The organism is Sphingobium agrisoli, assembly GCF_041877245.1.
In the GTDB taxonomy this organism is placed as follows: Bacteria; Pseudomonadota; Alphaproteobacteria; order Sphingomonadales; family Sphingomonadaceae; genus Sphingobium.
In genome coordinates this window covers 1-57671 of the sequence record NZ_JBHDJI010000016.1, presented here as the reverse complement: position 1 = coordinate 57671, position 57671 = coordinate 1, and the positions used below count along the sequence as shown (strand labels likewise).

At 63.9% G+C, this 57671-nt stretch carries 43 protein-coding genes and 1 pseudogene (1 of these 44 running past the window's edge); 22 read left to right on the top strand and 22 right to left on the bottom strand.

Annotated features, from left to right (window positions below):
• Together pobA and ACETPF_RS19445 are read right to left on the bottom strand one after the other, a co-directional pair.
• Positions 1 to 361: the beginning of a 4-hydroxybenzoate 3-monooxygenase gene (pobA, locus tag ACETPF_RS19450; RefSeq protein WP_373936265.1), read on the bottom strand. The gene continues 809 nt to the left of window position 1, outside the view; 361 of the gene's 1170 nt are visible here — the first part of the coding sequence; the start codon lies at positions 359 to 361; its stop codon lies beyond the left edge, outside the window.
• A gap of 153 nt (positions 362 to 514) precedes the next feature.
• Positions 515 to 2911 (bottom strand): hypothetical protein, encoded by a 2397-nt coding sequence (locus tag ACETPF_RS19445; protein WP_373936264.1) that lies wholly within the window; start codon positions 2909 to 2911, stop codon positions 515 to 517.
• Positions 2912 to 3043: 132 nt separating this feature from the next.
• Between ACETPF_RS19445 and ACETPF_RS19440 the strand changes: the two genes are divergently transcribed.
• Together ACETPF_RS19440 and ACETPF_RS19435 are read left to right on the top strand one after the other, a co-directional pair.
• Positions 3044 to 3916, top strand: a complete 873-nt coding sequence (locus tag ACETPF_RS19440; RefSeq protein WP_373936263.1) for a helix-turn-helix domain-containing protein — start codon at positions 3044 to 3046, stop codon at positions 3914 to 3916.
• Between the two features lie 33 nt (positions 3917 to 3949).
• Positions 3950 to 4177, top strand: coding sequence for a hypothetical protein (locus ACETPF_RS19435; RefSeq protein ID WP_373936262.1), 228 nt, complete (start codon positions 3950 to 3952; stop codon positions 4175 to 4177).
• Positions 4178 to 4212: 35 nt separating this feature from the next.
• Here the strand turns inward: ACETPF_RS19435 and ACETPF_RS19430 are convergent, their stop codons facing one another.
• The 6 genes from ACETPF_RS19430 to ACETPF_RS19405 form a co-directional block, all read right to left on the bottom strand.
• A complete protein-coding gene (locus ACETPF_RS19430; protein WP_373936261.1) occupies positions 4213 to 5151 on the bottom strand; it encodes a Gfo/Idh/MocA family oxidoreductase in 939 nt (312 codons plus the stop codon).
• Between the two features lie 31 nt (positions 5152 to 5182).
• Positions 5183 to 6076, bottom strand: a complete 894-nt coding sequence (locus ACETPF_RS19425; RefSeq protein WP_373936260.1) for a class III extradiol dioxygenase subunit beta — start codon at positions 6074 to 6076, stop codon at positions 5183 to 5185.
• Positions 6076 to 6495, bottom strand: coding sequence for a protocatechuate 4,5-dioxygenase subunit alpha (gene ligA / locus ACETPF_RS19420; RefSeq protein ID WP_373936259.1), 420 nt, complete (start codon positions 6493 to 6495; stop codon positions 6076 to 6078). Before ligA ends, ACETPF_RS19425 begins: the two co-directional genes overlap by 1 nt.
• Positions 6495 to 7520: an amidohydrolase family protein gene (locus tag ACETPF_RS19415; RefSeq protein ID WP_373936258.1), complete on the bottom strand. Its 1026-nt coding sequence runs from the start codon at positions 7518 to 7520 to the stop codon at positions 6495 to 6497. The genes ligA and ACETPF_RS19415 overlap by 1 nt, the downstream gene beginning before the upstream one ends.
• A gap of 87 nt (positions 7521 to 7607) precedes the next feature.
• Entirely contained in the window at positions 7608 to 8564 is a 957-nt protein-coding gene (locus ACETPF_RS19410; RefSeq protein WP_373936257.1) for an NAD(P)-dependent oxidoreductase, read from the bottom strand.
• 64 nt (positions 8565 to 8628) lie between these two features.
• Positions 8629 to 9780 carry a LysR substrate-binding domain-containing protein gene (locus tag ACETPF_RS19405; protein ID WP_373936256.1) on the bottom strand — a complete coding sequence of 384 codons (1152 nt, stop codon included), beginning with the start codon at positions 9778 to 9780 and terminating at the stop codon, positions 8629 to 8631.
• A gap of 108 nt (positions 9781 to 9888) precedes the next feature.
• Here ACETPF_RS19405 and ligK point away from each other — a divergent pair, with 108 nt between their 5' ends.
• The 3 genes from ligK (at position 9889) to ACETPF_RS19390 (ending at position 12572) form a co-directional block, all read left to right on the top strand.
• Positions 9889 to 10563 (top strand): 4-carboxy-4-hydroxy-2-oxoadipate aldolase/oxaloacetate decarboxylase, encoded by a 675-nt coding sequence (gene ligK / locus ACETPF_RS19400; RefSeq protein WP_373936255.1) that lies wholly within the window; start codon positions 9889 to 9891, stop codon positions 10561 to 10563.
• Positions 10564 to 10644: 81 nt separating this feature from the next.
• Positions 10645 to 11697 carry a 4-oxalomesaconate tautomerase gene (locus ACETPF_RS19395; protein WP_373936254.1) on the top strand — a complete coding sequence of 351 codons (1053 nt, stop codon included), beginning with the start codon at positions 10645 to 10647 and terminating at the stop codon, positions 11695 to 11697.
• On the top strand, positions 11694 to 12572 hold the full coding sequence (locus ACETPF_RS19390; protein WP_373936253.1) for an amidohydrolase family protein: 879 nt from the start codon (positions 11694 to 11696) through the stop codon (positions 12570 to 12572). Before ACETPF_RS19395 ends, ACETPF_RS19390 begins: the two co-directional genes overlap by 4 nt.
• A 164-nt stretch (positions 12573 to 12736) precedes the next feature.
• Here ACETPF_RS19390 and ACETPF_RS19385 read toward each other — a convergent pair whose 3' ends face one another.
• Positions 12737 to 15676, bottom strand: a complete 2940-nt coding sequence (locus ACETPF_RS19385) for a TonB-dependent receptor plug domain-containing protein (protein WP_373936252.1) — start codon at positions 15674 to 15676, stop codon at positions 12737 to 12739.
• Between the two features lie 301 nt (positions 15677 to 15977).
• Between ACETPF_RS19385 and ACETPF_RS19380 the strand changes: the two genes are divergently transcribed.
• Positions 15978 to 17225, top strand: coding sequence for an MFS transporter (locus ACETPF_RS19380; RefSeq protein ID WP_373936251.1), 1248 nt, complete (start codon positions 15978 to 15980; stop codon positions 17223 to 17225).
• Complete coding sequence (locus ACETPF_RS19375; protein WP_373936250.1) at positions 17222 to 18856, top strand: glycoside hydrolase family 43 protein; 1635 nt, start codon at positions 17222 to 17224, stop codon at positions 18854 to 18856. The genes ACETPF_RS19380 and ACETPF_RS19375 overlap by 4 nt, the downstream gene beginning before the upstream one ends.
• On the opposite strand, the gene ACETPF_RS19370 is transcribed toward ACETPF_RS19375, so the two are convergent.
• Positions 18817 to 19863 carry a LacI family DNA-binding transcriptional regulator gene (locus ACETPF_RS19370; RefSeq protein WP_373936249.1) on the bottom strand — a complete coding sequence of 349 codons (1047 nt, stop codon included), beginning with the start codon at positions 19861 to 19863 and terminating at the stop codon, positions 18817 to 18819. The genes ACETPF_RS19375 and ACETPF_RS19370 overlap by 40 nt on opposite strands.
• 238 nt (positions 19864 to 20101) lie before the next feature.
• On the opposite strand from ACETPF_RS19370, the gene ACETPF_RS19365 reads away from it, so the two are divergent.
• The 7 genes from ACETPF_RS19365 (at position 20102) to ACETPF_RS19335 (ending at position 32594) form a co-directional block, all read left to right on the top strand.
• Positions 20102 to 21739 carry a carboxylesterase/lipase family protein gene (locus ACETPF_RS19365; RefSeq protein ID WP_373936248.1) on the top strand — a complete coding sequence of 546 codons (1638 nt, stop codon included), beginning with the start codon at positions 20102 to 20104 and terminating at the stop codon, positions 21737 to 21739.
• 20 nt (positions 21740 to 21759) lie between these two features.
• Positions 21760 to 22746, top strand: a complete 987-nt coding sequence (locus tag ACETPF_RS19360; protein ID WP_373936247.1) for a glycoside hydrolase family 43 protein — start codon at positions 21760 to 21762, stop codon at positions 22744 to 22746.
• Positions 22747 to 22818: 72 nt separating this feature from the next.
• The gene (locus ACETPF_RS19355; RefSeq protein ID WP_373936246.1) at positions 22819 to 24483 is read left to right on the top strand and encodes a glycoside hydrolase family 43 protein; all 1665 of its coding nucleotides are present in this window, start codon (positions 22819 to 22821) and stop codon (positions 24481 to 24483) included.
• Entirely contained in the window at positions 24480 to 26039 is a 1560-nt protein-coding gene (locus ACETPF_RS19350; RefSeq protein WP_373936245.1) for a glycoside hydrolase family 43 protein, read from the top strand. Before ACETPF_RS19355 ends, ACETPF_RS19350 begins: the two co-directional genes overlap by 4 nt.
• A complete protein-coding gene (locus ACETPF_RS19345; protein WP_373936244.1) occupies positions 26036 to 28369 on the top strand; it encodes a glycoside hydrolase family 95 protein in 2334 nt (777 codons plus the stop codon). Before ACETPF_RS19350 ends, ACETPF_RS19345 begins: the two co-directional genes overlap by 4 nt.
• Positions 28366 to 30261 carry an NPCBM/NEW2 domain-containing protein gene (locus ACETPF_RS19340; RefSeq protein WP_373936243.1) on the top strand — a complete coding sequence of 632 codons (1896 nt, stop codon included), beginning with the start codon at positions 28366 to 28368 and terminating at the stop codon, positions 30259 to 30261. Before ACETPF_RS19345 ends, ACETPF_RS19340 begins: the two co-directional genes overlap by 4 nt.
• Positions 30262 to 30272: 11 nt before the next feature.
• Positions 30273 to 32594: a beta-L-arabinofuranosidase domain-containing protein gene (locus tag ACETPF_RS19335; protein WP_373936242.1), complete on the top strand. Its 2322-nt coding sequence runs from the start codon at positions 30273 to 30275 to the stop codon at positions 32592 to 32594.
• Between the two features lie 72 nt (positions 32595 to 32666).
• Here ACETPF_RS19335 and ACETPF_RS19330 read toward each other — a convergent pair whose 3' ends face one another.
• The 6 genes from ACETPF_RS19330 to tssB form a co-directional block, all read right to left on the bottom strand.
• Entirely contained in the window at positions 32667 to 35078 is a 2412-nt protein-coding gene (locus tag ACETPF_RS19330) for a DAHL domain-containing protein (RefSeq protein WP_373936241.1), read from the bottom strand.
• A gap of 23 nt (positions 35079 to 35101) precedes the next feature.
• Positions 35102 to 36088: a cytochrome-c peroxidase gene (locus tag ACETPF_RS19325; RefSeq protein WP_373936240.1), complete on the bottom strand. Its 987-nt coding sequence runs from the start codon at positions 36086 to 36088 to the stop codon at positions 35102 to 35104.
• 2 nt (positions 36089 to 36090) lie between these two features.
• Positions 36091 to 36849: a response regulator gene (locus tag ACETPF_RS19320; protein ID WP_373936239.1), complete on the bottom strand. Its 759-nt coding sequence runs from the start codon at positions 36847 to 36849 to the stop codon at positions 36091 to 36093.
• Positions 36850 to 37353: 504 nt separating this feature from the next.
• On the bottom strand, positions 37354 to 37836 hold the full coding sequence (locus ACETPF_RS19315; RefSeq protein WP_373936238.1) for an Hcp family type VI secretion system effector: 483 nt from the start codon (positions 37834 to 37836) through the stop codon (positions 37354 to 37356).
• Positions 37837 to 37874: 38 nt separating this feature from the next.
• Positions 37875 to 39362 carry a type VI secretion system contractile sheath large subunit gene (gene tssC / locus ACETPF_RS19310; protein ID WP_373936237.1) on the bottom strand — a complete coding sequence of 496 codons (1488 nt, stop codon included), beginning with the start codon at positions 39360 to 39362 and terminating at the stop codon, positions 37875 to 37877.
• Between the two features lie 15 nt (positions 39363 to 39377).
• On the bottom strand, positions 39378 to 39932 hold the full coding sequence (gene tssB / locus ACETPF_RS19305) for a type VI secretion system contractile sheath small subunit (RefSeq protein ID WP_373936236.1): 555 nt from the start codon (positions 39930 to 39932) through the stop codon (positions 39378 to 39380).
• A 584-nt stretch (positions 39933 to 40516) separates the two neighbouring features.
• On the opposite strand from tssB, the gene ACETPF_RS19300 reads away from it, so the two are divergent.
• On the top strand, positions 40517 to 41437 hold the full coding sequence (locus ACETPF_RS19300) for a peptidoglycan DD-metalloendopeptidase family protein (RefSeq protein WP_373936235.1): 921 nt from the start codon (positions 40517 to 40519) through the stop codon (positions 41435 to 41437).
• 89 nt (positions 41438 to 41526) lie between these two features.
• On the opposite strand, the gene ACETPF_RS19295 is transcribed toward ACETPF_RS19300, so the two are convergent.
• Positions 41527 to 42516, bottom strand: a complete 990-nt coding sequence (locus ACETPF_RS19295; protein ID WP_373936234.1) for a type VI secretion system protein TssA — start codon at positions 42514 to 42516, stop codon at positions 41527 to 41529.
• A 105-nt stretch (positions 42517 to 42621) separates the two neighbouring features.
• Here ACETPF_RS19295 and ACETPF_RS19290 point away from each other — a divergent pair, with 105 nt between their 5' ends.
• The 7 genes from ACETPF_RS19290 to ACETPF_RS19260 all read left to right on the top strand — a co-directional run bounded on the left by ACETPF_RS19290 (position 42622) and on the right by ACETPF_RS19260 (position 54676).
• Positions 42622 to 44616, top strand: coding sequence for a type VI secretion system Vgr family protein (locus tag ACETPF_RS19290; protein WP_373936233.1), 1995 nt, complete (start codon positions 42622 to 42624; stop codon positions 44614 to 44616).
• Positions 44613 to 45155: a DUF6931 family protein gene (locus ACETPF_RS19285; RefSeq protein WP_373936232.1), complete on the top strand. Its 543-nt coding sequence runs from the start codon at positions 44613 to 44615 to the stop codon at positions 45153 to 45155. Before ACETPF_RS19290 ends, ACETPF_RS19285 begins: the two co-directional genes overlap by 4 nt.
• A gap of 2 nt (positions 45156 to 45157) precedes the next feature.
• Entirely contained in the window at positions 45158 to 46516 is a 1359-nt protein-coding gene (tagH, locus tag ACETPF_RS19280) for a type VI secretion system-associated FHA domain protein TagH (RefSeq protein ID WP_373936231.1), read from the top strand.
• A 414-nt stretch (positions 46517 to 46930) separates the two neighbouring features.
• Positions 46931 to 50575 carry an autotransporter outer membrane beta-barrel domain-containing protein gene (locus ACETPF_RS19275; RefSeq protein ID WP_373936230.1) on the top strand — a complete coding sequence of 1215 codons (3645 nt, stop codon included), beginning with the start codon at positions 46931 to 46933 and terminating at the stop codon, positions 50573 to 50575.
• 277 nt (positions 50576 to 50852) lie between these two features.
• Entirely contained in the window at positions 50853 to 51383 is a 531-nt protein-coding gene (locus ACETPF_RS19270; RefSeq protein ID WP_373936229.1) for an RNA polymerase sigma factor, read from the top strand.
• A 15-nt stretch (positions 51384 to 51398) separates the two neighbouring features.
• The gene (locus ACETPF_RS19265) at positions 51399 to 52325 is read left to right on the top strand and encodes a FecR family protein (RefSeq protein WP_373936228.1); all 927 of its coding nucleotides are present in this window, start codon (positions 51399 to 51401) and stop codon (positions 52323 to 52325) included.
• 308 nt (positions 52326 to 52633) lie between these two features.
• Positions 52634 to 54676: a TonB-dependent receptor gene (locus ACETPF_RS19260; RefSeq protein ID WP_373936268.1), complete on the top strand. Its 2043-nt coding sequence runs from the start codon at positions 52634 to 52636 to the stop codon at positions 54674 to 54676.
• A 334-nt stretch (positions 54677 to 55010) separates the two neighbouring features.
• Here ACETPF_RS19260 and ACETPF_RS19255 read toward each other — a convergent pair.
• From ACETPF_RS19255 to ACETPF_RS19235, 5 genes and pseudogenes are all read right to left on the bottom strand, one after another.
• Positions 55011 to 55125, bottom strand: a pseudogene (locus ACETPF_RS19255) (IS3 family transposase); the annotation flags it as partial.
• Between the two features lie 312 nt (positions 55126 to 55437).
• The gene (locus tag ACETPF_RS19250; protein WP_373936267.1) at positions 55438 to 55911 is read right to left on the bottom strand and encodes a putative adhesin; all 474 of its coding nucleotides are present in this window, start codon (positions 55909 to 55911) and stop codon (positions 55438 to 55440) included.
• Positions 55912 to 55930: 19 nt separating this feature from the next.
• A complete protein-coding gene (locus tag ACETPF_RS19245) occupies positions 55931 to 56245 on the bottom strand; it encodes a site-specific integrase (RefSeq protein WP_373936227.1) in 315 nt (104 codons plus the stop codon).
• Positions 56246 to 56273: 28 nt separating this feature from the next.
• Positions 56274 to 56576 carry a site-specific integrase gene (locus ACETPF_RS19240; RefSeq protein WP_373936226.1) on the bottom strand — a complete coding sequence of 101 codons (303 nt, stop codon included), beginning with the start codon at positions 56574 to 56576 and terminating at the stop codon, positions 56274 to 56276.
• Positions 56577 to 56935: 359 nt separating this feature from the next.
• The gene (locus ACETPF_RS19235; RefSeq protein ID WP_373936225.1) at positions 56936 to 57409 is read right to left on the bottom strand and encodes a hypothetical protein; all 474 of its coding nucleotides are present in this window, start codon (positions 57407 to 57409) and stop codon (positions 56936 to 56938) included.
• Positions 57410 to 57671: the final 262 nt, after the last annotated feature.

Below are 57671 nucleotides of genomic sequence, written 5' to 3'. Positions count from 1 at the left end.
AGACGATCTCCAGCCCGCGCTCAGGGGCGGCGGCCATCAGGTCGCGGGTGAGTTCGGTCTGGCCATAGACCATCACCTGCTTGCCCGTCAGCGCCGCGATGTCGATGCGGATCAGCCGCTCCCCATCGGCCAAGTAGAAGCCGTCATGTGGGAGCCCTTCGGCATGCATCCGCGCGCCCAGCCCGAGCCTGTCCATGAGTTCGGTGGTGGTGCGCTCCAGCACGCCGGCGCGGATGCGGCCCAGCACATAATCGGGCGACGCGCGCTCGACGACGATGACCTCTATGCCTTCCGCGCGCAGCAAATGGCCGAGCAGCAACCCGGCCGGGCCTGCGCCGACGATGGCGACCTGCGTTTTCATGATACTCCGCTCCCGCAATGGCTATGCGGGATGGATGCAGTGAACCGGACAGGTGGGACAGGGCAACGTCACCGCATTAGTTGGACGATCGAACACAGATGCAGGATGAAAACGTCTCGTCCGCTGTGAGATCAGCGCTATACAACTGGACGATCAGGCGACCGGCAGTGTCACCACGGCGTCCGGCGCATCGCGCAGCCGGACGTAGAGCTTGCCGTCGCTGGGCCTGGGCACGGTCAGGGTCGATCCGGTATAGCCATGCGCGACCTCAGCCGCGCGATCGAGGCCGGGCGTCGCGCCCACCGCGTCGATCAGGAACAGGTCGCGGCCCCGGATCGTGCAGCCCGCCCCGGCCGGCTCGCAGTTCACAGCCTCGATCTGCGGCAGTCGCGCCAGCGTCACCAGCGGCTGCCAGTCGCTGACGGCATCACCATGGCGCAGGCGGAAGCGGAGCGGGCCGAACAGCGACGGCGCCGCCGCCTTGGGATCGAGGCTCGCAATGGCGATCTGCGGTCCTTCCAGCCGCAGGCCGGTCGCGGTGGTGAGGCGGATCGCCGCGCTCTCGTCGGCCGGCGCGATGTCGATCGAATCGGCGGCGGTTAGCGCGACGCCGCCCGGCGTCTCGACCGAAAAGACCAGCCGGCCATTGTCGGGGAGCAGCGTGTCGCCCGGCAGCGCCAGCGCCTTGCCGGCAGCCGGCCCCGCCGTCACCGTGCGGCTGAGCAGCCGCACCTGCGGCCGCGCCGCCGCAACCGTCACGTCCAACATAACGCTGCGCCCGTCGCGCAGCCGTACCCGCGCGCGCTGCTCCTGCCCCGCCTCGAACGCGCGCGTCTCATCCTGCGCCTGCAAGCGCAGCCGATCGACCGACCCGTCGCGGCCGAGGCCATCGGGACGCAGCAACAGGCCGCCCAGCTCCACCATCTCCACTTGGTCAAGCCGTTGGCCGGTCAACACCGCCGTCCGGTCCCCGGCATGGATCACGAGGCCATCGAGGCGGCTCGCCTGCGCGTAGCTTTTAAGCGCGATCGTCGTCGGATCGGCGGACCCCACATATTTGACGTCGACACTGAACGCACCCGGCCGGCGATCGCCCAGCGGCAGGGTGACGGCAATGGCGTCCTGCCCGCGTACCGCCCATTGCACCGCCTGCGGCAGAGCGTCGCCCTGGCGCAGCGTCACGCTCTCGACGCAGGCAGGCGCGCCGCCTTTCAACGTCAACATGTCGTCGCGTCCGACCACCAGTTTCGGCTCGCCGTCGACACTCCAGCCCTTCTCATCAGGCAGTTGCAAGCTGAAGTCCGGCCCCTCGAATCGGTCGAAGCCCCATTGGCCAAAGAGATGCGCCTGCATCGTCCCCTTGAAGGCCGGCGGCAACGAGTCGCCGCCCAGCACATAGCCGCCCCGGTCGGCGCGCGCCACGACCGGCAGGTCCACCGTCTCGCCCGACGCGGCCTTGATCGCCACCCGCATGTCGCGCGCATAGGCGGACGAATAGATGAGCGGCGCGCCCTCCACCGGCAGCACCGCGCCGGGCCGCGCCACACAGATCGGTCCCTTGGCCCCGCTGCGCAGCCGCGGCGGACTGTCCGCCTCGATTGCGGGCATGGCGATGACCATCACCGACTTGGGCTTGGCGAAGGAGGGGGCGGCGTTGAGCAACAGCGCCATGCCCTCGTCGCGGCGGACGCTCAGCGTCGGCAGATAGCCGAATTCGGGATTGCTGAACGCGCCGAAGATGCGCGCGACGTCGCGGATCACGCCGATATAAGGGCTGTAGAAGCCATAGCCCGCCTCGCGCGTCGCGCTCAGTTGCAGGGCAAGGTCGGTCGGTGCGCCGGTCAGCGTTTCGGCCATCGAACTGCTGTGCACGTCCGCCAGCACCAATGTCTCGCGATTTTCGAGCAGACAGGCGGCCTGCATCTCGATCACCTTCGACAGGCACTCCTCGTTGAGCTTGATCGACAGGCTGCGCGCCAGCGCCGGGGCGAGCGTGCGCAGATATTCGGGATGGCTGTTTTCCTGCGCCTTGATCGCGCCCATGAAGGCGTCGAGCCGCGAGCGGTCGAGCGACGCTTGGTTTAAGTCCTGCGTCGCACGCACGAACTCGCCGGGCTTGCCGCGCACCGCGTCGCTCAGCACGCCTTCCGCGCCGCCGGTGTCAGGCACCAGGAATAGGACCATCTGCCGCGCGCCCTTCGGCACGGTCAGGTTCAGCGTCCGGTCCTTCTTCTTCCAGGTTTCGGCGAAAGCCATCCACTCCTTGGGCGGCGGGTTGGTCGCGCCGCGCAGGAAGGCGGAAACGAGGATGAAGCGCGCGCCCTGATCGGCGGGCAGGTCGGCGGCGATGGCGATGCGGTCGCCCTCGGCCAGGCTCGGCACCTGCGCGATCGGCAGGGTCTTGTCGCCGCGCGTCACCTGAACCCGCACAGTGGGGCCGGCCAGCTCGAACGGCGCGGGATCGGCGGCACGCAGCGGCACCTCGCCGAGGCACGCCAGCGCCAGCGCGGCGCAGCCCGCCGTCAACCTCTTGATCGGGAAGCCTGTCATCCTGAAACCCCTTATCCCGATCGCGCCGCCCCTGCCAAGGGCGCAGCAGCCCAACGCCCCGCCCTGCGCGCCGGGCCCGCCCGCACCGCTTGCGGCGATGCCCAGACCCTGCCATGGATTGGACGATCCGCCATGGCCCGCTCACCCGTCCCCCATTTTTACCTCTACGGCGAACCGCAGCGGAGCGTGGCCGAAGGCTTCGTCCATGTCGAAAGCCTCGACGACCGGTCGCGCCCAAGCGAATGGACGATCCGCCCGCATATCCACCGCGACCTCAACCATATCATCCTGATCGCGCAAGGCGGGGGCGCGATGCTGGCGGAGGGGGAGGAGGTGCGCTTCGACGCGCCCTGTCTGCTGCTGATCCCGGCGGGCGTCGTCCATGGCTTTGCCTGGCATAGGGAATCGCGCGGCCACGTCGCCACCATCGCCGACGCCTATCTGCGTGACCTCGTCGCGCGCGACGCGGACCTGGAACATCTGTTCGCCAGACCCCACGCCGCCGCGCTCAGCATGCACGAAGGGGAAGAAGCCGACGCGGTCATCGGCCGGCTAATGCGCGAGCTTGGCTGGGCCGGCGCGGGCCAGCGCGCGGCGGTCGAATCGGCGCTGCTGCTGCTCATGGTCATGGCCCTGCGCCACGCCGCGCTGGCAGGGGCGACCGCGGCGGGCAGCGCGCGGCAGACGGCGTTGGTCGCGCGGCTGCGCGAGCGGATCGATCAGCGCTTCCGCCTGCGCGAACCCGTATCGGCTCACGCCCGCGCATTGGGCGCCAGCCTCACCGCGCTGCGCCAGGCCTGCGCCAGCGTCGCGGGCACCCCGCCGCAGCAGATGTTGGACGACCGCTGCCTGCTGGAGGCGCGGCGGCTCCTGCTCTATTCGCAGATGTCGGTGGCGGACATCGCCTATGCGGTCGGCTTTGAAGACCCCGCCTATTTCTCGCGCTTCTTCGCCCGCCATATCGGCCAGCCCCCCCGCGCCTGGCGCGCCGCGCGGGGCGGTTGAACCATCGGCGAAGCGGGCCTAGCTGGCCAGCCTATGACAGCGAACGACCTTATCGACCTGCTCGTCGCGCGGCTGCTGCGCGATCACGGCAAAACCAAGCATCACTGGCGCAAGGCGATTGGCCCTGTCCGCCTCTATGACCGCGCCACTCATGCCCATTGCAACTGGAGCGTCACGCCGACGGGAACCCAACGTGACGTTGCCCTGATCGAAACCTTGCTGGATGAGCTTCGGCTGGCGCATCCCATTTTGCATGGATGATCCTGTTATCCGGCGATCGCGGGGGAACCGCCTAGTCAGCCCAGCTGCGTTTCCAGCTCGCCCAGCACGCGATAGCAATCGAACACTTTCTGCACGCTGCTGTTGGGCTCGCGGCCTTCGCGGATCGCGCCGATGAACTCGCGGTCCTGCAATTCGATGCCGTTGTTGGACACGGCGACGCCCGTCAGGTCGATCGGCTCTTCCCTGCCGTTCACCAGATCGTCGTAGCGCGCGATATAGGTCGCCGTATCGCCGATATAGCGGAAGAAAGTGCCGAGCGGCCCATCATTGTTGAAGCTCAAGGACAGAGTGCAGATCGCGCCGGTCTCGCTCTTCAACTGGATCGACATGTCCATCGCGATGCCGAGATCGGGATGGATCGGCCCCTGCATCGCGTGCGCCGATACGATCTTGCCCGCCTGATAGGCGAACAGATCGACCGTGTGCGCGGCATGGTGCCAGAGCAGATGGTCGGTCCAGCTGCGCGGCTCGCCCTTAGCGTTGATGTTCTTGCGGCGGAAGAAATAGGTCTGCACGTCCATTTGCTGGACGTTGAATTCGCCAGCCTGGATCCGGTTGTGGACGAACTGGTGCGACGGGTTGAAGCGGCGGGTGTGCCCGACCATGCAGGTGAGGCCGGTTTCCTTCTGCTTGGCGAGCACCGCCTGCGCGTCCACCCAGCTGTCCGCCAGCGGAATTTCGACTTGGCAGTGCTTGCCCGCGTCCATGCAGGCGATGGCCTGCGCGGCGTGCATCTGCGTCGGTGTGCAGAGGATCACCGCATCGACATCCTCGCGCGCCAGCGTCTCGGCGAGGTCCGTCGTCGCATGGCCGATGCCATATTTCGCCGCGACCGCCTGCGTCGGCTCCAGATTGCGGCCGACCAGCGAGGTGACGGTTACGCCGTCGATATTCTTCAGGCCGTCGAGATGCTTTTCGCCGAACGCGCCGGCGCCCGCCAGGGCAATACGCATGTTACACTCCGTAATTGAAGGTGATGGGCGGCTATCCCGCCGCAAGAAGGGCGACGTTGCTACCGGTCATGTCCAGCCCCTCGCCATTGTCGGGGCGCAGCACGAGGTGGCCGATCGCGGTATTGGAACAGGGCACATGATAATGGCGATGCAGCGCGCGCGTCTTCTTGCCCAGCGCCCCGCGCATGATGAGCCACATCACCATTTCGATCCCCTCGCTGCCCGTTTCGCGCAGATATTCGATGTGCGGAATCCGGCGCAGATGGTCGCTGTCGCCGATCAGGCCGTCGAGGAAGCGATTATCCCATTCCTTGTTGATCAGGCCCGCGCGCGGCCCCTGCAACTGGTGGCTCATGCCGCCCGTGCCCCATATCTGCACGTTCAAATCCTCGGGGAAGCTCGCCACTGCCCGCGCGATCGCCTCCCCCAGCGCCCAGCAGCGGTTGCCGGACGGCGGCGGATAGGTGACGACGTTGACCGCGAGCGGAATGACTTTGCACGGCCATGCGTCGGGCTTGCCGAACATCATGCTCAAGGGCACGGTCAGCCCATGGTCGACGTCCATCTCGTTGATGATGGTCATGTCAAATTCGTCGAGGATCAGGCTCTGCGCGATGTGCCATGCAAGATCGGGATGCCCCTCCACGTCCGGCACCGCCCGCGGCCCCCAGCCCTCGTCGGCGGGCTTGTAGCGCTCGCCGCAGCCGATCGCGAAGGTCGGGATGATCTTCATGTCGAAGGCCGATGCATGATCGTTATAGACCAGGATCACGACGTCGGGCTTTTCCGCCTTCTCCCATTCGCGCGTCCAGTCATAGCCCGCAAAGATCGGGCCGAAATAGTCGTCGCGATCCTTGCCGAAGTCGGACGCCACGCCCAGCAGCGGCACATGGCTGGACGCCACGCCGGCGGTGATGCGGGCCATTATCTTTTCTCCTTGATCGACCGAAGCCCTTCAGGCGAGCGGCCACCCTTGTTCATCATCTCGCGGTAGTCCGGGAAGCTCATGTCGGTCATGGTGCTGACCGCCTCGGCGAAGGGGATGCCGTCGGTCGAGAAGAGCTTGGAAAGAAAATAGACGTTGCCGCCCAGATCGAGGCACTTGTTGTAATCGCGGGCGAGCAGCGCCTGCTTGGCCTCCTCGCTGAGCGGCCATTCGTCCAGATAGGCGCGCTCGTCGGCCTTGAACCGTTCGCGATTCTCGGCCTTCATCAGGCTCATCGCGAACTGGTTCATATGATAGCCCTGCCTCGCGCGCTTCGCGGTGAACACGCGGGTTCCGGGGATATCCTCGAACTCGGCGAGATAGGCGTGGATATCCCTATGCTTGGGGTCCTGCGTCATTACAGGCTCCTCTCCTTGAGCTTCGCGTCCAGGCGCGGGAAGACCCGCCGCGCATTGCCCTCGAAGATCGCGTGCCGCTCGGCCTCGCTGATCTCCAGCGCGTCGACATAGCGCTTGGTGTCGTCGAAATAATGGCCGGTGGTGGGATCGATCCCGCGCACCGCGCCCACCATTTCCGACCCGAACAATATATTCTTGTTGTCGATCACGTCGGCGAGCAGGTCCACCCCCGGCTGGTGATAGACGCAGGTATCAAAGAAGATGTTGTTCATGAGATGCTGGTCGAGGCTGGGCTTTTTGAGCATGTCGGCGAGGCCACGATAGCGTCCCCAATGATAAGGCACCGCCCCGCCGCCATGCGGGATGATGAAGCGCAAGGTCGGGAAATCCTTGAACAGGTCGCCCTCCAGCAACTGCATGAAGGCGATCGTGTCCGCCGCGATATAATAGCCACCGGTCGCATGCATCGCGGGGTTGCAGCTGCCCGACACATGGATCATCGCCGGCACGTCCAGCTCGACCATCTTCTCGTAGAAGGGATACCAGTAACGATCGGTCAGCGGCGGATGGGTGAAATGGCCGCCGCCCGGATCGGGATTGAGGTTGCAGCCGATGAAGCCCAGTTCGGTGACACACCGCTCCAACTCGGCGATCGAGTTGCTCATGTCGGCCTTCGGCGACTGCGGCAACATGCATACGCCAACGAAGGTCTCGGGGAACATTGCGACCACGCGCGCGATCAGATCGTTGCAGCGGATCGCCCATTCCTTCGCTACATCGGCGTCGCCGACATGCGGGGCCATGGCCGAGGCGCGCGGCGAAAAGATGGTGAGGTCCGCGCCGCGCTCCTTGATGAGGCGCAACTGGTTCGCCTCGATCGTCTCGCGAATCTCATCGTCGCTGATCTCGGGATAGGGCGGACAGGGCGTGCCGGCCTTGTACGCCGCCTTCTGTTCCTCGCGCCAGGCGTCATGCTCCTTGGGAAGGACGGTATAATGGCCGTGGCAGTCGATAATGAGGCTCATAGCGTCTCTTCCTCAACCCCTATTCCGTCACCCCAGCGCAGGCTGGGGTCTCAGGCGACAGCACGCAGTGCCCGCCCTAAACCCCCGTCATTCCCGCGGAAGCGGGAACGCATCTCCCGCCATATCCCCTATCGCAAACGCCGGAGATGGATCCCTGCCTTCGCGGGGGTGACGGAAAGGAGCGTAACAACCGATGCGCTCGATCTTCGCGCCCAGCCCCTCCGGCACCATCTCCACCCCCAGCGCGCCGATCGCCCGTTGCCGCTCGACCGTGCCACGCGTCATCATGGCTCCGGTCCCGAGGTCGTCGAGCGTCTTGACGACCTCCTCCATCTCGGCCGCGCGGCGGACCCCGTGGACCAGCATGCGGTCGAGATTATAGTCCGCCCGCTCCGCCCACGTCCTGCGCTTCTCGCTCGCGTCGAGCGAAGCGAGCACCTCCTCCAGCACGCCCGCCTGCGCCGCCGCCAGCACGCATTCGGCGGTGAGCGCCTCCAGCCCCTTGACCATCACCGAGCGGATCATCTTGATCGCCGACGCGCGGCCCACCGCATCGCCCACCACCCGTATATTGTCGAACCCGAGCGCCGCTAGCCGGTCTTGCGCCGCCGCCGCCTCGCCACCGCTGAGCAGCAACGGCACGCCGAGCCGCGCAGGGATAACCGGAGCCATCACCGCCACATCGACATAGTGGCCGCCAGCCGCCTCGATCGCGTGCGCCGCCGCCTGCTTGGTCTGCGGCGCGACGCTGTTCATGTCGCAATAGAGCGTGCCTCGCGCGATCAGGCCGGCCGCCATCTCCGCGACGGCGAGCGCCTGGTCAGCCGTCACCAGCGAAATGAGCAAAGGCGCGGCGGATGCGGCATCGGCCACCACCCCCGCGCCTCGGACGCGCGCTCCTGCATAAGCCGCCAGCATCGCGTCGCGCGTCGCCGGATCGTCGGTCTTGCGGTCGAACGCGCAAGCTGCGCCTGCCCAGCCGCCCGCGATCGCGAAGGTCGATCCCGCTTCGCCAAATCCGATCAGTCCGACACGCGTCTCCATGCGCCGGGACATGGCGCAAGGCGTCCGCGCCTGCCAATCATATCCGTTGTCCGCCCATAAGAATTTACGAACCCATATCTCTGGAGGCCACTTGCACCGCGTCGATGAACGCCCGTTGCAGCCGCGTCGGCCGCCACGCGGCGCGGGTGGAGAGGCCAATGGTGCGGCTGATCGCGCCGGGCGCCGGGCCGATATCGGCGAGCAGCCCCGTCTCCACCTCCAGCGCAAGCTGATCGTAGGACAGCAACGTCAGATAATCGCCGCCGACCAGTAGCTGACGGATCGTCATCACCGATCCGCACTCGATCGGCACGGCGGGTAGCATGCCACCCAAGTCGGCGAACATCGCCCGCCACAGCCGCCGCAGCGGCGTGCCATCCGGCGGCAATATCCAGGGATAGCGGCGCAGCGCGTCCGCATCCCATCCGCCCGCGAGCGGATGGCCTGCCCGCGCGATAATCGTCGGCCTATCCTCCAGCAAGGGCATCTGTTCAAGGTCGCTCGCCAGCGCCGAATCGCGCAGCGCGCCGATCATCATGTCGATCTCTCCGTCGCGCAGCGGCCCCACCAGTTCGGCATAGGAGCCTTCATGCACGCTGATGTCGACCTGCGGCATCGCCGCGCGGAAGCGGGCGATCGCGTCGGGCAGCAACCGCGCGCGCGACCAGGGCATTGCGCCAACCACCACGCGCCCGCCGACCTCGCCCTTCTGCTCGGCTATCTCCTCCAGCCCCTGGCGCAACTCCGCCTGCGCGAGCCGCAGCCGCTGCGCCAGCTTCGCCCCCGCCTTGGTCAGTGCCACCCCCCGACCCCGCCGGTCCACCAGCCGGCTGCCGACCGCCAGCCCAAGATCGCCGACCGCGCGATGCAGCGAGGGCTCCGCCACCCCGGTCGCCGCCGCCGCCGCCGCATAGGACCCCGCGCGCGCCAGCGCCACCAGGGCCCGCATCTGCGCCGCCGTTACCCGGTTGCTGCCGATCAGCCGCAATGCCACGTCGACGCGGGGTTTCAGGCGCAGCGCGGCCTCCAGCGGCGTCATCCCGCCCGGCCCGCGCGCGAATAAAGGCAAGCCAATCTGCGCCTCCAGCTTGGCGATGCCCTGTGTCACCGCCGGCTGGGTCAGATTGACCGTCCGCGCGGCGAGGCTGACGCTCCCCTGCTCGACCACGGCGACCATGGCGGCCAGGTGACGGATATTGAGCTGATCGGGCTGCATCGTCCACGCTTACCAAAAATTTATGGCCCCGCGCCAGTTCGCATTGGCGACCCGCCCCGCCTCTGTTCATGTCACCCTGCATCCTATTGCGGAAGAAGGAGCAGCAGCATGTCCGGCATCGTTGTGCAAAATATCGAACGAGCGGAACGCGCCATCGTCGATGGCCTCGCCCGATGCGGCGTCGCGACGGTGCATGAAGCACAGGGCCGCACCGGCCTTCTCGCTCCCTATATGCGCCCCATCTATGCCGGCGCGCGGATCGCCGGCACCGCCGTCACCATTGCTTCGCCCCCGGGCGACAACTGGATGGTCCATGTCGCGATCGAGCAGCTGAAGGAGGGCGATGTGCTCCTCCTCGCGCCGACCAGCCCATGCACCGACGGCTATTTCGGCGACCTGCTGGCGACCTCGGCGCAGGCGCGTGGCTGTCGCGGCCTCATCATCGACGCGGGCGTGCGCGACGTGCGCGATCTCACCCAGATGAACTTCCCCGTCTGGTCGACGGCGGTCCATGCGCAGGGCACCGTCAAGAATACGCTGGGCAGCGTCAACGTGCCGGTCGTCTGCGCCGGGGCCTATGTGAACCCAGGCGACGTGGTGATCGCCGACGATGATGGCGTGTGCATCGTGCCGCGCGCCGACGCCGCTGCCGTGCTGGAAAAGGCGCAAGCACGCGAAGCCGCCGAGGAAGCCAAGCGCGTCCGCCTCGCCGCCGGGGAACTCGGCCTCGATATCTACAATATGCGCCCGCGCCTCGAAGAAATGGGCCTCAAATATGTCTGACATCCCCCTCCCGTTCGGTTCGAGCTTGTCGAGAACCCGGCGCACCGTTCTCGACAAGCTCGAACCGAACGGAGGTGTCGCATGACCCAGGCCCGCGTCATGTGGATGCGCGGCGGCACCTCCAAGGGTGGCTATTTTCTTGCCGAAGACCTTCCGGCCGAAACGGCCGCGCGCAACGCCTTCCTGCTGCGGATCATGGGATCGCCCGACCCGCGCCAGATCGACGGCATGGGCGGCGCCGATCCGCTTACTAGCAAGGTCGCGGTGGTCCGCAAGTCCGCGCGCGAAGGCGTGGACGTCGATTATCTCTTCCTCCAGGTCTTCGTCGACAAGGCGGTCGTCAGCGACGCGCAGAATTGCGGCAATATCCTGGCGGGCGTCGGCCCCTTCGCGATCGAGCGCGGCCTAGTCCCCGCCCAGCCGCAAGAGACCCGCGTCGCCGTCTACATGGAGAATACCGGCCAAATCGCCATCGCCACCGTTCAGACCCCAGGGGGCATTGTCCATTATGACGGCGATGCACGGATCGACGGCGTGCCAGGAAGCGCCGCGCCCGTCCCGCTCGAATTCCGCGACACCGCCGGTTCCTCCTGCGGCGCTTTGCTCCCCACCGGCAACGCCTTCGACGAGGTGGAAGGCGTGCGCGTCACGCTGATCGACAACGGGATGCCCTGCGTCGTCATGAAGGCGGCCGATGTCGGCATCACCGGCTATGAGGATCGCGACACGCTGGACAATGATGCAGCGCTCAAAGCCCGGATCGAAGCCATTCGCCTCGCGGTCGGCGAACGGATGAACCTAGGCGACGTGACCGACAAGTCGGTGCCCAAGATGATGCTGGTCGCCCCTCCGCGAAACGGCGGCGCGATCACCGTCCGCAGCTTCATTCCGCATCGCGCTCACGCCTCGATCGGCGTGCTCGGCGCAGTCAGCGTCGCCACCGCCTGCCTGATCGACGGATCGCCCGCCGCGCAGGTCGCCGCCATCCCCGAAGGCAGCCGCAAGACGCTCTCCGTCGAGCATCCGACCGGCGAGACCACCTGCGTCATGGAACTGGACGAGAACAACGTGGTGACAAGCGCGGCGATGCTCCGCACGGCTCGCAAATTGATGGATGGAGAGGTTTTCGCATGAGCGACCGGATCACCAGCTGGCACGGCAATCCGTCGAAGCCCCGCTATACCCCGCCGGCCGGCGCGATCGACGCGCATTGCCATGTGTTCGGGCCGATGGCGCAATTCCCGTTCAGCGCGAAGGCCAAATATCTGCCGGAGGATGCCGGCCCCGACATGCTGTTCGCCCTGCGCGACCATCTGGGTTTCGCCCGCAACGTCATCGTGCAGGCGAGCTGCCACGGCGCCGACAATGCCGCGACGCTCAACGCCATCGCAAGGTCGGACGGAAAGGCGCGGGGTGTCGCCGTCGTCGATCCCGCGATCTCCGAAGCCGATCTCGCCGCCCTCCACGAAGGCGGGATGCGCGGCATCCGCTTCAATTTTCTGAAACGCCTGGTCGACGACGCGCCCAAGGACAAATTCCTCGACGTCGCGCAGCGGCTGCCCGCCGGCTGGCATGTCGTGATCTATTTCGAGGCGGACATTCTTGAGGAACTGCGCCCGTTCATGGACGCCATCCCCGTGCCGCTGGTCATCGACCATATGGGCCGCCCCGATGTGACGCAGGGGCCGGATGACCCGGACATGAAGGCGTTTCGCGCGCTGCTCGACAGCCGCCCTGACATCTGGTTCAAGGCGACCTGCCCCGACCGGCTCGACCCCACCGGCGATCCTTGGAACGCCTTCGCCGACGCCGTCGCGCCGCTGGTCGCCGACTATCCCGACCGTGCGCTCTGGGGCACCGACTGGCCCCACCCCAATATGCAGGATGCGATCCCCGACGACGGCCATCTGGTCGACATGATCCCTCGCATCGCGCCGACGGAAGCGCTGCAACGCAAGCTGCTGATCGACAATCCGATGCGGCTCTATTGGCCCGAGGAACTCGGCTGATCGGGGGCAAGAAGAAGGGGGAGAGGCAGCGGGCGAGCGCGGCAGGGAGGATCAGCGCCGCGCTTGCCGCAAATCCGGCAAAGCATGTGACGAGAGCCTCTCCCCAGTTCGATGAACGAAAAGGCGCGGGGCCGATCCGTAACGACCAGCCCCGCGAGGGAGGATCAGAATTTGAACCGCACTCCGCCGCGATAGGTCCGGCCCAGCGCGTCATAGAGCGCGGGGTTGGAGAAGATGTGGACGATCGCCGGATCGCGGTCGAACAGGTTATCGACCTTGAAGTAAGCGGTGATCTGCGGCGTGATGTTATAGGTGCCGCCGATGTCCATGTAGAAGGCGCCGGGGATCTGGTTGTCCTCGGGGCTGATCGTCTGGTTGTTGCCGGTCGAAATCGGGCAGCTTCCCGCCTCGCACTCGACATAATTGTTGCTGATGACGCCGTCGCTGAACCAGCGCTCCTGCAGGAAGAAGGAGAATTGGTCGTTGGAATAGCTCTGCTGCGCCATCCACTTCCAGTCCGGAGTATTACCCAGATTCTGCCCCGCCTGGTCGGTGGGGATGGTGCCCGGGAGGCCGGTGTCGCTGATATATTTTGCGACGTGGGTCGCCAGCGCCCGCAGCGTCAGCGTGCCAGGCAGGCCCAGCGGATTGCGCCACTGATAGCTCGCCTCGATGTCGAAGCCTTCGGTCTTGATCGACGCGAAGTTGAACGACTGAACGTTGATGAAGTTCGGCCCATTCGGGTTGTTGAGGTTGAACGAGCCGCAGGTCTGCGGGAGGATTTGCGTGAAGCAATAGTTGACGATGTCGCCCGCGCCCAAGCTGCCGATCACGTCGTCTATCTTGATCTTGTACCAGTCGAGCGACGCGCTGAAGCCCGGCAGCCAGGACGGATTGTTCAGCGAGATGCCCGCCGTCGTGTTGCGCGCGATTTCCGGCGTCAGCTCCGGGTTGCCGACCGTATATTGCAGCGCCAGCACGTTGCGGTTGTTGAACGGGTCGAAGAAGTTCGGCAGCGTCGTGGTGACGGGCGCAGCGAACAGCTCCGACAGGTTGGGCGCGCGAATGTCGCGCGAGGTGACGCCGCGCAGGCGGAAGCCCTCGATCGGCAGTTCCCAGGTGCCGCCGACTTTCCAGGTCCACACCGTGCCCGAAGTGGAATAGTCGGTCATGCGCGCCGCCGCGTTGATGTTGGCCTTGCCCGCGCCGTCCGAATTGATGATGGGCACGTCGACTTCGACATAGCCCTCCTTCACATTATAGACGCCCCGGCCGTTACGGTAATTGCCCGCATACCAGTTGACGCCATCCGCCAGCAGCGCGGGATCGGCCGGATAATCCTCGTTGAACGGCGTATTGGTGCCGCCCGCGCCATAGGGATCGGCCTTCACCCGATAGAATTCGCGCCGATATTCGCCACCGAAGGCGACTGACACCGGCCCGGCCCAGGACGAGAATGGCTGGCCCGAGAAGTTGAGGCTGATGACATCCTGCGTCTGCTTGGTGCGCTGGTAAGGCCCGTTTTCGGGCTGGACATAGCGCAGCGCGGCTTCGGAGGGATTGCCGCCGATGATGTTGAGCGGCTGGCAGCCATTGGCGCGCGCCACCGGATCGCGGCAGACGATTACGCCGTTCAGGCTGATCGCGTCGATCGCCCGGTCGAACCGGCGCGACAGCAGGATATTTTTAACATCGATGTCGGTGTAGTTGATGCCATGCTCATAATAGAGGTCGTAGTTCCACTCGCTCCCGGCCACCGGCACTTCGCCCTTCGCGCCCGCGACGAAGCGATACTGGCGGCGATTGGTATAGACCTGCGTGTTGCCGAGCGCGGCGTTGCTGGTGCCGTAGCGGAACTGGGTAATGCCCGCCGCCGCGCACTGATCGCGCACGATCTGCGGCACGAACGGATTCTCGCACTGAATGGTCAGGTTCGGGCGGTTCTGGCCGTTGATCGGCTGGTTGTGGGTCTTCACCTGGCCGACGTTGACGGTCACATAGACTTCGTTGTTGGGCGCGAAGTCATAGCCGAGGCGGCTGTAGATGTTGAAGCGCTCGATCGCCGACTTGATCGACCGGCCCGAATCGACATTGCCCGACACGTCGCCGCCTTGGCAAAAGCCGAAGTCGCAGCCGATCACCGTGCCCGCGGCATTGCGCGCCGGCACGCCGTTCGATCCGTACTGGAACTGGAACGGGCGACCCGACTGGTCGAAGGCGATGCCCTGGAGCGGGCCGGCGGTGATCAGGCCGTATTTGGTGAAGCCGATCGACTGGGCATAGTCGCGCAGTACCAGCTGCGGGTTGCCGTCATTGGTGATGTTGCGGTTGACCAGCGTGCGCTGGATGAACCAGTCGCGCCCGCCGGCCAGGCCGATGCCGAACGGGCCGGGGCCGACGCCCGCCTCGTCGCTATATTCGCCGCTGACGATCAGGTGGACGGTATCGTCGGCGAAGCTCTTGCCCCCGGCAAGCTGGACAAGCACGGTCTCGTCATCGCCATAATCGGTGATGCTGCCCTGGATATTGCCCTTGAGGCCCTTGAAGCGGGTATCGGTGATGAAGTTCACCACGCCGCCGACCGCGTCCGACCCGTAGGAGGAGGATGCGCCGCCATTCACCACGTCGACGCGCTGGATCAGCAGCTGGGGGAAGAGGCTGATGTCGGGGGTGCCGTTGACGTTCGCGCCGACGACGCGCTGGCCGTCGAGCAGGGTCAGGGTGCGGATCGCGCCCAAGCCGCGCAGCGAGAAGGCGCTGAGGCCCTGCGCGCCCGAGGAGGTGCTAAAGGTGTTGGTCTGCGTGCCGCTCGACCCCTGAAGCGAAGGGAGCTGGGCGATGGTGGTGAAGATATTGGGCTGCGCGTTCGCCTGGATCAGCGCTTCATCGACCACCGTGGTCGGCGTCGGCGCGGTATAGCCGCTCGCTTTGATGCGAGAGCCGGTGACGATGATGTCGGCATTGTCGGCTGGCGCCTGCGGCGGAGCGACCTGGGGCTCGGCCTGCGCGAAGGCCGGCGCGGCCAGCAGCGACGCCGAAAGCGCGGCGAGGCTCGCCATCTTGCGGCGCGCGTTCAGTGCATTACGAATAGGAAATCGTGGCATCCTGCTCTCCCCAATATCGTCGTTCGGTTCGGACCTTGACGGTTGACCCATCGGGTTCCGCCGCCCCTTCGACTGTTGTAACAGCGACTCGACAGAAACATCGTTAGCGCTAACAACGCCTATTGCTAATCGTGCGCAACATTGTCAATAGTCAGACAAGAGGAATTTGGCGGGTGAGCAAAAAGTTGAGAGGATGCACCTCAAGCCGTTGCTGCGGCTGGCATGTTCGGCCGCATGGCCGCGCGCGCGATTCGCGGCATGAGGCGTCGTTTGCGCTGTTCACGTTACCGGACGGTCGCCCATGACCCTTGGCCGCATTCCCAAATTACGATGGACCATCATCGCCCTGTTCGTGGGCGCTATGGTCATCAACTATCTCGCTCGGTCGGTGCTGGGCGTCGCCGCGCCCGTCATCCTCACCGAACAGGCGATCAGCAGCGTCGAATATGGCTGGATCACCGGCGCATTTCAGCTCGGCGTGATGCTCCAGCCGCTCGCTGGCTTTTTCCTGGACAGCGTGGGCCTCAAGATCGGCTTCACCCTCTGCGTCGCCGCTTGGTCGCTCGTCACCATGGCGCATGGGCTGGTCCATGGCTGGTTCGGCTTTGCCGCGCTGCGGGCGCTTCTCGGCCTTGCGGAGGGCTCGGCCCAGCCAGCCGGACAGAAGCTCGTCGCCACCTGGTTCCCGGCGAAGGAGCGCGGCCTTGCTGGCGGCATCTACAATATCGGCGCGTCCTTCGGCGCGGTGTTCGCGCCCCCGCTCGTCGCCTGGGCGGTGATGGTGCATAGCTGGCGACTGGCCTTCCTCGTCGCCGGCGGCATCGGCCTCGTCTGGGCGCTGCTCTGGTTCTTTTTCTACGATAGCCCCGCCAGCCATCGCCGGCTGACCGCGCAGGAGCGCGACCATATCGAAAGCGGCCAGGAGGCCCGCCTCGCCGCTCGCGCGGCCAAGCCGTCGATCCTCGCCCTCGCCCGCCGCCGCGACCTCTGGGGCATCGCCCTCCCTCGGCTGCTCGCCGATCCGGTCTGGGGGATGCTGTCCTTCTGGATGCCGCTCTACCTCGCTCGGGTGCGCGGTTTCGATCTCACCCAGATCGCGCTGTTCGCCTGGCTCCCCTTCCTCGCCGCCGATCTTGGCTGCCTGTTCGGCCCGGCGGTCGTGGCATTTCTCCAGCGACGCGGCATCGCCCTGATCGACGCGCGCCGCTGGGCCTTTACCCTGGGCGCCGTCATGATGACCGGTATGGCTTTCGTCGGCATGGCGACCAATCCCTATGCGGCGATCGCGCTCCTGTGCCTGGGCGGTTTCGCCCACCAGACATTGTCGGTCACCGTCATCACCATGGCGTCGGACCTGTTCCCGCGCAACGAAGTGGCGACCGCCGCCGGCATGGCGGGGCTGGCGGGCAATCTTGGCGTCCTGCTCTTCTCCGTCTCGCTGGGGCAGATGGTCGACAGCGTCGGCTATGAGCCCTTCTTCATCCTTCTCGGCGTGCTCGACTTGGTCGGCGCGGCCCTTCTCTGGACCCTGGTTCGCAAGCCCGCATGACCCAAATAGCCAACCCCATCCTGCGGGGCTTCAATCCCGATCCGTCGATCGTCCGCGTGGGCGACGATTTCTACATCGCGACCTCGACCTTCGAATGGTATCCAGGCGTGCAGATCCATCACAGCCGCGACCTCGTGCACTGGCGCGTCATCGGCCGACCGCTCGCCCGCGCGGCGCAGCTCGACATGCGCGGCGATCCCGATAGCTGCGGCGTATGGGCGCCCGACCTCACCCACGCCCATGGCCGCTTCTGGCTCGTCTATACCGACGTCAAGCGATACGGCACCACCACCATCAACGGCGCGCGCGGTGTGTCGCTGCGGGACTTCCCAAACTATCTGGTGACATGCGAAACGATCGACGGCCCCTGGTCCGATCCGGTGCATCTGAACAGCAGCGGCTTCGACCCCGCCCTGTTCCACGACGATGACGGGCGGAGCTGGCTCGTCAACATGCGCTGGGATCATCGCCCCGGTCGCGGCCGCTTCGCCGGCATAGAAGCGCAGGAACTGGATCGGGCCACGCTCACCCTGATCGGGCAACCGCATCTCATCTTCCCCGGAACCGAGCGCGGCTTCACCGAAGGGCCACATCTCTACAAGCGGGACGGATGGTATCATCTGCTCGTCGCCGAAGGCGGCACCGGCTGGGACCATGCGGTCGTCATGGCGCGGTCGCGCGACCTGATCGGCCCCTATGAGGTGCATCCTGACGGCGCGGTGCTGACCGCCGCCGGCTGCCGGCAGAGCGCGATCACCCGGTCGGGCCATGGCGATCTGGTCGAACTGGCCGACGGTACGCCCTGGCTCGCCTATCTCTGCGGTCGGCCGCTGCCGGGCCGCGCGCGCTGCGTGCTGGGGCGCGAAACCGCGATCCAGCCGATGCGCTGGTGCGAGGATGGCTGGTTGCGGACCATCGCCGGCGATGCGCGGCCCGATCCCGCGCCGCAGGCCCCGCCGCTGCCGCCTGCGCCCTGGCCTGAGGATGACTGGGACGGCCGCTTCGGCAGTCTGGACCTGCCGCAAGGATTCCAGTGGCTCCGCACCCCCCGCCCCGAACGCCTGTTCAGCCTCACCGACCGGCCCGGCTACCTGCGCCTCTATGGCCGCGAAACGGTCGGCAGCCTGTTCGAGCAGGCGCTGGTCGCCCGGCGGCAGCAGCATTTCCGCTTCACCGCCACCACCTGCCTCAACTTCCAGCCCAAAAGCTACCAGCAGGCGGCCGGCCTCATCTGCTATTATAACAGCACCAAATTCCACTATCTGCTGGTCAGCGCGCAGGATGGCGCGCGCACCCTCTCGATCATGACCGCCTCGCCCGAAGCCGAGGAGGCGGTGACGCTGGAGGATGTCTGCCCATTGCCCGAAGGGCCGCTGGAGCTGCGCGCCGACGTCGACAGGGACGCGCTGCGCTTCGCCTGGCGCGCGGGCGAAGCAGGCGAGTGGCACGAACTGCCCCACCGGCTCGACATGAGCATCCTGTCAGACGAAGTGACCGTCCCCGGCCTCCCCAATTTCACCGGCAGCTTCGTCGGCATGGCGTGCCAGGATCTGTCGGGCGCGGGCACGCCGGCCGACTTCGCCTGGTTCCGCTACGAGCCGGGCGATGCGGCGATAGCAGACGCCGACTGACGCTGGATGATCGCATGATCGAGGATCAGCTCGCGCGGCACCCGAGACTTGCCGCCGCGCGCCGCGATCTGCGCGATCAGCAGGCCCAGCGCCTCGCTGGCCAGCTGCCGCACCGGCTGATGCACGGTGGTGAGCGGCGGCCATAGGGTGACGGCGGCGGTGGTATCGTCGAAGCCCACCACCGCCAGTTCGCCCGGCACGTCCAGATGGCGGCGGTGCGCGACCGATACGATCGCGGCGGCCATATCGTCATTGCTCGCGAAAATGGCAGTTGGTGGCCGCTCGGCGCTCAGCAATTGCTCGCCCGCTACCAGACCCGACGCATAGGTGAAGTCGCCCTGTGCCACCTGCACCTCGACCCCGCCGGTCTCGCGCACCGCCGCGTAAAATCCCGCCATCCGCTCGGCGCTCGCCGCCTGGTCGGGATTGCCGAGCACAAACCCGATGCGCCGATGACCCAGCTCCAGCAGATGGCAGGTCATTTCATAAGCCGCCGCCCGATCATCGATCCGCACGCTGATTGTTTCGGGCGACTGGTAGGCGCCGACCGCCGCCATGGTCATCCCCGCCTCGCGCAGCACGCGCAGCACCTCGGGCGCTTCGCCCAGCGGCGGCGCGAGCAGCACGCCACTCAACCCCGATCCGATCAGATCCTCGACCTCCTGCGTGGATGGCGGCCGCCCGCCCTCACCTTTCAGCAACACCAGCCGCGCCCCGCGCGCGGAGGATTCCTCCAGCACCCCGGTCAGGAATTCGCTCATGAAGGCGGCGCTAGGGTTGGAATAGATGATGCCGATCCGCAATTCGCTCGACGTCACCAGACTGCGCGCTGCGACATTGGGCGTGTAGGCCAGCGCCTTGATCGCCTCCTCGACAGCGGCCCGCGTTTCAGCACTGACCCCGCTGCGCCCGTTAATGACGCGTGACACAGTCATGGATGACACGCCCGCCCGCGCCGCCACATCGACGATCGTCGCCCCGCGCACCGGGCGATCCTGCTTCTCCATCCCACCCCCGAATCAAGAGGCAAAGCCTCGAAAGTCTGTCTTAAGTCATCTCTGCCGGCCGCACACAGGCGGAAAGAGCGTATGCCCCGTCCCCTTCCGCTTCAAGATGCCGGCCGCCATTTATTTGTTGGACTATTGACCCCCTTTCCAGATCGTATAGGATAGGATTCGAGACTGGCGCTGAGCCAGCTGGATAATCGCAGGAAGGGGAATGCAGATGTCGGGCAGCGCAACAGCCATGGACAGGCGCCAGGCATTGCTGGCCTCGTCACTCGGCGCGGCCGCCGCCTTCCTGCCGGGCCACGCCGCCGCCGCCTCGGCGAGGCGGCCCACCGCTGGCGGCACCTGTACCACGCCCCTTAGCGCCGTCGCCAAAACCCGATACGGCCCGGTGCGCGGCTATGTCGCGGGCGATGTGTTCACCTTCAAGGGCGTGCCCTATGGTGACGACACCGGCGGCGAAAATCGCTGGCTGCCGGCCAAGCCGCCCAAGTCCTGGAGCGATCCCTATCCCGCGCTCGCCTATGGCGCGAACTGCCCGCAGACGCTGCACAGCTTCCGCGCCAAGGAACATACCTTCCTCCAGCAATGGACCGACGGTTTCCTGGGCGAGGATATGCTCAAGCTCAACATCTGGACGCCCTCGCTGTCGGGCGACCGCCCGGTCATGATCTATTTTCACGGCGGTGGCTTTGCCTTCGGCTCCTCCTACGAACTCGCCTCGCACGACGGCGCGCAAATGGCGCGGCATCATGATGTGGTGCAGGTGTCGATCAACCACCGCCTCAATGTACTGGGCTTCCTCGACCTCACCGACGTCGGCGGCGATCCCTACGCCGAATCGGTCAATGTCAGCATGACCGACTGCATTGCCGCGCTGCGCTGGGTGCAGGAAAATATCGCGGCCTTCGGCGGCAATCCCGACCGGATCATGATCCACGGCCAGTCGGGTGGCGGGTCGAAGGTGACGACGCTCATGGGCATGCCTTCGGGCAAGGGTCTCATCCACCGCGCGGCGGCCCTGTCGGGCGGCGGCGGCAATATCCCGACGCTCGAACAATCGCGGGATTTCTCGCGCCGCGTGGTCAAGGAACTGGGCGTCGGCCAGCGCGACATCGGCGCGCTGCAAAAGATGGACTGGGCGACGCTCTTCGCCGCCGGCAACAAGGTTGCCGAGCAGATCAACGGTCCGCGCGGGCCAGGCGGCCCCTCCACTACACCGCGCGTCGGCTGGAACCCGACGCTCGACGGCCGGGTCATCACCGTCCGTTCCTTCTTCGACGCCGCGCCTGACGCATCGCGCGACGTGCCCATGCTGATCGGCAACACGAGCGAGGAAGGGATGCGCTTCAGCAGCAACCCGACTGAGGCCGAATGGCGCGCGGAACTGACCAGCCAATATGGCGCGCAAAAGGCTGATGCGCTGATGGCCCAGATGAAGCGCGATCACCCGGAGAAAGCGATCCGCACGCTCTCCTATGGCGTCGCCTCGCTCGGCTATCGCAATCGCATCCAGTCGATGGTGGCCCTGCGCGACAAGCAGGCGGGCGCCGCCCCCACCTACCAATATCTGTTCCAGTGGCAATCGCCCCAATTGGATGGCGTCGCCGGCGCATGGCACACCGCCGAACTCGCCTTCGTGTTCGACAATACCGCGCTCTGCGACCAGGGCACCGGCAACACGCCGGAAGCGCAGAAGCTTGCCCGCACCATGGCGACCGCTTGGGCCAATTTCGCCCGCACCGGCAATCCGAGCCAGCCCGGCCTCGCCTGGACGTCCACCAACGCCACCCGCTGCGCGACGATGATATTCGACAATCAATGCCGCATGGTCGACGATCCCGAAGGCGCAGCCCGGCGCATCATCCTCACCTGACCCACCGGAAGCCCGTCCCCATGCGCCGTTTGCTACTTCCCTTCCTCGTCCTTGCAACTCTCGCCGCCCCGGCCCTCTCGCAGGACGCAGCGCCCGGCGCCAACCCGATCATCCGCGACAAGTTCACCGCCGATCCCGCGCCTCTGGTCGATGGCGACCGCCTCTACCTCTATGTCGGCCATGACGAGGCGCAGCGGGACGAGATGTTCAACATGAAGGAATGGCTGGTCTATTCCACGACCGACATGCGTCACTGGACCGACCATGGCCCGATCATGAACGTCAGCGACTTCACATGGGCGAAGAAGGACGCCTGGGCCTCCCAGACGATCAAAAAGAACGGCAAATACTGGTTCTACGCCGCCGTCGAGCATGACAACAGCCATCCCGGCAAGGCGATCGCCGTCGCCGTGTCCGACACGCCGACCGGCCCCTTCAAGGACGCCAAGGGTTCCGCCCTCATCACCAACCAGATGACGCCCAAGGGCACCCACAGCTGGGAGGATATCGACCCCACCGTCTTCACCGACGATGATGGCACGACCTGGATCGCCTGGGGCAATCGCCAGGCCTATATCGCTAAGCTGAAGCCCAACATGATCGAGCTGGACGGCCCGATCCGCGAGATCACCCCGCCCCATTTCGAGGAAGGGCCCTGGCTGCACAAGCGCGGCAAGCTCTACTACCTCACCTACGCCTCGCTGGACCGCGCCACCCACCGCGACGAGCGCATCTCCTACGCGACCGCCACGTCGCTGAACGGCCCCTGGACCTATCGCGGCGAGTTGACCGGCTCGGGCAAATATAGCTTCACCATCCACGCCGGCATCGCCGACTTCAAGGGCCAATCCTACATCTTCCTGCACAATGCCGCGCTGGCGATCGGCGACCTCAACGGCGCGATCGGCCGCCGCGCAGTCACCGTCGAGCGCCTAGACTACAACCCCGACGGCACGATGAAGCCGGTGGTCCAGACCGACGCTGGCGTGACAGCGCCTAAGCCGTAGACTCCGACTAATGTTAGCGTTATCAAATGCAGGTCGCGCGCAAGGGCGCGGCGCTGCTGGGAGAGATTGATCGTGCCGCACCGGACTTCGCGCCTATTCGCCCTGACCTGCGCGTCCCTCTCTCTCCTGCCCGCCGCACACGCCGCCCCCGCCCGCTTCGACGATTTCCGCTACAGCGGCCAGTCGATCGAGACGATCGAAGTAAAGCCCGGCGAATATCGCAACCCCATCCTCACCGGCTATTATCCCGATCCGTCGGTGACGCGCGTGGGCGACGACTATTATCTGGTGAACTCGTCCTTCGCCCATTATCCGGGCCTGCCGATCTTCAAGTCCAAAGACCTCGTCAACTGGACCCAGATCGCCAACGCGATCAACCGGCCCGAACAGCTCGACTTCACCGGCCGCCGCATATCCCAGGCGGTGTTCGCCCCGGCGATCAGCTATCACGAGGGCACCTTCTACATCGTCAACACCTGCGTCGAATGTAAGGGCAACTTCATCATCACGGCCAAAGACCCGGCCGGTCCCTGGTCCAACCCGATCTGGCTGCCGTTCGAGGGGATTGACCCGTCCATCTACTGGGAGGGCGACAAGGCCTATATCGTCAACAACCGCGCGCCCAATGAGCCGCCCCGCTACAGCGGCCACCGCGCCATCTGGATCCAGGAATATGACTGGCGCGCCGGCAAGATGGTCGGCGAAAGCACGCAGCTCATCAACGGCGGCGTCGACATTTCCAAAAAGCCCGTCTGGATCGAAGGACCACATATCTTCAGGAAGGATGGATATTACTATCTGACCGCGGCCGAAGGCGGGACCAGCGTTAACCATTCGCAGGTCGTCTTCCGATCGAAGGAACTGCGCGGGCCTTACATTCCCTATGAAGGCAACCCGATCCTCACCCAGCGCGACCTCGACCCCAATCGGTCGAACTTCATCGGCTCGGCGGGCCATGCCCAGCTGGTCGAAACGCAGACGGGCGACTGGTGGGCGACCTTCCTCGCCGTGCGTCCCTATGATGGCGACGATCATTATAATATTGGCCGCGAAACCTTCCTCTTGCCGGTTGAATGGAAGGACGGGTGGCCCGTCATCCTCCCGCGCGGGCAGGCGATCCCCCATGCGCTCAAGGTGCCGAACCTCCCCGCAGGCGCCAAACCGCCCATCCCCACCAGCGGCGACTTCTCCTATGTCGAGAATTTCGACGGCAAGGCGCTGCCCATGCAATGGATCGGCATCCGCACGCCAAAGGCACCCTTCTACAGCCTCAAGGCCGGCTCGCTGGAACTGGAAAGCGGCGCGCCCATCGGCGACTTGAACGGCGTCCCGGCCTTTATCGGCCGCCGCCAGCAGCACGCCAACGCCACCTTCTCCACAACCTTGCGCTACACGCCAGCCAAGGACGGCGACCGCGCCGGCCTCGCCGCCGTGCAGAGCGACCGGAGCAACCTCTTCTTCGGCCTGACCCGGATCGCCGGCAAGGCCGTGGTGGCGCTCTATACCCGCGACGAAGCCGATAGCGACACGCTGGTCGCCTCCGCGCCGGTCACGACCAAAGGCCCGATCACCCTCACCATCCGCGCGACCGGCGGCACGATGGCGTTCGACTATGGCGTGGGTGGCAGGAGGACGACGCTGAAGGATGGACTGGACGCAACCCTGCTGAGCACGAAAAAGGCCGGCGGCTTCGTCGGCACCGTGGTGGGCCCCTATCACTACACGCCGGCCCCATGATCCGCCCCGCCGCCATCGCGCTTGCCGCCGCCCTCGCCACCGCCGCCCCCGCGCAAGTGTGGCGCAGCGACCAGGGCGACGGCACCTACCGCAACCCCGTCCTCTTCGCCGACTATCCCGATCCCGACATCATCCGCGTGGGCGAGGATTTCTACTTCGCCTCGACCACCTTCGCCAATTCGCCCGGCGTCACCATCCTCCACTCGAAGGATATGGTGAACTGGCGGATCGTCTCCCATGTGGTCGACCGGCTCGACGGCGACCCGCGCTATGACCTCAGACAAGGCGGCGACTATCGCCACGGTTTCTACGCCGCGAGCCTGCGCCGTCACAAAAACATGTTCTACCTCGCCGTCACCCCGGTCGGGCACAAGACGCGCATCTATCGCTCGGCGACCATCGCCGGCCCCTGGACCTACAAGGAACTCGACCGCGAAGCCTTCGACCCGGCGCTCTTCATCGACGCGGACGGCACCGCCTATCTCGGCACCTCGATCGGCACCGACGGCACGGTCACGCTGCTGACCCTCAACGACGACCTCTCCGCCGTCACCGCCGCGAAGGTCACCTATTACAACAAGGGCGCGGAAGGATCGAAGATCGTCCGCCACAACGGCTGGTACTATCTCTTCAACGCCATCCCCGGCAAGCTGGCGATGACCGTCTCCCGCTCTCGCAGTCTCTGGGGACCATGGGAAACCAAACCCTCGATCGACGACAAGACCGGCGGCCATCAGGGCGCGATCGTCGATATGCCCGACGGCAGCTGGTACGGTTTCGTCATGGTGGACGCGGGCGCGATCGGCCGCATGACGAATATCAGCCCGATCGTCTGGAAGGACGACTGGCCCTGGTGGGGCACGCCCGACCGGCCGGATTATGTGCCGGAGCGCTCGCCCAAGCCGATCCAGGGCCATCCCTTCGCGGAGCCGCCGACCTCGGACGACTTCGCATCGTCCCGGCTCGGCCTGCAATGGCAATGGAACCATAATCCCGACGACGGCAAATGGTCGCTGAAGGAACGCCCCGGCTATCTCCGCCTCCACGCCACCCAGGCGGAGGGCATCTGGAGCGCGCGCAACACGCTGACGCAAAAGGCGCAGGGGCCGAAGATGCGCGCGGTGGCGAGGTTCGACACCAAAGGCATCAAGCCAGGCGACGTATGCGGCTTCGGCAGCTTCGGCAAATATAACGCACAGCTCTCGGTGGTTGGCGGCGCGAAGGGCGCTAAATCCCTCCGCATGATGCTGACCGAAAGCACCAAGGACGGCCCGGTCACGCAGGTCCGCGTCCCCGCCGTCCCGATCAAGGGCCGCAATCTCTGGCTCCGCACCGACATGGATTTCGACACGAAGGTCGGCCGCGTCGCCTACAGCCTCGATAACCGAAAATGGACCGGGGTCGGCGGCAGCTTTCCGCTCGCCTTCGACTGGCGCACCGGCACCTTCCAGGGGCAGCAGATCGCGCTCTCCTGCTACAATCCCGCACCAACCGGCGGCTATCTCGACGTCGACAGCTTCACCCTGTCGGCGCTCCCCGAAGGCGTCCGCCCATGAGCCTCAGCCGACGCGAGACGATGGCGACCCTCGCCGCCGGCACCGCGGCGCTCGCAGCGCCGCGCTCCGCCGACGCCGCCCCCGGCGCGCTGCACCCGCTCACCCTCTGGTATCGTCAGCCTGCCGCGAAATGGACCGAAGCGCTGCCCATCGGCAATGGCCGGCTGGGCGCAATGGTTTTTGGCGGCGTCGCGCAGGAGCGGGTGCAACTCAACGAAAGCACGCTCTGGGCCGGCCAGCCCTACGATCCGGTCAACCCGGAAGCAAAGGCGAACCTGCCCAAGGTCCGTGAGCTCATTTTTGCGGGAAAGATCGAAGAAGCCGAAGCGCTCGCCAACAAGACCCTGATGGCGAAGCCGCTGACGCAAATGCCCTATCAGACGCTGGGCGACCTCATCCTCGACTTCCCCGGCCTGGGCGACGCCACCGCCTATCACCGCGACCTCGATCTCGACGCCGCGATGGCGACGACCCGCTTCACCGCGAACGGCGCGACCCACATTCGCCAGGTCGTCTCCTCGCCGGCCGATAACGTCCTCGCCGTCCGCCTCGCCTCGACTGGCAAGCTGAACGTGGACCTATCGCTCCGCTCGCCCCAACGCGAGGTGCAAGTCGTGGCGGACGGTCCCGCCGGCCTCCTTCTCACCGGCCGCAACGGCGCGTCGAAGGGGATCGACGGCGCTCTCCGCTTCGCCGCCCGCCTGGCCGCTCAGGTCGAAGGCGGCCGCACCGCACAGACCGCCGATGGCAAGCTCAGCATCCGGGGCGCAAAGTCCGTAACCCTCCTCCTAGCCATGGCGACCAGCTTCAGGAGCGTCGAAGACATCAGCGGCGACCCCCGCGCCGCCACCGCCACAGCCCTGACCAAAGCCAAGGGTCGCCCCTTTGCGCGCATCGCCGCCGACACCGCCGCCGCGCACCAGCGCCTGTTCCGCCGCGTCGCGCTCGACCTAGGCACCACCCCTGCCGCGCAACTTCCCACGGACGAACGCATCGCTGCCTCCCAGACCAGCGACGATCCCGCGCTCGCCGCCCTCTATTTCCACTATGCCCGCTACCTGCTGATCTGCTCCTCCCGCCCCGGCGGCCAGCCCGCCAATCTTCAGGGCCTCTGGAACGACAGTCTCAATCCCCCTTGGGGCTCCAAATATACGATCAACATCAATACGGAAATGAACTATTGGCCCGCCGAGCCGGTGGCGCTGGGCGAATGCGTCGAGCCGCTGGTGCAGATGGTCCGCGAACTCGCCGTCACCGGCGAACGCACCGCCCGGACCATGTACGGCGCGCGCGGCTGGGTGACGCATCACAATAGCGACCTGTGGCGCGCCACCGCGCCCATCGACGGCGCGCAGTTCGGCCTCTGGCCCACCGGCGGCGCGTGGCTCTGCACCCATCTCTGGGACCATTACGATTATAGCCGCGATCGCGCCTATCTGGCCTCCATTTACCCGCTGCTGGCCGGTTCCGCGCGCTTCTTCCTCGACACGCTCTTGGCCGATCCGACGACCGGCTTCCTCGTCACCAACCCGTCGATGAGCCCCGAAAATCCGCACGGCCATGGCGGCACCATCTGCGCCGGGCCGACGATGGACATGGCGATATTGCGCGACCTCTTCACCCAGACGATGGAGGCGGCGACAATCCTGGGCACAGACACGCCCCTGATCGCCGAAATGCGCGCCGCGCGAGATAAACTCGCCCCCTACCAGGTCGGACGCCAGGGCCAATTACAGGAATGGCAGCAGGATTGGGACGCCGACGCGCCCGAGCAGAATCACCGCCACGTCTCGCACCTATACGGCCTCCACCCATCGCGCCAGATCACACCGGACGGCACACCCGCGCTTGCCGCCGCCGCGCGCCGCACGCTGGAGATACGCGGCGACCGCGCGACCGGCTGGGCCACCGCCTGGCGCATCAACCTCTGGGCGCGGCTGCGCGAAGGCGATCATGCCCATGCGATCCTCCGCTTCCTGCTCGGACCCGAACGCACCTATCCCAACATGTTCGACGCGCACCCGCCCTTCCAGATCGACGGCAATTTCGGCGGCGCGGCGGGCATCGTCGAAATGCTGATGGACAGTCATGGCGACATCATCGACCTGCTACCCGCCTTGCCCAAGGCCTGGCCCGCCGGCCGCATCACCGGCCTGCGCGCGCGCGGCCGCTGCGGCGTCGATCTGCACTGGCAGGGCGGCCGGCTCGACCGCGCCATCCTGCGCCCGGACCTCTCCGGCCCGCGTACGATCCGCCTCGCCGGCAAGAGCCGCACCATCCCCCTCAAGGCCGGCGAGCCGGTCACGCTGACCCCCAAGGATTTTGCATGACTGTCCGCCGTTTCCTCCTCCCCATCGCAGCACTCTGCGCCAGCACTGCGCTATCCGCCCAGACGACAGACCCGCTCGCTCCCACCGGCCGCTGGAGCGCCTATCAGGCCGGCAGCGCCCAGCTTCCACCCATGGGCTGGAACAGCTGGAACGCCTTTTTCACCCATGTGGACGAGGAAAAGCTGATGGGGTCGGCGCAGCGCATCCGGGACAGCGGCCTCCAGCAAAAAGGCTATCGCTTCATCAACATCGACGATGGCTGGTGGATCAAGCGCCGCACCAGCGACGGCAAGCTGATGATCCGGACCGATCAATTCCCCTCGGCCAAGGTGAATGGCGACCCCAGCTTCCGCCCGCTGACGAATAAGCTCCACGCCATGGGGTTTAAGGCCGGCATCTATTCCGACCTCGGCCGCAACATCTGCTCGCAGGCCTATGCCGACGGAAGCGAACAGCTCCCCGAAGGCAGCGTCGCCGAGCGCGAGGTCGGCCTTTACGGCCACACCGATCAGGACATCCGCCTCTTCTTCGCCGACTGGGGCTTCGACGCGATCAAGGTCGATGGCTGCGGCATCCGCGCCTATGCGGCCGACGCCGACCGGGTGAAGAGCGGCCAGTATCGCGCCCTCGCCCCCCTCATCGACCAGCACAGCATCAGCCGCTCGAACATACCGGCGGTAAAAGCGCTCTTCGCGGACATCAACCAGTCGCTCGCCCGCCACAATCCCGATGGCGACTATATGCTCTCGCTCTGCATCTGGGGCAGCGCCAATGTGCGGTCGTGGGGCAAGGATGTCGGCAATATCTCTCGCACCAGCGACGATATCTCCGCCGACTGGGGCCGGATGCTCACCAATTATGACAGCGCCGCCCGCCGCGCCTTCTACGCCCATCCGGGCGGCTGGAACGATCCCGACATGCTGTTCATCGGGAAGGGCGATTTCGACGCGAACCATCTGACCGAAGCGCGCTCGCACTTCTCGCTCTGGGCGATGATGAACGCGCCTCTGCTGATCGGCGCGGACCTGCGGACGACGCCGCAGCCGCTGATTGACATTTTCGGCAATGCCGACATCATCGCGCTCAACCAGGACGCGGCCGGCAACCAGTCGGTGATGGCCTTCGACGCGGACGGCTTTCAGATCCTCGTCAAGACGCTCGCCAATGGCGACAAGGCCGTCGCCCTCTTCAATCGCGGCCTCGCCCCCGTCAACGCGACCCTCACCGCCGAGCATCTCAAATTCCGCGCCGACCGCCCGATCGCGCTCGCGAACCTCTGGACCGGCGACAGCAGCAGCTTCACCAAGGACATGAAGTTGACTGTCGCGCCCCGCGAAACCGTCGTCTTCCGCGCCAAAGGTGAGCGCACGCTGGCGGACGGCCTCTATTTGTCCGAACAGCCTGGCATGGTGAACCCGGCAGCCGACGGCGTCGTCCAGCCCGAACCCGATCCCACCATCTACCGCTCGATCCCGAACTGGCGCGGCACGAAGGGCATAGGCGAGCGGCCCATGTATGCTGGCTGGGGCGGCGCGATGGCGGATTTCACCCCCTACAACCAGCCGCTGGTGATCGCCGGCAAGCCCTTCACCTCGGGCATCGGCATCCTCGCCAACAGCCGGATTGAGGTCCGCAACAATGGCTTCGCCCGCTTCTCGGCGCAGGTCGGCGTGGACGACAGCGCGCTCACCGCTGACCAGCCGGTGCGCTTCGTCCTCTATGGCGACGGCAAACAACTCGCCAGCACCCCGCCGCTGCTCCGCGGCCAGCCTGCGCAAGCCATCGCCGCACACGTCAAGGGCATCAAACTGCTCGAACTCGTCGCCCGCGCCGATGGCGTTACAACCAACGCCGTCCCCGTCACCTGGGGCGATGCCGCGCTGTTGCGCTGAGAGGACCGACGATGCAGCCCCTTCTCACCCGCCGCCACATGCTCGCGACCGCGAGCCTGCTGCCGCTGCTCCCCACCTTGGCCCGCGCCGCCACGCCCCAAAGCGCGCTGCGCGTCACTCCGGTCGCGGCGCGCCATGTGACGCTCAAGCCCTCCCCCTTCGCCGACGCGATGGCGGCCAACCGCCGTTATCTCCTCTCGCTCGACCCGGAACGGCTGCTCCACAATTTCTACCTCTCCGCCGGCCTTCAGCCCACCGCCCCGCTCTATGGCGGCTGGGAGAAGGAGAGCATCGCCGGGCACAGCATGGGCCACTGGATGTCGGCCGCCTCGCTCATGATCGCCAACAGCGGCGACGCGGCGCTGGGCGCGGCGCTCGACCGCACCCTGGCTTCCATGCAGCGCATCCAGTTGGCGGGCGGCGACGGCTATCTGGGCGGCATGACCGTGATGCGCGACGGCAAGTCGATCCCCGGCAAAATCGTGTTCGAGGAAATCCGCCGCGGCGACATCCGCACCACCTGGGAACTCAATGGCGCCTGGGTGCCGATCTACGCCTTGCACAAGATCATGGCCGGCCTCGCCGACGCCCATAGCCTCGCCGGGCGCAAGGCCGCGCTGCCGCTCCTGATCGGGGTCGCCACCTATTTGGCCGGCGTGATCGATCCGCTCTCCGACGATCAGGTGCAGCAGATCCTCTCGGTCGAACATGGCGGTATCCTCGAAACCTATGCCGACCTCTACGCCACTACCGGCGATCCGAGCTGGCTCGCCATCGCCCGCCGCCTGCGCCATCATGCCGTGGTCGATCCGCTTGCGCGCGGCGAGGACAAACTCGCCGGCCTCCACGCCAACACCCAAATCCCCAAGATAATCGGCCTCGCCCGCCTGCATGAGGCCGGCGGCGAGGCGCAGGACGCCGCCGCCGCCCGCTTCTTCCACGCGACGGTGACGCAGCATCATAGCTATGTCGTGGGCGGCAACAGCGAACGCGAGCATTTCGGCCAGCCTGACCAGCAGGGCGAACAGCTCACCACCGCCACCTGCGAGGCGTGCAACAGCTACAATATGCTGAAACTCACCCGCCATCTCTATGGCTGGTCGCCCAGCGCCGACTGGTTCGACGCCTATGAGCGCACCCAGCTAAACCATATGCTCGCCCACCAGCGCCCCGACACCGGCCAGTTCGCCTATTTCATGCCGATGGAGGCCGGGGCGAAGCGCGACTATTCGACCGCCACGGACAGTTTCTGGTGCTGCGTCGGCTCCGGCATGGAAAGCCATGCCAAACATGCCGACTCCATCTACTGGCAGGGCGACGGCACGCTGTTCGTCAACCTCTTCATCCCCTCGACGCTCGACCTGCCAGGCGGCCCGCGCATGGAGATGGACACGCGCTACCCGCAGGACGGGCAGGTCGCGATCACCATCGCCCGGCCACCGCGCGAGGCGACCACCCTCGCCATCCGCCGCCCAGGCTGGGCTCAGAATGCCAGCCTGATGCTGAACGGCGCGCCCATCTCCACCCCGGTCACCGACGGCTATTGGCGCATCGCCCGAAATTGGAAGGCCGGCGACCGCATCGCGCTCACCATCCCGATGGCGCTGCGCGCCGAACCGCTCGCCGGCGCGCCCGGCACCTATGCTTATCTGAGCGGGCCGCTCGTCCTCGCCGCCGATCTCGCGCCAGCCGATCAACGGTTCGACGGCCCCGCCCCCGCTTTGCTGGTGCAGGGCGAACCGCGCGCCGCGCTGATCGCGCTCGCCAACAGACCGCACCATTATCGCGCGACCGACGTGCTGGGGCAGCAACACGACATCGTCCCCTTCTACCCGCTCTACGACCGCCGCGCCGCCGTCTATTTCCGCACTTTCACCCCCGATCAGTGGGCGAGCAGCCGCACCGCCTATATGGCCGCCGAAGCGAAGCGCGCCGACCTTGCCCGCCGCACCATCGACATATTCCACATCGGCGAAATGCAGCCCGAGCGTGACCATGGCTTTACTGCCACCGGCGGCCAGAGCGGCGAATTCTACGGCAAGAAAAACCGTTCCTTGCCGGAGGGCGCGGAACTGCGCTTCACCATCGCGCGCCGCCCTGGCCCTGCGACGCTCCAGATCACCTATTGGGGCAACGACACCAACCGCGAGATGCGCATCGCCGTCGACGGGAGGGAGATCGCGATCGAGCGTCGCGAAAAACGGCTCCAGGGCGAGTGGCTGGTTGTCGACTACCCGCTGTCCCCCACCACTGCGTCACGGTCGACTGTGACCCTGACCGGCCTCAAGGGCAAGAGCGCGATCTACGGTATCCGCAGCATAGAGACGCGCTGAGCCCAGGCGCCCTATATGCTGTTTGCGCCCGGCGGCTCCCTTTGGTGTCGTTGAGCATCACAGTTACGGGCACTATTTCATTGAGCTTTCCAGTATGTTGGCCAGTTCTCGCGCATTCAGGGGAAATTGCAGCACCGCGGAGATATGTGCTGCAGCGAGAATATTGGGATTTTCCATCTGCGGGCGATCGATAGCAAGGATGCGCAGCGTCTGCGGCGCCAATGCGCGCACCGCGTCAAAAAATGCATTTACATCGACGTTCAGCGCGTATCCACCGACGATGACGGCATCGAACCGGCCGGGGTCGGCCGTCAATAGGGCAATAGCTTGCTCCAAGCTGGCAACCCCCGTGGGCTCATAACCCAAAGCCGCCAGCAAATCTTCGCCGGCTATACATTTCTCTAGGCTGGTGGATATGTAGAGGATAGCTTCGCCCGTCCCCTGCCGCACGCTTTCTGCCACGTCTGGCAAGATCATGTCCGCCGAGGGAATGGGGAGCGCGATGGTGACGCATGTTCCCCGTCCGACTTCGCTTTCCAGCGAAAGGCTTCCGTCATGTTCTCGAACGATGTCACGCGCGGTAGAAAGCCCGAGTCCGGTGCCAGATGGCCGGGTCGTGAAGAAAGGTTCGAAAATCTTGCCGCGCAGTTCGGCATCAATGCCGACGCCTTCATCGGAAATGCTGACAAAAGCATAATCACCCGAATTGAGCCGCTTGCCTGACTCGTCCTGGCCTTCGTCGACATGCTTAAATCCTGTCCTTATGCGGACGACCCCGCCGCCCGCCATCGCCTGCGCCGCGTTGTGACACAGGTTGAGGATCACCTGTTGCAGTTGAACGCCGTCAATCATGACAGCGGCGTCGCCCGATCCCGCGTCCAAATCGATGCGATAGGAGGAGCCTAATGCGGCTCTGGCGAGGTTCCGGCTTTCGAGGACCAAGTCACCGAGATGCGTCATTTCCCGATGCCTGTCGTGCCGTCTGCCATAAGACATCAGCGCCTGCACGAGCTGGTGCCCGCGATCGGTAGAAATGCGCATCTGATCGAGATGGTCACGCAGCGCCGGTGACAGGTCGCGCATGTCTTCGGCCATTTCCAACTGCCCGCTGACTGCACCGAGCAGGTTATTGAAATTATGGGCAATGCCGCTAGCAAAGGCGCCTACGGTTTCCATGCGTCGGGCATGTTCCAGCTGCGATTCCAGTTTTCGCCGTTCATTTTCCAGCGATGCATGATCCAACGAGAGGGAGATCGCATCCAGAGCGGTGCGCAGCACAGCCAATTGCCGCGCTGGCCAGCCTGCGTTCGCCCTTTGAAATCCTAGGAACAGCAGATTGCTGCCGCCTTCGGCTTTGGGCGATGCAAGGCAAAAGATATTTTCGACCGTCAGCTGTCCAAACAGCCGCCTTATGCTGTCGGGAGCGGCGCCATGCCTTGAAATCCGCGCTACGGAGTCTTCGGCGCCCGTGCGCGGCATGCTATAGGTTTTCAGGGCTTCGATCTGATCCTTTTCCAGGTCTGCTGTGACCGGCCAACCAAAGACTTGATCGCTTCGCCCAACGAACAGGATGCAGCCAGCGCCTAGGACCGCTGCAAGTTGCTCGAGCGCGTCCCGAACACAAAGCCTAAACTCATCCGGCGCGGTCCCGATCAGGCGTGTCGAAAGATGAGCCACTCCATGTTCCAGCGCTACCTGACGTTGAAGCACTGCGGCCTGCGTACGAACGGCCAAGCCCCAACGCACCAGCAGATACAATAGCAGGAGGGAAGCAAGATACAGGAGGATGCGGAACCGGGCGGCGAAATCCTCCCTTTCCATCTGCCTTTCGAGAAACAAGTTCCGCAACGCGGCAACCGGAACATCGCTGTCCGACCGCACCAGTTGCTCGATCGTAATGGATATGATCGGCAGTTGGTCCTTCAACAGCCGGGCATGGGCGATCAGGCTTTGGACTTCGGCCTCGCATCGCATGCGCGCGCAATATTGTTCCAGCACGGCAATGCCAGTGCTGACATCCTCCTGGGCCAAGCTGGAGCCGTTGAGATTGAGGTTCAGCATCGCGCTCGATAATCGGTCCACCCCACCCTGGATTTGCGGGTGTAGCGTGTTGGCCGACACCTGCCCGCTATACGTCGCGAAATAGGCGAGCGAGTTCTGGACAAGGGCATTGGTCGATTTGAATTGGTTAGCGAGAGCCTTTTGCCGACGCAGGACGAGCAGGAGGTTGCGGCCCTGCTCCCGTTCAGATTTGGATGATGCGGAGACAAGGGCGTCATTCACTGCCACCGACATTCCTGCCATATCGACATCGAGCGGATCATAATTGTTGAGCAGTCCAGCGCGCGCACTCAGTACGTCGCGATGCAGTGCGCCCTGGCTCGTCATAAAGGCTTCCAAGCCCGCCAAAGAATGTCGCGCACGCTGATCAGCATGGCTGAAGCCCATGAACAGCAGCCAGGTCAACAGGGCGATCAGCGCCATGACGGCCAAGCGGTCAAGAAACCTCATCCCGGCGCGCGCACTTTCTGGCCAGCATAGTTGCCGGTCAGCATATTCAGGAAGGCAACGAGGTCCGAGACCTCCTGCGGCTTGAGGTCGACGTTCAGCTGAGACGCAGCCATTTTTTTGACCGCCTGATCGAGTGTCCGGGCGCTTCCGTCATGGAAATAAGGCGCGGTTGTCGCGACATTACGCAGGCTGGGTACACGCAATATCCGCGGCTCGGGCGTTGCAAGCGGGCGGAATATGCCATGTTTTTGCAGCAGATTGCCGCCGACATTCTGTCCCTGATGGCACGAAACGCAGCCTAGCTGCTTAAACCGCTCATAACCGCGCAATGCCTGCTCGCTCATGGCCGACTTGTTCCCGGCTAGCCAGAGGTCGAAACGGCTGCCCGGCGTGACTAATGAGCGTTCATAGCAGGCGATGGCGTCCACCACCCCCTCGATATCGATCGATCGATCGTAGATCGCCGCAAATTCCTGTCGCATGCGGCTATCCTGAGCGAGGCGGTCAATCATTGTCTGCAGAGCCACGCCCTGCGAGACCATGGGCGACTTGATGGTCGCCAACGCCTGCTGTTCCAGCGTCCATTCCATGCCTTGCCAGCCAAGGCGGGAGTTGAGCGCGCTGTTGAATATGGTCGGCGTATCAAAACGGGTGGTGCGATTTCCCGACAGACTCCCATTGCTGCCGACGTCATGGCAGGCTGCACAAGGAAGATTGTTGCGGCCGGACAGGCGGCGATCTTCGAACAGTTTCCTGCCCAGCGCTACTTTTGCCACGTCAAGCGACGGTACTTCAATGAGAGGTTGGATCGGTTCACTTGTCCAGGGCGCAAGCGGCGCGCTCGCAAGTGGATTCGCGGGTTCGCGCCTCGTGGTGAATAAAATGAGGGCGATTACAACACCAAACAGCAGAGCGGCAGAGATCAGCAGCCTAGCCAGCTTCGGCAAGAACGGCCCACCAAGAATCGGCGGACGAACATCCATAGTTAGAACAGCCGCTCCACATTGCTGTCGAATATATACCCGACCCCGCGCTCGGTCCGAATAACCTGGGGCTGGGTCGGGTCGTGCTCCAATTTGCGGCGAAGCCGTAGCACCTGAACGTCGATCGTGCGGTCGTAGATATCCTCATGGGTTCGCGTGCCACGCAGCAGCTGCTCGCGCGAAAGAGTTCGCCTGGGTGCTTCGAGGAAAGCAATGAGCAGGGCGTATTCGCCTTTGGTGAGGGTCACAGGATTGCCTTCAGGATCGAACAGAGATCGCGTCTTGCAGCGTACTTCCCAGCCGTTGAAACGATAACCGCCGCGCTGACGCGGGTTGCCGCTCGCAAGCCGCCCCATTTCTTGCCGACGCAATGTGGCTCGAGCGCGGGCAAGTAATTCGCGAAGATGGAACGGCTTGGTCAGATAGTCGTCCGCACCCAGTTCAAGGCCGACAATGCGATCGATATCGTCCTGACGCTCTCCGGTTATGATGATGACGGGGATGTCGGATCGCTCGCGAATCTGGCGCAGAATGTCCAGCCCATCCTTCTGCCCCAACTGCAGATCGAGCAGCACCATGCTGAACGCGCCACTCTCAATCTGCTGGATGACCGACGCCGGGTCGGACAAGCCAACGGTCGGACATTGATGCCTTTCCAGATAAGTGCAGATGGTCTGCCGCATGGCAGCGTCGTCATCGATAACCAAAACGCGCCCCAGCTGGCCGCCAGCTTCTGCGGGCGGGGATATGTTCAAGGTCATGCGATCTTCGCATCTTGGGTCGCAATGCGGCAAAGCAAGCAGGCATCGCCCTGATCAGACGCCGCCAGTGCGGCATCGCAACGCCCTGCGACATTGCGCTCATGTTGCTTCCTTGTGAGACAAGCTCCGACCATTGCCGCTCCGCCAGATATGTTTTCGACCCGGCTTTCCTGAGAATGTGACGCTACGGAAAATTGTCAGACGGCCGTCCTTTGATGACGATTGTAACATCGCCGATCCGACTGTGCTTCCAGAGCAGCAGGGGGCGGCTGGTCATCTTTGCAAAAGGCGACCAGACATCCCCGTAACGGATGCCTACACATTGAGGATCGGAATATTAAACCCAATGTCGAGATAAGTATTCGCATTACTCGGCCGATCTGCCCACAAATTCGCGAATGGTCCGGCCAAGGATCAATCCTGCACTCACTTCTCCTTGAGATTGCGTGCTGCGTGATAGATGATAAGGGGCCATGTGAGGCCGCCCATCATGTCAGGCCGGGATCAGGATGCTGCGTTGGCGGGGATATTCCATTTGAACGAATCGCCGCCTTCGGCAGTGCCCGTATCACCCTGCCCCTTGAAGGCGAAATCGACTTCCGCAAAGTTCAGCGTGATATTTTCCGCCGTCTGCTCCGAACCGGAGCTGCCGCCAAGCTGAATATTGGCAATGAACACTTTCTTCATGGTGATGATCACATATTCCAGCGGATTCTCGCCAGCCTTACGAACCGTCAGCACGGCTTCGGGGATATGCTTGCCGCTAGCACAGGCCTTCATCAGGGAGGTGCTGGCGAGGTCGACATATTTGGTGACGACAATGTCGTTGAAGCTTGCCTTGCCCGTACCAGCGCCGCCACCCATATGGGCCGTGCCCATATTGGCCATGCCCCAGCTCCAGCCCTGCACGTCGATTTCCTTCTTGTGCTTGCTGTCTTCGGATTCGCCATTGATACCCTGAAGTTTCAGGAAAATATCGACCAACATTGATTTACCTCACTTATTCTTAAAGGGGAGAAGGGCGCTCAGCCATTGCCCTTGGGCAGGCGCGACACCATGCTCAGCGACACGTCCATGCCTTCGAGCTGATAATGCGGGATCATCCGGAACAGGCCGCGATAATAGCCGGGATTTTCGGGATCGGGGATCACCTCCACCGACGCGCCCTTGAGCGGCTTGCGCGCCTTGTCCTGCTCGGTCGAAAAGTCCGGCTGCAGGTCGACATATTGCATGATCCAGCTTTGCAGGTCGCGTTGCAGCACCGGCGCCTCCCGCGTGCTGCCGACCCAGTCGCGCACGATGCACTTGAGATAATGGGCGAAACGACAGCTGGCGAAGATATAGGGCAGCCTTGCGGACAGGTTTGCGCTCGCGGTCGCATCCTGATCTTCATAGGCCTTGGGCGAATGCAGCGTCTGCGCCCCGATGAAGGTGGCGTGGTCTGTATTCTTGCGATGGACCAGGGCCATCAGACCCGCCTTGGACAGTTCAGCCTCGCGCCGGTCCGAAATCGCGATTTCGGTGGGACATTTGACGTCGACGCCGCCCTCATCCGTCGGGAAGGTCGCGGTCGGCAGGTCCTCGACGGTGCCGCCCGATTCCACGCCCCGAATGCGAGTGCACCAGCCATAAGTCTTGAACGCTTCGGTCACGCGGACCGCCAGCGCATAGGATGCGTTGAGCCAAAGATAATTGTCGTGGCTGCCCAGTGCATCTTCCTCGAAAGCGAAGTCCTCGACCGGCTCGGTGTTCGCGCCATAGAGCGGGCGGCCCAGGAAGCGCGGCAGGGTGAGCGCCATGTAACGGCTGTCGTTGGAATCGCGGAAGGACCGCCACGCCATATAGTCGGTCGCGTCGAACTGTTTGGCCAGGTCACGCGGATTGGAAAGCTCGCGCCAGCTGTCCATGCCGATCAGTTGCGGAGCGGCGGCGGCGAGGAAGGGGGCGTGCGCGGCGGCGCCGATTTTGGACAGCCCCTTCATGATGTCGATATCCGGACCGCTATGGTCGAAATAATAGTCGCAGGTGATCGCGCCAAAGGGCTGTCCGCCCAACTGGCCGAACTCCGCTTCATAGAGCTTCTTGAAAAGCGGGCTTTGATCCCATGCTGCATCGCGATACTGGCGCAGCATCTTGCGCGCCTCATCCTTCGAGATGTTGAGCACACGGATCTTCAGATCCTTGCCGGTCGACGTGTTGCCGACCAGATACCATAGCCCCCGCCAAGCGGATTCGAGCTGCTGGAATTCGGGATGATGCAGGATCAGGTTGACCTGTTCGGTCAGCTTGCGGTCGATTGCTGCCTTGAGCGCGTCGACGGCGGCGAAGACGTCCTCGCCGATGATCGAGCTATCCTCAAGCGCGCGCTGGGCCAGCGTCTTGACCGCTTCCTCGATGCGCGCCTGCTTGGCGTCGCTGCTGGGCTTGAATTCGCGCTGCAAAAGCTGCGCAAAATCGTCATTGTCCAGATGCAGGGCGTCCGTTGCGGATTGCTGCTGTAGCAGTTTTTCCATCTTGCTTGTCTCCGATCAGGCTTCAGGCTCTGGCGTGACCGCCAAATCGGCGTCGTCGGTCAACGCGCCATCGTCGGCGGGACGTGCCGCGGCCAGGCTCTTCATCAATTCCGGGTCTTTCAGGATGCGTCCGAGCAACTCCTGCGCACCTTCGCGTCCATCCATGTAGACCATGAGGTCGTTGAGCTGCTCCCGCGCTTCCAACAGCTTAGCGAGCGCGGGGACTTTGCGCGCGATCTGGCCGGGGGTGAAATCATCGAGCGTGCGGAATGTCATGTCCACGCCCAGCCGACCATCGCCGGTCAGGGAGTTCTCTACATGGAAGGCCGCACGCGGCGCGATACGCTCCATGCGCTCGTCAAAATTGTCCATGTCGAATTCGACGAAGTCTCGGTCGCCAAGCGCCTTCTTCTCGATTTCCGACTTGCCGGACAGGTCCGACATCACGCCCATCACGAACGGGATTTCGACCTTCTGGCGCGAACCGTAGGTTTCGACATCATATTCGATATGCACGCGCGGTGCGCGATTCTCCTTGATGAACCGCTGCCCACTTTTCTTTGCAGCCATAGCGCTTTCCGATCATGCTGAGGATGATATGCTCTGTTGAAGCAGGGTCGTTTTCGGGCGGTCCGGTTGCAGCCGCGTTTCCTTCGCAGCATCACCGTATTACGCTTGTCACGCAGGCCAACTGCGGGATGGAAAGCCGGTTTCCCATCAGGCAGGCGCCCCTCATGCCCCTCGCCTTCCCCCCGACCGATGCAGAACCGACGTTCGACCCGCGCAGCTGGATCGTGCCCGCGTCGCCAGAGCCAGTCCGGCTCCGTGGGCGGCGCGGCGGGCTAGTCGCGATGCTGCTGCTGGGCGCTGCGATCGGCGCGGGCGTCCTTCTTCATCGGAAGGCCGAAAATCGCCCTTCGCCTGCGCTGCACCCGGCAGGCGGTCTGGCAGAAGCTCGACCGCCCGCAAGCCTTCGAAGGGGCGGCCAAGTGCGAACGGTCGTCCAGGGCACGAGCGAATTGGATCAGGTCATGGCCGCTTCGCACATGGCACCACGCCTTCGAGCCGTAATCGTGAGACAATTGAGACGCAATCCAGCCTTCCGTGCTGACGCAACGATGCACGTGACCCTTCGTCGTGATAGGGCAGGCGCCGTGACGTCCCTGACGATACAGCAGCCGGACGGCAGGCCGGTCGCGCTGTCATGGGATGCACAAAGCGCGAAGGTTCGCCAGTCGTCCGCGCAAGCGTCCTTGCGTTACAAGGTCATCAGGGGCGAGGTGGATCGCATCAGCTTCTATTCCTCGGCCGTCGCGGCGGGCATGACGGACAGGCTGATCCCAGATTTCGCGGCCGCCTTTGCCCATGATGTCGATTTCCAGCGGGAAATCGCGCCGGGCGACATATTCCAGGCCGTATATTCGACCGATGAAGGCACACAGGACAGCCGACTTCTCTATGCGTCACTGACGACACGCCAGCGCACGATCACCCTATATCGTTATTCGCAGGCGTCCGGCGGGAAGGTGGGCTGGTTCGACGGTAACGGCGTCAGCGCGGCGCGATCCCTACTGCGCACCCCGGTGGATGGCGCGCGGGTCAGTTCATCCTTCGGCCCCCGTTTCCATCCGGTGCTTCGCTATACCCGCCTGCACCGGGGCGTCGACTTTGCGGTTCCGATCGGAACACAGGTCTATGCGTCCGGCGACGGCGTGGTGCAGATAGCGGGCGGCGTGCGGGGTTATGGCAATTATCTGCGTATCCGCCATGCCGACGGTACCGAAACAGCCTATGCCCACTTGTCTCGATTCTCGACCGGGGTCATCCCCGGCGCGACGGTTCGGCAGGGACAGCTGGTAGCTCTTTCGGGCAATAGCGGCCTCTCCTCCGGCCCCCATCTGCACTATGAAGTCTATATCCGGGGCGTAGCGACCGATCCGATGCAGGTGACCCGAACGGGGTTCAGCAGCCTGCCTGGCGGCGACCTCCGCTCATTCCGCAATGAACGCGATCGGATAGACCGGCTGCGGACAGGTATGGTCAGCCCTGCTTCTGTTTCAACCGCAACGGAATAGGACCGGATATGCGGCCGCTTTGCAATCCGATCCCCTTAAACGCCTCCCCGATGAGCAGGATCGCCCCCTCCCTCGGCGGCAGCCGTCGATCATTCGATGCGACTGCGCAACAGCCGGGCGGCGTCATCCGCAGAGCCGGGCGCGATGTCCTCCAAGATCGATACGAAATCGAGCGCGACCCATTTGCGTGCGCGCTCCAGCAGCAGCGGTACGGGGCTGGATGGTTCATGCTGGCGATAATAGCGGCTGATCTGGTCCAGATGGCGCAGCACATCGTCCCGGTCGCGAATTTCACCCGACACAAGGGGCGTCCTCGCCGGATCAGTCGAAACGACCTCCGCGTCGCCATCGGGCACGACAGGCTGTTCATCGAACAGGAAGGTCTTCAAGCCGGAACGGATATTGGCAAGCAGGTCGAAAAGCGGCCTGAAATTAGGACCGGTTTCGGGGCCCGCTACCATAGTGAGGGCCGCGTCAACGCGCGCGATACCATCATGGATGAGATCAAGATGCGCAGCGACCGCCCGCAGCCCATCGTCGCCCTCCTCTTCCAGCGCCATACGGAACGGCCCCCAGCCATCGGCTCCCGCGCCTTCCCGGTGAAATCGAACCATGTCATGGCATGTGAAGATGCCGTGCCGGGGATGCGCCAAAACAGGCGCGCGCTCCATCGGCAACAACATCTCCGCGCTGCTCGTCAACGTGTCGCAAGCCCCCTTGCGTCCCTGAAAACCATAATCCTCAAGCAGGGGGTGCATGACTGGCCAACAATGTTCCACCAGCCCTGCCAGATATTGCGCGCCCCAGGCGACAACTTCCAATTGTCCGGCGGCTGCGCCAGCCCTGCAAAGATAGACGGGCAACCAAATATCGCGCGTGCGTTCGGCCTGTGCCCAGATTTTCTCGATGGTCGATCGCCAGTCGATCTCTCGGGGTTCGACGATGCCCGATGCGTCAATCGACACCGCCTGTTCGAACGCCTGATCGATCTGCTGGCGCTCTGCATCATAGGCGAGGTCGGGGCCGCCTGGCGCATCGCCAGCCAGGGGGAGAATATGAAGGTCGGGAGAAATTTCCATGTACGATGATCCAAATAAGAGCGATGCGCGTCATCCTGCCTCGCCTGTCGACACCCGATATGTCCGGGCGCGTCGCCCCCGGTCCGCCCAAGGGAGCGCACGCTGATGGCAGGAACTGCAAGCGGGCATTGGCAGGCCGCGATAAGCTGCAACCTGGGAGCAGGCGAGATAAAACTCGTTACGCTTGAAACAAAAGAAGAACTAAGCGATTTATTCACGCTCGAATTTCTTGCAGTAACAGAAAATGAAATCGATATATTACCAAATCTCGGACGTGACACGACCTTCACTATATATGAAGAGAGTAACATTGTTCGATATTTTCATGGAATAATTTCGGAAATTCATCACATAGATGAAAATTCCGATGGATTTCATTACAAAATCATTTGCAAGCCCTGGCTCGACCTTCTGAGGTTCAACCGGGCCTATCGCATCTACGAACAGAAATCCGCATTGGACATCATCAAGGACGTGCTGCGCCCGTTCGGGCGGCAGGTGGATTATGGCCGCCTGACGAACGCTTATGGCATCCGCCCCTATTGCACCCAGTATCGTGAAAGCGACCTGGATTTCGTATCGCGTCTGATGGAGCAGGAGGGGATCTACTATCATTTCCGGCATACCGCCGACGCCCATATCCTGACATTGTGCGACGGGAGGTCGTCGCACGACCCCGCGCCGGGTTATGCCGAACTATTCTTCCCCCGGTCGATGCATGGCGCGATTGGATCGCCCGAAACCATCTGGGATTGGCACGAAACCGGCGCATTGTCGGCGGAACGCGAAATTCTGCTGCAATCGCACGACTATGAAGCGCCGCGCGTGCTGAGTGCATCGGCGTCAGGCGCGCAACAGACGCAGGCGGACAAGCAGGAGGTTCATGCTTTCACCGGCAATTTCAGCGATCCCGCGCTGGGGCAGCACTGGGCGCGGATGCAACTGGAATCTGCGCGCGCTTCAAGGCGACGCTTCAATGGCAGGGGCGACGGGCTGGGCCTTGCGTGCGGCGGCATGCTGAAGCTTCGTGACGCAACCGGTCGGCGCGGGGTCAATGCCGAATTCCTGCTGACCGGCGTCCGCCACAGCATCCCGGTCGACCCCATCGAGCCCGACCATGTCCATCCCGTGCGCTTTGTGGAACTGGAGGCCGTGCGCAGCGACACCCCCTATCGCGCGCCGAGGCGTTTCGACAATCCGACAGCATCGGGGTCGGAAACCGCGACGGTGGTGCAGGGCGGCGCAGACGATGCCAATGGCGATCCGATGGGGCGGGTCAGGGTGGAATTCCACTGGGCGGGCCGGTCGAAATCGAACCAGCCGGCGCGATCCTGCTGGCTGCGCATGTCCCATCCTTCGGCAGGGTCGGAGTTCGGCCATGTCACCCTTCCCCGCAATGGCGAGGAGGTCATCGTGACCTTTCTTAACGGCGACCCGGATCGCCCGATCATCACGGGGCGCGTCTATAATGGCGACCACCGCCATCCTTATCCCCTGCCCAACGAACGGATGCGGTCGGTGTGGCGGTCGCGGACCATCGGCAATTCGGGCAGCTATCCGGGCGCGGAAAAGCCACCGACCGGCCAAGGCTATAACGAACTGAGCTTCAACGACAAAGGCGGCGCAGAGGAAGTCTATCTGCGTGCGCAGCGAGACCGCCGGACCGAGGTGATGCTGGACGATGCCCTCACCGTCCAGCGCGACCGCAAACAGCGCGTCGGCAGGGATCGCGAGACGGCGATCGCCGGCCAGGATCGGTTGACAGTCGAAAGCGGCGATCTGCGCGTAAGCGCTGAAAAAGGCTCCGTGGTGCTGGAGGCAACCAAATCGTTGGTGCTGAAGGTCGGGCAAAATTGCATCGTCATGGATCAGGCCGGGATCACGATCAGCGGCCTGACCGTCACCAGCCTAGGCCTGACATCCAACATGATGCTGGGCACCCGCGCGGAGGTCCAGGGCGTCGCGATGGCAAAGGTCACGGGGGCCCTGGCTCTGCTGATGCCCAGCGCCGCCACAGGCGCCCAAGCGGCCATGGCCATCACCAAGGGAATGGCCAGCGCCGCCCTTGCCGCAGCACCAAAACCGGGGGCCAAGCCATGACCGCCTGGCCGCAGATTGTCTGGAGCGAGGCGCAGCAGATCGTTGACCGCATCGGTTGGCAAGTCGCTGTTCCTGCTGCTCTGCCGCCCGACATATTTTTTGCGCGCCTATGGGACGAAGGGCAGCTGGTCAAAGCTCTCCTTTACCTGGCTCATGCGCTGTCGCGGCGCGATGCGATAGAATGGGCGCTGGCCTGTCTCTACGACAACGGTATCGACCGCGAAGATCCGGTCGCACGCGCCGCGACCGAATGGCTGGAAGATGCCAGCGACGCAAACCGCCGGGCGGCGGACTATGCCGGAGGGAAGGCGCTGCCCGGCTCGGCTGAACAGTTGCTTGCAAGCGCGATCTTTCTTTCCGGCGGGTCGATTGCCGCTGAAGAGCAAACGCCCGTGCTTCTCCGGCCCGAAACATGCGCCCGCTTCGTGGCCTGCTCCATCATCAAGGCGGCAACGCGCGGGACCGCCTTCGAACAGAAGATGGGGCGAGCGCTCAGCATGGGGGAAGCGGTCGCGCGCGGAACACAAAAAGGGTTTTGAGCATGGCCTTGATATTGCAGATCGTCCGGCAGGAAGGCGCGGGCCCGACGCCGTCGTCCTCAACCATTCGACTCGACCGCCACGGGGCACTCATCGGGCGCTTTTCCCACGCCGACTGGACCTTGCCGGACTCGCAAAACTATATCTCTTCCAGCCATTGCGAGATTAGCTTTCGCGACGGCAACTATGTGCTGACCGACCGCAGCACCAACGGCACTTTCCTCAACGGAGCGCCGCAGCGGCTGACTGCCCCTCATCTATTGGTGCAGGGCGATGAGATTGCGATCGGGCATTATCGCATTAGCGCGCGGATCGAGGAACCAGCGCGGGATGCCGTGGTCGCGCTAGCCGGCCAAGAGCCGGCTATGGACGATTCTGGCTGGTCAGATTGGCCGTCCGAGCAACGACGGGAGGCGAACGATTGGGCGTCAGAGCCGGAGTCGATGGCATGGGTATCGATCGACAAGGATGAGGATAGAGGGTGGGGGAAGATTGAACCTCCGCTCGCAAGCGACGCAGCTATCTGGCCTGCGCCCGCTCAAGCAGCAATATCCGGGGCGGGGCCGCTAGCGGATCATTGGGCGGCGCCCATACCAGTCGCCCCGCCACCTTCCCCCGCCGCCATCGATTCCGCCCCCGTATTTTCCGAAAGCGACATTTGGTCCAGGCTTGCCGAGGGGCATCATGTGGAATGGGGTGGCGACACCTTTGCCGCGCCGTCCGCGGCCGCAACCCAAACGGTTTCTCCAACGATCGATCAGCCGACGGTCAGCGGATCGGACGATGCCTGCTGGCGCGCCTTTCTGAAAGGCGCTGGGCTTACAGAAGACGATATCGGCGTCAGTCGCGAGGCGGTGATGGAAACCGCCGGAGAAGCGCTCCGCCTATCGCTCGCCGGGCTGCTTCCGATGGTCGATGCCCGGTCGCGAGCCAAGGCGCAGATGGGCGTGCAAACCACGATATTGGAGTTGGACGGCAACAATCCGCTCAAGTTCGTGCGCGCGCCGGAACGGGCGCTCGCGCTACTGCTGAACCCGGCGCAACGCGGCTTCCTGTCCACGGAACGCGCAATCGAAGGCGCTTTCCGCGATTTGCAAGCGCATCAGATGGCGACCTTGATGGCAATGAAGGGCGCATTGCGCGCGGCACTGGAAAATTTTTCGCCAAGTAGCATACGCCAACGCCATGGCGAGGGCAGCATCATGGCCAAACTGCTGCCCATGATCGAGGACGCCCGACTGTGGCGTCAGTATGAAGCAGAATTTGACGGCGTGGTCCGGGGATCGAACGAAGCCTTCGTGGACGTCTTTGCCAAGGAATTCCGAAACGCATATGAACAGAATTCGATCGACGGCTGCTAAGCGTTCGATCCCACAATGCGCCGTGCGGCAGGATTCATTCGCCGCAGATCGACATGGCGCTCTCGATTGCGAACCGGCATTCGTTGGGTGCAGGAAGGTGAACATTGGCTGCCGCGCGACGGGACTTCCCGGGCGAACATTCCAGTTTCGCCCACATGGCGACAGCCCTTTTTCGAGTGGCGCGAAGCCGTCCACATCAGCGGATTCCGTGCCCCTGATCCGTCGGCAGCAGCCCGCTCGCCCGCCAAGGATCCACAAGCTCCGAACAACGGGCGATAAAAAATTGTTACAAATGTGCGGGTTGGCCGGTGCCGCGGTGTCTCTCGTTCAACGCCATCCTGGCGTCAGAATGTGGGGCAAATCACGATGTGGCAGCGTTTAGGCAAATATCTTGGATCAGCCAGCACGATAGGGATGGTGGCGCTGCTAAGTCAGCACCCCGTCGCCGCGCAGGTAAGCGACCCGCATGCCAGTCAGGATGGCTGCGGCGTGCTCGTCGACGGCGCGGTAACCTGTTCACCCAGCCAGGATCTCTCCCAGGGCACGCGCTATGACGCGGATGGCGACATCACAATCAACCTAGAGGATGGACTGGCTTTGACGCCCATGCAGGGGTTTGCGGGCGTCATTGCGGTCTCCAATGTCCTCACAGGCGGTTCGGTCGCCATCAACGGTTCAGGCGCCGCGATCACGACGACCGACGCCATCGGCACGGTAGTGGAAGCAGACGGCGACATTACCGTGAGCCTTGGAAGCGTGTCTGCCACCGCTGTCACGCCTGGTGAAATCGCAGGCGGGATATGGACCGCCACCACCGCCGGATCGACCCGGATCGATGTGGGATCGATTGAAACCAGCGGAGAACTTGCACGCGCAATCGTTGTCGAAGGCTACGGCAGCGGAAGCGTCGACGTGAATGCCGGTTCGGTATCCACCAACGGAACGTTGGCGGACGGCATCACAGTTATTTCAGGCGGCACCAGCACCGTCAATCTCGGCTCTTTCACCGGCCGGGGCGACGGCATCTACGGCGTTTTCGTGCAAAGCGGCGTCGAAACGGAGGCAGGTTATGCCTACGGCCCTGGCTTCATCAACGTCGGCACCATCGATCTGGTGGGCAATCAGGGCGCTGGCATCGTCTACACAGGAGCGGGTGATGCCTACATTGGCGCTGGCACCGTCAAGGCCATCGGCGATGGGAATTTCGGCGTCTATTACCGGGGGGAAGGCTCAACCTTCATAACGGTCGATACCCTGAACCTTGAAGGCCTCAACAGCACGGGCTTGTACGCGGAAGCTTTTGGCTCGGTTTACATCGACGTCGAGGATGCCGTCTTCAAGGGTGAAGGAACCGGGGTGATCGTCGGCAATTCCTATCTCGGCGACGTAAGCATCAATGTCGGATCGCTCACGGCCGAGGGTGGCAGCGGGGTGATCGGAGTGGCCGACGGCAACGTCCTCATCAAGGCCGGGACCGTGAATGCCGCCGGCTTCTTGGGGTTAGGCGTGGGTGCCGGATCGACGCGGGGGAGTGTCTCGATCGATGTGAGCGCCATCGGGGTCGAAGGGTTCGGTGCGCGCGCCATTTCCGCTGAGGCGTTCGGTGGCGATCTCACCATACGGGCGGGAACGGTCAACGCCATCGGCGAGAACGCACAAGGCATCCAGGCGAGCGCGCGGACAAGTCTGATCCAGGTCGACGGCGCCTTGAAGATAGAGGGCGACGGAGGTGTCGGTATCCTCAGTTCAACGACGCGCGGCGATAACGTCGTAATCGTGAACGGGCCCTTGTCCACAACCGGCAAGTCCACGCACGGATTACGCATTACCGGTCGATCCGGCGAAGCGAAAATCCGCACTGCCGCTACAGTGTCCACGACCGGCGACAGGGCCTACGGCATCTGGGGTACGGGCGAGGACGGTCAGGTTGTCGTCGAGGCTGCGTCGGTTACCACATCCGGAGCCAAGGCCGACGGGATCCACGCCCGCACGCGCTATACCGAGTTTTTCCTTGGCGATCCGGGCCTCGAACCTGTCCCCTTCACCGGCGATATCAGCATCCGCGCCAGCCAAGTTGCGGTGACTGGCGCTGGAGCGAACGGCATCAGCGCAAAAGGTCTTGGCAATGCCGATATCCTGGCAGGCGATGTGTCCGCCCTCGCCGGCACCGCGATCGAGGCTGACATGATTGGAGAGGTGGCGCTCGACCTGCGCGGCACGATCACATCCGGCGGGGCGAGTGCGATCAACGCCACGGCCACGAATGTGGATGTGCGGGTCGGCGCAGCAGCAAGGATATACGGCGCTGTCGATGGGCTTGTGATCAATGCGGCGGGTCCGCGTTGCAAGCAACGCCCTCCAAAGGATGGGTCGCCCAACCCATGCGTCAATCCGGGCGCTGACGAATTTTTTGCGGTTTTTCCTCCTGAGGAAGGCCCGGTAGCTCCTGTGGATGCGGGGCCGCTTGCCTCGATCGCTCTGCCAGATCCCATCTCGTTTGGAGGAGCTGCCCGCATTCAAAACCGTGGCACGATCGAAGCTGTCGGCGGATACGCCGTGCGCGCGGAAAAAGGCACGGTCGCGCTCGAAAACGATGGCACCATAGTCGGCGCGATCAAGTTTGGCGCAGGCGACGACGTCTTCGCCAACCATGGTCTCTTCCGTATGACCAAGGACAGCGATTTCGGGGCCGGCTTCGATGTCCTGCGCAACAGCGGTACGTTGTCGCTCGCAGCGTCGCAGGTGCGGCTCGCAGGGTTGGACCGGCTTGAAAACAGTGGATCGATCGATCTGCGCAACGGTGCGGCGGGCGATGTGCTGAAGATATCGGGCGACTATGTCGGCTCGGCAAGCGCCACCCTGCATCTTGACGTCGATGGCGTGCGCTCTCGCGCAGACCGCTTGGTCGTTGAGGGCGACGCGTCCGGCTCCACGGTCGTCAATCTGCTGACGAGCCCAAGCACCGCCACGCTGACCGATGCCAAGGGTATCGTGGTGATCGACGTCAAGGGTAAAGCAGGCAAGGACACGTTCATACTGGCCGATTCGGCGCGCGATATCGGCTTTGTCCGTTACTCGCTGACACGTGATGGCGCGACCGGCAGCTACGCCGTGGTTAGGCGCGCGGGTAGAGGCGCCTATCGCCAGCTGGGCGCGCTGCAGGCATCGAACGATATGTGGGCGACGAGCGCGGATCTCTGGCGCGCACGCAGCCTTGCCATCCGTGATTCGCAGGGCGACGATCCCGCTGGTCTTCGCTTGTGGGGCACGCTCCAGGGTGGTCGCTCCACGCGTGACTGGAGCGCGGGCACGGGCGGTGAGAGCTTCGACCTCGACTATCGCATGACCCGGCAGGGCGGTCAGCTGGGCTTTGATCTGGCAGGCAGAAATAACGACAGCAATATGCTGAGGATTGGCATTACCGCCGGCTATTCGACCGCTACGCTGAGCTATGATCCAGGTGAGCGCATCAAGCTTTCGACGGCGAATGCCGGTCTGTACGCCAATTACGTCAGCGACCGGGTATTCGCGAACCTGCTCGTTAAGTACGACCGGCACGAGTTCGAGTTCGAAGCCGCGGCCCTGACCTCCCAAGTGGGACTCGATGGCTCAACCTTGGGCGCGGAAGGTGAGGCGGGCGTGCGGCTTGGAGGGTCGGACCTTTTCATCGAGCCGTCCGTGGGGCTGGCCTGGACCCACACGCAGATCGACAGTCTCGTGACCGCTTCGCAGCAGATCGACTTCGATAACAGCAACCTGCTCAAAGGCCGCGCCGGCGTGCGCTTCGGGGGTACGACCAACTTCAGCCAAAAGGACGCGCTGACCGTCTATGCAGGCCTCAATGCTGTGCAGCTGTTTGGCAAAGACTACGCTCTCACGCTCACGAGCGGCGGAAGCCAGCGGATCACAGCGGCGCGCCTCGGGACATATGGCGAAGGTCGGATCGGCCTTGGCTATCGTACCAGCGGTGGTTTCGAACTGTTCGCCGAGGGTCAGGGCGAAATCGGCAACGGCTATGACGGGGTCACCGGGCGCGCAGGCTTCCGTGTCGCACTCTGACCTTATGATATCCGTTTACAGGGAGGGAGCCATGCACGCGTGACTGCATCCACTGACAGGTGTCGACCACACGTCGGCACTGGCGGGTTGATGGCCGCGCCGGTCAGCACGAAGGAAGCCGTTGGTGCCAGCATGCCGTTGTCGGGCATGCTGGCACTTCCCGCTTCCGGCGCTAAGCTCAGCGCATGTCTTCTTTGTCGCCCCGGACACGCGAGCGGACGTCCAAGCTGCGCGGCAGCCGGGATATGTGGTCGCTAGCATGGCGCGCGGGCAAATCGTGACTAGCCTCGAATTGGAAACAGCTGCCCCGCCTTCTTCCGCCGGGCTCGAAGCGGTTTATCTGGCGCATCGCAACAGCCTCCTGCGGTTCCTGCGCGCGCGTGGTGCAGGTTCTGACGCCGACGATCTTGTGCAGGAACTTTGGGTGCGCGTAAATCTACAGCGCAGCGGTCCGGTGCTGAACCCGCTAAGCTACCTTTATAGAGCCGCCAACAATCTGATGCTCAACGCCTTCCGTTCAAGCACGCGCAATGCCGAACGCGAGGCCGCATGGGGCGAGGTTCACCTGACAGGTAACGCAGACGACGCCGAAGCCGGCATGGTCGCACGCGGCGAAATAGACCTCGCCCGCCAGCGCCTTGCCGATTGCGGCGCCCGGGTACAGGAGATATTTTTCCTGTTCCGCATCGAAGGACTGTGTCAACGCGACATCGCGGCGCGCCTCGGCTTGAGCCTGAGTGCGGTGGAAAGAGATATCCAGCGCGCATATCGCGCGATCGCGGCATTGAAGGATGAGGAACGTGGCTGAGCAGGTGGCGATGCGATGACCCCCGCGTGCGAGAAAGCCCGTGGGGCTGCCGCCGACTGGCTGATCCGCCAGCGCGATCCAGCATTCGAGGAGTGGGAGGCATTTACGCAGTGGCTGGAAGCCGATCCGGCGCATGCGACAGAATTTCAAAGGCTCATGGCGCTCGATGCCGCGCTTGCCAAAAATCTGCGTCTCGGACCTGGAGGTGCCGCGACTGCGCCTCAAAAGCGGGCATGGCCTCTCCGCGCCATGGGCGGATTCGGGGCGGCTGCGGCCCTAGTGGTCGCAGCGGTGTTGTCGTTTGGTCCAAGCGCCACAACCCGATATGCGGTCGACACCGCGCAAGGCCAGCGTAAGCACATCCTGCTGGAAGACGGCAGCCGGGTGGTGCTCGATGGTGATACCCGTGTACAGCTTGACCCGGAACATCCTCGGGAAGTGACGCTGGAAAGCGGTGAGGCGCTGTTCGACGTCGTCCATAACGCCGATATACCATTCAGGGTGCGTTTCGATGGTGGCAGCGTGCGCAATCTGGGCACTCGCTTCACGGTTCGGCGGCGCGGCACCGAAACCCAGGTCGCCGTGTCGCAGGGGGCGGTCGCGTTCGACGCCGGGCCGCACCAGGTCGAATTGCGGCCTGGGCAAAAGCTGGAACAGCAGGGCAGAAAGCTGACGGTGGCCGGTGTCGCCGTTGATGAAGTCGGCCGCTTCGCAACGCCGCGGCTGTCCTACAGCGATGCGCGGCTGGCGCTTGTGGGCGCGGACCTTTCTCGCGAACTCGGTGCTGAGGTTGCGATCGCGCCCCAAATAGCCGACCGGCGCGTCACCATGACCTTTCAGCTTGAATTGGACACGGACCGCAGCATGCGGCGCCTTGCGGCCCTGCTTGACCTCCAGGTGCGAAAGACCGGCGAAGGATGGGTGATATCGGCGGCACGATGAGGCGGTGGCTGACGATTTTCCCGGCGAGCGTGATGATTGCCCCGCCGGTCATGGCGCATGAGGCGGTACAGGTGAACATCCGCGCCGGCACTTTGCAGTCCGCTATCATTGCGCTCGCACGGCAGACTGGGATCAGCATCGCCCTCTCCGATCCCGGCCTTGGGCGATTGCGGCTGTGCGGATTTTCGGGCCGGATGACGATAGATCGTGCCGTGCGCCGCATGACTTCAGGGTTGCCGATCAGGGTGACGTCCATCGATGCCATGGCCTTTCGTCTGGACCGCACCGCGCCCGATCGACACCGGGTGATGCGCCGCGTCTCGCCTGTCGCACGCCGCCTTCCGTTGATCCGTGTCGAAACTCGGGCAACACCGCCTGACGATATTATCGTCATCGCAAGCAAGCGTACGACGCTCGCGTCCAGCTATCCGGGGACTGTCCAGGTCATAACCGCAGACGAGATCGCATGGAGCGGGCCGACCGGAACCGACGCGATCGAACACGCGGTAACTTCACTGAGTTCCACGCATTTTGGCCAAGGGCGTGACAAGCTGTTCCTGCGCGGAGTGGCGGATTCGAGCTTCACCGGACACTCACAGGGGACCGTCGGTCAGTATCTGGGAGAAGCGCGCATCAACTACTCCGGTCCCGATCCTAATCTGCGCCTGTACGATATTGATCAGGTGGAAGTGCTTAAGGGACCGCAAGGCACACTCCATGGCGCTGGCGCGCTTGGGGGGGTGATCCGCATTGAACCCCGGGCGCCCGACCCGCGATCGGTGGAGGCAAGCGTCGTCACGTCGGCGTCGCTTACGCGCGGCGGCCAAGTGGGACTGGAGCTTGCGGCGACGCTGAACCTCCCGGTCGAATGGCAGGATGGCGCAATTCGCCTAGTGTCCTATCATGTGCGTGAGGGCGGCTTTGTCGATGACGCGTCCCGCCGCCGTCAAAATATCGATGCGCGCACCATCTCTGGCGGGCGGGGAATATTGACGTTCGCACCCGGTGGGGACTGGCACTCGGAACTCATGATAGCGGCGCAGAACATAAGGGCTGCCGACGCCGGATATGAGGATCGGCGATTGCCCGGGCTGACCCATGCCTCGCCATTCCCGGAACCTTACGCCACACGCTTTCGGCTCGCTTCCATCACCGTTCGCCGCCCCAGCAGCGCGGCCGATCTGACCGGTAACATTGCATATACGCGTGCCCAATTGCGTGATGTCTTCGATGCGACGCAGTCGCTCCCCGGTCGGCTGTCGCTTTCGCGGCGCAACATGTCCGAGGTTGTTTCGGCTGAAGCGCGGATCAACCACAGCTCCGAAACGTCACTCAGCTGGCTGGCGGGGGGGAGCATTGTCGGCAGCCGCACGGCATTTACGTCCGACCTGCGCGACCGCGATGGATCGGGCATCGCAGCCGAAATACGGACCCAATCTGGCGAGGCGATGGTTTTTGGCGAGGCAACGCTGACAAATGGGCCCGCTGCGGTCACGCTGGGTGCGCGTGCGAGCGGATGGCTTACCCGGGTTCGCACGTCGGCCCGTATCAGCAATGGGACGACCATGGAGGCGCAAGACGACGGGGTGCGATTTGTGCCTTCCATTGCGGCCTTGTTGATCCCGCACCGGCATTTGCAGCTGTTTGCGCGCTATGCGGCCGGCTACAGGCCTCCTGCGGCGACGACGGCTCCGGGAAGCAAGCGGATCATTTCGGGCGACCGATATTCCTCCTTGGAAATAGGTGCGCGGATCGGAGCGGCAGGAATAGGCGGATTAAGCGGCACCTTGTCGCTGACGACCGGGCGCTGGCGCGACGTGCAGGCCGACGTCATCGACAACAGCGGGTATCTGTCCACCGCGAACATAGGCGATGCCCGGGTCACATCGCTCGACGCAGCGTTGACATGGCGGCCGGACGCGGCGTTCGACGTGAACGCCAGTGCCACGTTCAATCGCACGACGGTCAACCCTGACGGTATCGGGATCATCAACATCGACCGGGGAGAGCTACCCAACGTGCCGGATGTCAATGCGCAGGTCCGGCTCACATACAGGGGCGACCCGTTGTCCCCTGCCCCTTACCGGCTCTCGCTCGGCATTCACTATAGCGGACGCTCGATACTGGGGGCAGGCCCCGAACTCGGTCGTCGGCAGGGCGGGTTTGTCGATGCGGATACAGGCATCTTCATTCTCCGCGGGAAAATGGAGTGGTTTGCGACAGCGAGCAACCTGCTGGGGTGCAAGGGGCGCAGATTTGCCCTGGGATCGATCGCACAGGCGGGATCGGCCGACCTCTACATGCCCCAGGCGCCGCGAACGGTGCGGATCGGCATTCGGGTCAAGCACTGAACAAGCGCCGCCTCATGCCATAGGGCGCGTTCAGAGCGGTGCGAGCTTAATCTCAACCGCAGCCATGCGAAGCTAACCAAAACGCGCCTACCATCAGACAGCGTATAGTCCTCGTCTTCGGCTTGGCGCTTGCGGCGGTGGTCGCGACCGATACCCTCGGACAGTCGTCGACGCGTCGCCCCGTCGAATATGCGGGTCTCCGCCCGCCAGCCGAAACAGCTGCGCCGTGGCGCGAAACGCCTTGGCGATTATCTCTCGCACGACCTGCGATGGCTTGGTCGTGTAGCGCTACTCTCCCTGGTTACGAACGTCGCCCAAGTCGGTCAGCGCCACCGATATAGCCGTTATCCCATGGGCTGCCAGGCTCGATATGGAGGGTGGTGACGCCGGGCCTGCCCAACCGTTCGCGCACGGCATTTGGCGACGAACTCGGGGCCATTTCGACGCCTCGTGCGGGATCGCCCGACCAACCTTCAGGCCGCCATATTCCTTGCGCCACCCATATAGCCTCAGCTCTGCGGTCCCAATCTGACGACAGCCCGACTGCTATGCCGCCTCGCCCCCCCGATCACATCCACTTAACGCAGCTTTGCGATGATCTGCCCCGGTGTAAGCCTCTGACGTCCGATAGTTTCCTCAATTCTCGTGCCCTCCCAGGGCTCTCTTCAGAATTGGAACTGTTTTCCAAGACCGACCAGATCAGCGACGCCCGCAGAGCCGAAAACGATCTGAGGCCAAAGGCAAATCATATGTTAAATCATTCAAAAATAGGTTGCTTGATGTTCCGCGGGCTTCCAGTCGAAAAATGAATGGCGACAAAAATGGCATATATAGACTCGATATCTATAGCCAGCTGCGTTCAGATCAGAAAATAAGTCTTCGAGAGTGGGTGTGATTCCAACGCCGTTCATCCTATTTCTAACAGTGACTACGTCAGTGTTCATTCCCAGCATCGTGGCATCGTTCAATGCATATAAGGCCCGGTATGTCTCATCAAATGGCTTCCCGTTTTTTCCCATTCTCTCTTCGGCCGATTGAAATTTCGTTAGTCTGTAGTTTTCGATCGAACCACTCTTGCAGTCTATGCTTACAACCCCCCTATGCTGAAAATAGCTTGTGACAGTTTCTACCATCAAGGTTTGACCTATCGGTCCCAAAAATTCCACATCGGAGCCTTGAGGAACAGCGATAGATTTCCTCATCATGGTTTGTTCGCCATGTGCCGATATCAGCAACTTTCTGTTGATTGCCGGCTTATTGGCTGGGTGCCAGAGATAGAAATTTTTTCCTAGAGCGGTTCGCTGAGCCAAATGCAATTCCTTTCAGGAGCACGTTAGCCAAACGAAACTGCACGATCGTTTCAAAGATGCTACGATTGTTGTCGATGGGGAGGATGCTGCTACATTCGTCACCGTAGAAGTGACCGAGCTTGGGCTGACAGATTTCGTCCGCCCGCGCCCCGGTGAACTGGGCGATCAGCGGCACCGAGAACCCCCCGTAGCGTGGTCGCTGACACCCCACCTTGTCGTAGCCGCGCTCGCCATCGACGCACCCGCGATAGAGCGACACGGTGAAGATGGCATGAAGCTGCTCCCGGTCAAAGGGGAGAGCGGTTGTCGCGCTTGTTGACCGGATCGGGCAGGCGCAGTTCACATGCCGGGTTGCGAGCGAGCGGTTCCTCATTGACCGCCCATTTCAGGAAGCTGCTCATATTCAACGTCAACTTTGCGATACGGATATTGGCGTTAGCAGCGCTGATAAGGTCGGCTTCGCCGCGCGTTCGAGCGCGATCAGCGGCTTGGCGGGCGGTGAGCTTGGGGAACCGCTTGGCGGCATTGCGCGGCATGAAACGCAGCACGTCGATATAGTCGCGACAATGGGCACGAGCGAGCGATCGCATGGGAACGTCAACGCACGGCAGGAGAAGGCCCTGATCCGGATGTTTGCCGAGGGCCCAAACGGCTTCAGGGGTGGCCTGAGTGCGGCAAACTACCGGACCATCACCGACGCAGCCCCCGCGACGGCTACTCGCGATCTCGCAGAACTGGTCGAGCTAGGGGCGCTTCGCAGGTAAGCTGAAGCACACAAGGTACTATTTGAACCTTGGCGAATGACCAACCGCCCTGCACGTCCGATATTCTCTGTGCAGTGCGCCCTCAGGCTCGTTCGAGAATAGGGGCGAGCAAGCGTTGCGCACGTGCGGAGCCGAAATCCTGGATGGCCTTGACGAGACGCGAACGGTTCATTTCCTTCGCCCGCTCAAGGGCGCGCGGACGCTATGCCGATTTGTCTTCCGCCAGCCGATCGAGATTGCGCAGCAGATCGACCAGCAGCATTCCTTGGATAGCCGCTTCGGCACCGTGGCCGCATGCGGAAATCATAGATACGCCCGTCGAGTGTAAACTTCCCGTACCGCTTGCGATTGTAAACGATCGGCTCGTTGTAGAGCTGCGTCGTACCGACGCCGAGCCCATTGAACGCATTTAGCGAAACCATCAGAAAGCGGTCATCGCCGAGGAATGTCCCGACAAGCTTTTCGGGCTTGGCCGGCGCCGCCCCGAACCTGGTTTGACGCGGCGCCATGTAGACACCGGCCGAGACCTTTTCGAGGCGCCCTTCGTCTGCCATTTGCCGCACATGACGATCGACAGCGTTGGACCAGCGCGCGAGATCCTTGCGACGGTAAACCTGTCCAGGGCGTAGATGGCGCTTGAGATAGCTGAGGGCCGACATGTCAAATCTCCTGCGCCCAGATAGGCGCGCGGGAGCCATTATGTAACAATCCTCGTTAACCATTCATGCAAGACATACTTGCCCGGGAAATATGCGCCCTTCCACCTTCGGCGGGAGCAGACCATACAAGTTGGACACCCGGCCGAGCCGATTCAGTCGCCTCCCTTGGCAACAGCATCCCATGTTGGACTTGTAACGGTTTTGCGCCGGTCACCCATCTCATTATGCCACCTGGGCTTCGAATGCGAGCGGGCTGATGCCG

What these genes read in the sequence shown, in the direction of transcription:
- ACETPF_RS19445 (WP_373936264.1), bottom strand. Translation starts at nt 2,911, where the DNA reads ATGACAGGCTTCCCGATCAAGAGGTTGACGGCGGGCTGCGCCGCGCTG.
- ACETPF_RS19440 (WP_373936263.1), top strand. Translation starts at nt 3,044, where the DNA reads ATGGCCCGCTCACCCGTCCCCCATTTTTACCTCTACGGCGAACCGCAG.
- ACETPF_RS19435 (WP_373936262.1), top strand. Translation starts at nt 3,950, where the DNA reads ATGACAGCGAACGACCTTATCGACCTGCTCGTCGCGCGGCTGCTGCGC.
- ACETPF_RS19430 (WP_373936261.1), bottom strand. Translation starts at nt 5,151, where the DNA reads ATGCGTATTGCCCTGGCGGGCGCCGGCGCGTTCGGCGAAAAGCATCTC.
- ACETPF_RS19425 (WP_373936260.1), bottom strand. Translation starts at nt 6,076, where the DNA reads ATGGCCCGCATCACCGCCGGCGTGGCGTCCAGCCATGTGCCGCTGCTG.
- ligA (WP_373936259.1), bottom strand. Translation starts at nt 6,495, where the DNA reads ATGACGCAGGACCCCAAGCATAGGGATATCCACGCCTATCTCGCCGAG.
- ACETPF_RS19415 (WP_373936258.1), bottom strand. Translation starts at nt 7,520, where the DNA reads ATGAGCCTCATTATCGACTGCCACGGCCATTATACCGTCCTTCCCAAG.
- ACETPF_RS19410 (WP_373936257.1), bottom strand. Translation starts at nt 8,564, where the DNA reads ATGGAGACGCGTGTCGGACTGATCGGATTTGGCGAAGCGGGATCGACC.
- ACETPF_RS19405 (WP_373936256.1), bottom strand. Translation starts at nt 9,780, where the DNA reads ATGCAGCCCGATCAGCTCAATATCCGTCACCTGGCCGCCATGGTCGCC.
- ligK (WP_373936255.1), top strand. Translation starts at nt 9,889, where the DNA reads ATGTCCGGCATCGTTGTGCAAAATATCGAACGAGCGGAACGCGCCATC.
- ACETPF_RS19395 (WP_373936254.1), top strand. Translation starts at nt 10,645, where the DNA reads ATGACCCAGGCCCGCGTCATGTGGATGCGCGGCGGCACCTCCAAGGGT.
- ACETPF_RS19390 (WP_373936253.1), top strand. Translation starts at nt 11,694, where the DNA reads ATGAGCGACCGGATCACCAGCTGGCACGGCAATCCGTCGAAGCCCCGC.
- ACETPF_RS19385 (WP_373936252.1), bottom strand. Translation starts at nt 15,676, where the DNA reads ATGCCACGATTTCCTATTCGTAATGCACTGAACGCGCGCCGCAAGATG.
- ACETPF_RS19380 (WP_373936251.1), top strand. Translation starts at nt 15,978, where the DNA reads ATGACCCTTGGCCGCATTCCCAAATTACGATGGACCATCATCGCCCTG.
- ACETPF_RS19375 (WP_373936250.1), top strand. Translation starts at nt 17,222, where the DNA reads ATGACCCAAATAGCCAACCCCATCCTGCGGGGCTTCAATCCCGATCCG.
- ACETPF_RS19370 (WP_373936249.1), bottom strand. Translation starts at nt 19,863, where the DNA reads ATGGAGAAGCAGGATCGCCCGGTGCGCGGGGCGACGATCGTCGATGTG.
- ACETPF_RS19365 (WP_373936248.1), top strand. Translation starts at nt 20,102, where the DNA reads ATGGACAGGCGCCAGGCATTGCTGGCCTCGTCACTCGGCGCGGCCGCC.
- ACETPF_RS19360 (WP_373936247.1), top strand. Translation starts at nt 21,760, where the DNA reads ATGCGCCGTTTGCTACTTCCCTTCCTCGTCCTTGCAACTCTCGCCGCC.
- ACETPF_RS19350 (WP_373936245.1), top strand. Translation starts at nt 24,480, where the DNA reads ATGATCCGCCCCGCCGCCATCGCGCTTGCCGCCGCCCTCGCCACCGCC.
- ACETPF_RS19345 (WP_373936244.1), top strand. Translation starts at nt 26,036, where the DNA reads ATGAGCCTCAGCCGACGCGAGACGATGGCGACCCTCGCCGCCGGCACC.
- ACETPF_RS19340 (WP_373936243.1), top strand. Translation starts at nt 28,366, where the DNA reads ATGACTGTCCGCCGTTTCCTCCTCCCCATCGCAGCACTCTGCGCCAGC.
- ACETPF_RS19335 (WP_373936242.1), top strand. Translation starts at nt 30,273, where the DNA reads ATGCAGCCCCTTCTCACCCGCCGCCACATGCTCGCGACCGCGAGCCTG.
- ACETPF_RS19330 (WP_373936241.1), bottom strand. Translation starts at nt 35,078, where the DNA reads ATGGCGCTGATCGCCCTGTTGACCTGGCTGCTGTTCATGGGCTTCAGC.
- ACETPF_RS19325 (WP_373936240.1), bottom strand. Translation starts at nt 36,088, where the DNA reads ATGGATGTTCGTCCGCCGATTCTTGGTGGGCCGTTCTTGCCGAAGCTG.
- ACETPF_RS19320 (WP_373936239.1), bottom strand. Translation starts at nt 36,849, where the DNA reads ATGACCTTGAACATATCCCCGCCCGCAGAAGCTGGCGGCCAGCTGGGG.
- ACETPF_RS19315 (WP_373936238.1), bottom strand. Translation starts at nt 37,836, where the DNA reads ATGTTGGTCGATATTTTCCTGAAACTTCAGGGTATCAATGGCGAATCC.
- tssC (WP_373936237.1), bottom strand. Translation starts at nt 39,362, where the DNA reads ATGGAAAAACTGCTACAGCAGCAATCCGCAACGGACGCCCTGCATCTG.
- tssB (WP_373936236.1), bottom strand. Translation starts at nt 39,932, where the DNA reads ATGGCTGCAAAGAAAAGTGGGCAGCGGTTCATCAAGGAGAATCGCGCA.
- ACETPF_RS19295 (WP_373936234.1), bottom strand. Translation starts at nt 42,516, where the DNA reads ATGGAAATTTCTCCCGACCTTCATATTCTCCCCCTGGCTGGCGATGCG.
- ACETPF_RS19290 (WP_373936233.1), top strand. Translation starts at nt 42,622, where the DNA reads ATGGCAGGAACTGCAAGCGGGCATTGGCAGGCCGCGATAAGCTGCAAC.
- ACETPF_RS19285 (WP_373936232.1), top strand. Translation starts at nt 44,613, where the DNA reads ATGACCGCCTGGCCGCAGATTGTCTGGAGCGAGGCGCAGCAGATCGTT.
- tagH (WP_373936231.1), top strand. Translation starts at nt 45,158, where the DNA reads ATGGCCTTGATATTGCAGATCGTCCGGCAGGAAGGCGCGGGCCCGACG.
- ACETPF_RS19275 (WP_373936230.1), top strand. Translation starts at nt 46,931, where the DNA reads ATGGTGGCGCTGCTAAGTCAGCACCCCGTCGCCGCGCAGGTAAGCGAC.
- ACETPF_RS19265 (WP_373936228.1), top strand. Translation starts at nt 51,399, where the DNA reads ATGACCCCCGCGTGCGAGAAAGCCCGTGGGGCTGCCGCCGACTGGCTG.
- ACETPF_RS19260 (WP_373936268.1), top strand. Translation starts at nt 52,634, where the DNA reads ATGCGCCGCGTCTCGCCTGTCGCACGCCGCCTTCCGTTGATCCGTGTC.
- ACETPF_RS19240 (WP_373936226.1), bottom strand. Translation starts at nt 56,576, where the DNA reads ATGCGATCGCTCGCTCGTGCCCATTGTCGCGACTATATCGACGTGCTG.
- ACETPF_RS19235 (WP_373936225.1), bottom strand. Translation starts at nt 57,409, where the DNA reads ATGTCGGCCCTCAGCTATCTCAAGCGCCATCTACGCCCTGGACAGGTT.